At 69.0% G+C, this 56,463-nt stretch carries 51 protein-coding genes, 1 tRNA gene and 2 pseudogenes (2 of these 54 cut by a window edge); 44 read left to right on the top strand and 10 right to left on the bottom strand.

Annotation, left to right across the window (positions count from 1 at the left end; translation table 11 throughout):
• Positions 1–480: the 5' portion of a nitroreductase gene (locus JN22_RS01905; RefSeq protein ID WP_085552274.1), read on the bottom strand. The gene continues 231 nt to the left of window position 1, outside the view; the window shows 480 of its 711 coding nt (coding positions 1–480); its start codon is at positions 478–480; the stop codon falls past the left edge of the window.
• A gap of 121 nt (positions 481–601) precedes the next feature.
• The gene (locus tag JN22_RS01900; protein ID WP_085552273.1) at positions 602–1,354 is read right to left on the bottom strand and encodes an SDR family oxidoreductase; all 753 of its coding nucleotides are present in this window, start codon (positions 1,352–1,354) and stop codon (positions 602–604) included.
• 205 nt (positions 1,355–1,559) lie between these two features.
• Between JN22_RS01900 and JN22_RS01895 the strand changes: the two genes are divergently transcribed.
• Positions 1,560–2,498 (top strand): AraC family transcriptional regulator, encoded by a 939-nt coding sequence (locus JN22_RS01895; protein WP_179166014.1) that lies wholly within the window; start codon positions 1,560–1,562, stop codon positions 2,496–2,498.
• A gap of 6 nt (positions 2,499–2,504) precedes the next feature.
• On the opposite strand, the gene JN22_RS01890 is transcribed toward JN22_RS01895, so the two are convergent.
• Complete coding sequence (locus JN22_RS01890; RefSeq protein WP_223677515.1) at positions 2,505–3,614, bottom strand: LacI family DNA-binding transcriptional regulator; 1,110 nt, start codon at positions 3,612–3,614, stop codon at positions 2,505–2,507.
• Positions 3,615–3,724: 110 nt separating this feature from the next.
• On the opposite strand from JN22_RS01890, the gene JN22_RS01885 reads away from it, so the two are divergent.
• From JN22_RS01885 to JN22_RS01865, 5 genes are read left to right on the top strand one after another with little or no spacing between them, the layout of a single operon-like run.
• On the top strand, positions 3,725–4,753 hold the full coding sequence (locus tag JN22_RS01885) for a TRAP transporter substrate-binding protein (protein ID WP_085552271.1): 1,029 nt from the start codon (positions 3,725–3,727) through the stop codon (positions 4,751–4,753).
• A 52-nt stretch (positions 4,754–4,805) separates the two neighbouring features.
• The gene (locus JN22_RS01880) at positions 4,806–6,695 is read left to right on the top strand and encodes a TRAP transporter large permease (protein WP_143268106.1); all 1,890 of its coding nucleotides are present in this window, start codon (positions 4,806–4,808) and stop codon (positions 6,693–6,695) included.
• A 43-nt stretch (positions 6,696–6,738) separates the two neighbouring features.
• The gene (locus JN22_RS01875) at positions 6,739–7,278 is read left to right on the top strand and encodes a VOC family protein (protein ID WP_085552270.1); all 540 of its coding nucleotides are present in this window, start codon (positions 6,739–6,741) and stop codon (positions 7,276–7,278) included.
• A 14-nt stretch (positions 7,279–7,292) separates the two neighbouring features.
• Positions 7,293–8,564: a ribulose-bisphosphate carboxylase large subunit family protein gene (locus tag JN22_RS01870; protein WP_085552269.1), complete on the top strand. Its 1,272-nt coding sequence runs from the start codon at positions 7,293–7,295 to the stop codon at positions 8,562–8,564.
• 3 nt (positions 8,565–8,567) lie between these two features.
• Entirely contained in the window at positions 8,568–9,887 is a 1,320-nt protein-coding gene (locus tag JN22_RS01865; protein WP_085552268.1) for a four-carbon acid sugar kinase family protein, read from the top strand.
• Between the two features lie 29 nt (positions 9,888–9,916).
• On the opposite strand, the gene JN22_RS01860 is transcribed toward JN22_RS01865, so the two are convergent.
• The 3 genes from JN22_RS01860 to JN22_RS01850 form a co-directional block, all read right to left on the bottom strand.
• Entirely contained in the window at positions 9,917–10,399 is a 483-nt protein-coding gene (locus JN22_RS01860; protein WP_085552267.1) for an OsmC family protein, read from the bottom strand.
• 23 nt (positions 10,400–10,422) lie between these two features.
• Complete coding sequence (locus JN22_RS01855; protein WP_085552474.1) at positions 10,423–11,313, bottom strand: AEC family transporter; 891 nt, start codon at positions 11,311–11,313, stop codon at positions 10,423–10,425.
• 160 nt (positions 11,314–11,473) lie between these two features.
• Positions 11,474–12,271, bottom strand: coding sequence for a LuxR C-terminal-related transcriptional regulator (locus JN22_RS01850; RefSeq protein ID WP_085552266.1), 798 nt, complete (start codon positions 12,269–12,271; stop codon positions 11,474–11,476).
• Positions 12,272–13,062: 791 nt separating this feature from the next.
• Between JN22_RS01850 and bcsA the strand changes: the two genes are divergently transcribed.
• The 6 genes from bcsA to JN22_RS01820 all read left to right on the top strand — a co-directional run bounded on the left by bcsA (position 13,063) and on the right by JN22_RS01820 (position 21,629).
• Entirely contained in the window at positions 13,063–15,345 is a 2,283-nt protein-coding gene (gene bcsA / locus JN22_RS01845) for a UDP-forming cellulose synthase catalytic subunit (protein ID WP_085552265.1), read from the top strand.
• Positions 15,342–17,879 (top strand): cellulose biosynthesis cyclic di-GMP-binding regulatory protein BcsB, encoded by a 2,538-nt coding sequence (locus tag JN22_RS01840; RefSeq protein WP_085552264.1) that lies wholly within the window; start codon positions 15,342–15,344, stop codon positions 17,877–17,879. Before bcsA ends, JN22_RS01840 begins: the two co-directional genes overlap by 4 nt.
• A complete protein-coding gene (locus JN22_RS01835; protein ID WP_085552263.1) occupies positions 17,876–18,949 on the top strand; it encodes a glycosyl hydrolase family 8 in 1,074 nt (357 codons plus the stop codon). The genes JN22_RS01840 and JN22_RS01835 overlap by 4 nt, the downstream gene beginning before the upstream one ends.
• Complete coding sequence (locus JN22_RS01830; protein ID WP_085552262.1) at positions 18,946–20,736, top strand: hypothetical protein; 1,791 nt, start codon at positions 18,946–18,948, stop codon at positions 20,734–20,736. The genes JN22_RS01835 and JN22_RS01830 overlap by 4 nt, the downstream gene beginning before the upstream one ends.
• Positions 20,737–20,746: 10 nt before the next feature.
• Positions 20,747–21,409, top strand: a complete 663-nt coding sequence (gene bcsN, locus JN22_RS01825; protein WP_085552261.1) for a cellulose biosynthesis protein BcsN — start codon at positions 20,747–20,749, stop codon at positions 21,407–21,409.
• Positions 21,410–21,553: 144 nt separating this feature from the next.
• Positions 21,554–21,629, top strand: a tRNA-Phe gene (locus JN22_RS01820).
• Positions 21,630–21,920: 291 nt separating this feature from the next.
• Here JN22_RS01820 and JN22_RS01815 read toward each other — a convergent pair.
• Complete coding sequence (locus JN22_RS01815; RefSeq protein WP_085552260.1) at positions 21,921–23,132, bottom strand: glycosyltransferase family 4 protein; 1,212 nt, start codon at positions 23,130–23,132, stop codon at positions 21,921–21,923.
• 65 nt (positions 23,133–23,197) lie between these two features.
• Positions 23,198–23,887: a calcium-binding protein gene (locus tag JN22_RS01810; protein ID WP_085552259.1), complete on the bottom strand. Its 690-nt coding sequence runs from the start codon at positions 23,885–23,887 to the stop codon at positions 23,198–23,200.
• Between the two features lie 257 nt (positions 23,888–24,144).
• Between JN22_RS01810 and JN22_RS01805 the strand changes: the two genes are divergently transcribed.
• Genes JN22_RS01805 through JN22_RS01795 form a run of 3 tightly spaced genes read left to right on the top strand, consistent with a single transcriptional unit; the run spans position 24,145 to position 27,530 of the window.
• Positions 24,145–24,351 carry a hypothetical protein gene (locus JN22_RS01805; protein WP_143268105.1) on the top strand — a complete coding sequence of 69 codons (207 nt, stop codon included), beginning with the start codon at positions 24,145–24,147 and terminating at the stop codon, positions 24,349–24,351.
• Positions 24,351–26,189, top strand: coding sequence for a type I secretion system permease/ATPase (locus JN22_RS01800; protein ID WP_085552258.1), 1,839 nt, complete (start codon positions 24,351–24,353; stop codon positions 26,187–26,189). Before JN22_RS01805 ends, JN22_RS01800 begins: the two co-directional genes overlap by 1 nt.
• Before the next feature lie 9 nt (positions 26,190–26,198).
• On the top strand, positions 26,199–27,530 hold the full coding sequence (locus JN22_RS01795; protein ID WP_085552257.1) for an HlyD family type I secretion periplasmic adaptor subunit: 1,332 nt from the start codon (positions 26,199–26,201) through the stop codon (positions 27,528–27,530).
• Positions 27,531–27,689: 159 nt separating this feature from the next.
• Here JN22_RS01795 and JN22_RS01790 read toward each other — a convergent pair whose 3' ends face one another.
• The gene (locus JN22_RS01790; RefSeq protein ID WP_211099540.1) at positions 27,690–28,250 is read right to left on the bottom strand and encodes a LuxR family transcriptional regulator; all 561 of its coding nucleotides are present in this window, start codon (positions 28,248–28,250) and stop codon (positions 27,690–27,692) included.
• A 137-nt stretch (positions 28,251–28,387) separates the two neighbouring features.
• Between JN22_RS01790 and JN22_RS01785 the strand changes: the two genes are divergently transcribed.
• The 6 genes and pseudogenes from JN22_RS01785 to JN22_RS01760 all read left to right on the top strand — a co-directional run bounded on the left by JN22_RS01785 (position 28,388) and on the right by JN22_RS01760 (position 33,041).
• The gene (locus tag JN22_RS01785; protein ID WP_449658087.1) at positions 28,388–29,566 is read left to right on the top strand and encodes an acetyl-CoA acetyltransferase; all 1,179 of its coding nucleotides are present in this window, start codon (positions 28,388–28,390) and stop codon (positions 29,564–29,566) included.
• 14 nt (positions 29,567–29,580) lie between these two features.
• On the top strand, positions 29,581–31,155 hold the full coding sequence (locus tag JN22_RS01780) for a class I adenylate-forming enzyme family protein (protein WP_085552255.1): 1,575 nt from the start codon (positions 29,581–29,583) through the stop codon (positions 31,153–31,155).
• A 48-nt stretch (positions 31,156–31,203) separates the two neighbouring features.
• Positions 31,204–31,611, top strand: a pseudogene (locus JN22_RS01775) (transposase); the annotation flags it as partial.
• A gap of 42 nt (positions 31,612–31,653) precedes the next feature.
• Positions 31,654–32,226, top strand: a pseudogene (gene istB, locus JN22_RS01770) (IS21-like element helper ATPase IstB); the annotation flags it as partial.
• Between the two features lie 109 nt (positions 32,227–32,335).
• On the top strand, positions 32,336–32,632 hold the full coding sequence (locus JN22_RS01765) for a hypothetical protein (protein ID WP_143268104.1): 297 nt from the start codon (positions 32,336–32,338) through the stop codon (positions 32,630–32,632).
• Positions 32,633–32,681: 49 nt separating this feature from the next.
• Positions 32,682–33,041, top strand: a complete 360-nt coding sequence (locus JN22_RS01760; protein WP_085552254.1) for a hypothetical protein — start codon at positions 32,682–32,684, stop codon at positions 33,039–33,041.
• Between the two features lie 58 nt (positions 33,042–33,099).
• On the opposite strand, the gene JN22_RS01755 is transcribed toward JN22_RS01760, so the two are convergent.
• Positions 33,100–33,996: a hypothetical protein gene (locus JN22_RS01755; protein WP_143268103.1), complete on the bottom strand. Its 897-nt coding sequence runs from the start codon at positions 33,994–33,996 to the stop codon at positions 33,100–33,102.
• A 342-nt stretch (positions 33,997–34,338) separates the two neighbouring features.
• Between JN22_RS01755 and JN22_RS01750 the strand changes: the two genes are divergently transcribed.
• The 23 genes from JN22_RS01750 to JN22_RS01640 all read left to right on the top strand — a co-directional run.
• Positions 34,339–35,013: a hypothetical protein gene (locus tag JN22_RS01750; RefSeq protein WP_143268102.1), complete on the top strand. Its 675-nt coding sequence runs from the start codon at positions 34,339–34,341 to the stop codon at positions 35,011–35,013.
• A 278-nt stretch (positions 35,014–35,291) separates the two neighbouring features.
• Positions 35,292–35,651, top strand: a complete 360-nt coding sequence (locus JN22_RS01745) for a hypothetical protein (protein WP_143268101.1) — start codon at positions 35,292–35,294, stop codon at positions 35,649–35,651.
• 2 nt (positions 35,652–35,653) lie between these two features.
• On the top strand, positions 35,654–35,836 hold the full coding sequence (locus tag JN22_RS01740) for a hypothetical protein (RefSeq protein WP_085552251.1): 183 nt from the start codon (positions 35,654–35,656) through the stop codon (positions 35,834–35,836).
• A gap of 3 nt (positions 35,837–35,839) precedes the next feature.
• Positions 35,840–36,232 carry an HNH endonuclease gene (locus JN22_RS01735; protein ID WP_085552250.1) on the top strand — a complete coding sequence of 131 codons (393 nt, stop codon included), beginning with the start codon at positions 35,840–35,842 and terminating at the stop codon, positions 36,230–36,232.
• 141 nt (positions 36,233–36,373) lie between these two features.
• A complete protein-coding gene (locus JN22_RS01730; protein ID WP_085552249.1) occupies positions 36,374–36,952 on the top strand; it encodes a terminase small subunit in 579 nt (192 codons plus the stop codon).
• Positions 36,952–38,631: a terminase large subunit gene (locus JN22_RS01725; RefSeq protein ID WP_085552248.1), complete on the top strand. Its 1,680-nt coding sequence runs from the start codon at positions 36,952–36,954 to the stop codon at positions 38,629–38,631. The genes JN22_RS01730 and JN22_RS01725 overlap by 1 nt, the downstream gene beginning before the upstream one ends.
• Positions 38,632–38,638: 7 nt before the next feature.
• Positions 38,639–39,868, top strand: a complete 1,230-nt coding sequence (locus JN22_RS01720; RefSeq protein ID WP_085552142.1) for a phage portal protein — start codon at positions 38,639–38,641, stop codon at positions 39,866–39,868.
• Positions 39,855–40,694, top strand: a complete 840-nt coding sequence (locus JN22_RS01715) for a head maturation protease, ClpP-related (protein WP_085552143.1) — start codon at positions 39,855–39,857, stop codon at positions 40,692–40,694. Before JN22_RS01720 ends, JN22_RS01715 begins: the two co-directional genes overlap by 14 nt.
• Positions 40,695–40,703: 9 nt before the next feature.
• Positions 40,704–41,969: a phage major capsid protein gene (locus JN22_RS01710; RefSeq protein WP_085552144.1), complete on the top strand. Its 1,266-nt coding sequence runs from the start codon at positions 40,704–40,706 to the stop codon at positions 41,967–41,969.
• A 58-nt stretch (positions 41,970–42,027) separates the two neighbouring features.
• Positions 42,028–42,453, top strand: a complete 426-nt coding sequence (locus tag JN22_RS01705) for a hypothetical protein (protein WP_085552145.1) — start codon at positions 42,028–42,030, stop codon at positions 42,451–42,453.
• Between the two features lie 49 nt (positions 42,454–42,502).
• Positions 42,503–42,811 (top strand): head-tail connector protein, encoded by a 309-nt coding sequence (locus tag JN22_RS01700; RefSeq protein ID WP_085552146.1) that lies wholly within the window; start codon positions 42,503–42,505, stop codon positions 42,809–42,811.
• Positions 42,808–43,320 (top strand): hypothetical protein, encoded by a 513-nt coding sequence (locus JN22_RS01695; RefSeq protein ID WP_085552247.1) that lies wholly within the window; start codon positions 42,808–42,810, stop codon positions 43,318–43,320. The genes JN22_RS01700 and JN22_RS01695 overlap by 4 nt, the downstream gene beginning before the upstream one ends.
• Positions 43,317–43,643, top strand: a complete 327-nt coding sequence (locus JN22_RS01690; RefSeq protein ID WP_179166013.1) for a phage head closure protein — start codon at positions 43,317–43,319, stop codon at positions 43,641–43,643. Before JN22_RS01695 ends, JN22_RS01690 begins: the two co-directional genes overlap by 4 nt.
• A 12-nt stretch (positions 43,644–43,655) precedes the next feature.
• A complete protein-coding gene (locus JN22_RS01685) occupies positions 43,656–44,117 on the top strand; it encodes an HK97-gp10 family putative phage morphogenesis protein (protein WP_085552245.1) in 462 nt (153 codons plus the stop codon).
• Positions 44,114–44,500, top strand: coding sequence for a DUF3168 domain-containing protein (locus JN22_RS01680; RefSeq protein WP_085552244.1), 387 nt, complete (start codon positions 44,114–44,116; stop codon positions 44,498–44,500). Before JN22_RS01685 ends, JN22_RS01680 begins: the two co-directional genes overlap by 4 nt.
• Before the next feature lie 45 nt (positions 44,501–44,545).
• The gene (locus tag JN22_RS01675) at positions 44,546–45,025 is read left to right on the top strand and encodes a hypothetical protein (RefSeq protein ID WP_085552243.1); all 480 of its coding nucleotides are present in this window, start codon (positions 44,546–44,548) and stop codon (positions 45,023–45,025) included.
• 103 nt (positions 45,026–45,128) lie between these two features.
• Entirely contained in the window at positions 45,129–45,509 is a 381-nt protein-coding gene (locus JN22_RS01670; protein WP_085552242.1) for a hypothetical protein, read from the top strand.
• A 68-nt stretch (positions 45,510–45,577) separates the two neighbouring features.
• Complete coding sequence (locus JN22_RS01665) at positions 45,578–45,769, top strand: hypothetical protein (protein WP_143268100.1); 192 nt, start codon at positions 45,578–45,580, stop codon at positions 45,767–45,769.
• A 368-nt stretch (positions 45,770–46,137) separates the two neighbouring features.
• Positions 46,138–51,990 carry a phage tail length tape measure family protein gene (locus JN22_RS01660; RefSeq protein ID WP_085552240.1) on the top strand — a complete coding sequence of 1,951 codons (5,853 nt, stop codon included), beginning with the start codon at positions 46,138–46,140 and terminating at the stop codon, positions 51,988–51,990.
• 12 nt (positions 51,991–52,002) lie between these two features.
• On the top strand, positions 52,003–53,559 hold the full coding sequence (locus JN22_RS01655; protein WP_085552239.1) for a hypothetical protein: 1,557 nt from the start codon (positions 52,003–52,005) through the stop codon (positions 53,557–53,559).
• Between the two features lie 2 nt (positions 53,560–53,561).
• A complete protein-coding gene (locus JN22_RS01650) occupies positions 53,562–54,467 on the top strand; it encodes a hypothetical protein (protein ID WP_085552238.1) in 906 nt (301 codons plus the stop codon).
• The gene (locus tag JN22_RS01645; protein WP_085552237.1) at positions 54,464–55,525 is read left to right on the top strand and encodes a hypothetical protein; all 1,062 of its coding nucleotides are present in this window, start codon (positions 54,464–54,466) and stop codon (positions 55,523–55,525) included. The genes JN22_RS01650 and JN22_RS01645 overlap by 4 nt, the downstream gene beginning before the upstream one ends.
• A 14-nt stretch (positions 55,526–55,539) precedes the next feature.
• Positions 55,540–56,463: the 5' portion of a hypothetical protein gene (locus JN22_RS01640; protein ID WP_143268099.1), read on the top strand. It continues 222 nt past the right edge of the window; 924 of the gene's 1,146 nt are visible here — the first part of the coding sequence; it begins with the start codon at positions 55,540–55,542; the stop codon falls past the right edge of the window.

Here is a 56,463-nt window from a genome sequence, read left to right as displayed (position 1 = left end):
GCCGAGGTCGAGCCAGCCGCCCTTGCCCATGACGCGGTCGATGGTGAAGAACAGCCCGACCGGCGCGCCGAAGAGGTCCCAGTTGCGGCCGTGCTGGCGGGCCATGCGCTCGCGGTCGCCCTTGGCGATGCCGAGCGCGCCATAGAGATCCCACCCCACCTTCCGGCGGCGGGCAAGGTAGGGCTCCTTCCAGCTCTCGGGATAATAGGCGTATTCGGGTTCCTCCGGGACGCCGGCCTCGTGGTCGGCGAGCAATTCGGCCGACAGCGCCGCGCGCGCGGCCCCGGCGACGGCGTACACCTTCCAGGGCTGGATGTTGGAGCCGCTGGGCGCGCGGGCGGCCAGATCGAGGATGCGCTCCACCGTCTCCCGCGGGACCGGGGCGGCGGTGAAGGCGCGGACGCTGCGCCGCCCGGCGACCGCGTCGAAGACGGACAGGGGATTGGCGGTCGGGCGGGTGGGGTCGGTGACGCTGTCCATGCCGGCGGTGCTCTCCCTCGCTGCGCGGACCGGCCGGGGTTGAGCCGGGCCGGGGGCGCAGGATCGGGTGGGGAGGGGGGCTTTGGCAACCCCTCTTCCCGCGGCCGTTCCCGTACCGGGCTCAGTAGGGGCTGGCGGTCGGGCGGACGATCAGCTCGCTGACGTCCACCTCGGCCGGCTGCGACACGGCGTACAGCACGGCCCGCGCGATGGCGTCGGCCGGGATGCAGATCCGCCGGAAATCCTTCATGCCCTCGCGGCTGCCGGGGTCGGTGATCGTGTCCGCCAGCTCGGATTCGGTGGTGCCCGGCGACACCACGGTGACGCGGATGCGGTCGGTCTCCTGCCGCAGCCCGTCGGAGATCGCCCGCACCGCGTATTTCGTCGCGCAGTAGACGGCGGCTGTCGGGTAGACCGCGTGCCCGCCGATGGAGGACAGGTTGACGAACTGGCCGAAGCCCTGCGCCTCCATGATCGGCAGGGCCGAGGCGATGCCGTGGAGGACGCCGCGGATGTTCACGTCGATCATCCGGTCCCATTCGTCGAGCTTCAAAGCGGACAGCGGCGACAGCGGCATGACCCCGGCGTTGTTGACCATCACGTCGAGCCGGCCGAAGCCGTCGCGGGCGGCGTTGACGAAGGCGTCCATGTCGGCCCGGTCGGTGACGTCGAGCGTCCGGACGCGGACGCTGCCGCCGGCCCCGGTGATGGAATCGGCGACGGCCTGGAGGCGGTCGAGCCGGCGGGCGCCCAGCACCACATGGGCGCCGTTGGCGGCGAGCAGCCGCGCGGTGGCCTCGCCGATGCCGCTGCTGGCGCCGGTGATGGCGACGACCTTGCCGGCGAGCAGGGGGGAGGAGAGGGGGGAGGTCATGGGGGTGATCCTTTCCGCTTGGAGATGGGCGCCGCACCGGCGTCCGGAACGAGGCCAACCATGACCGGACCGGCGGCGGCGGCGGTAGACCAGACCTCCTTCTCTTTTGCACGATCCTCCAAAGCGGAGGGGTGGATGGATCGCGGCTGTTGCGGCGCGGCCGGCGGGCGCTATCCTCCAAACCCGACGATGACGGGGGAAGGCCATGATGGTTCCGGACAGGCTGGCGGCACCGCTGGCGGCGCTGATTGAACGATACGCCGGGGAGGACGGCGTCCACGCCACCGCCCTGCCGCGCGTCGTGCTGATCCGCTCCTCGCGGCCGACCGAGCCGCTGCACACGCTGCACGAGCCGGCGCTGTGCATCGTCGCGCAGGGACGCAAGCAGGTGATGCTGGGCGAGCGCGTCCTTTTCTACGACGCGGCGCAGTATCTCGTGGTGTCGGTGGATCTGCCGGTCGTCGGGCAGGTGGTGGAGGCGTCGCCCGAGCGGCCCTACCTGTGCCTGCGCCTCGACCTCGACCCGGCGACGCTGGGCGCCCTGATGATGGAGGCCGGGCTGGACGGTCGCGCCGCCGGCGACCGCCATGCGGACGGCCGCGAGGCGGCGGCGCCCGGTCTGTCGCTGAGTCCGGTCACGCCGGAACTGCTCGATGCGGCGGCGCGGCTGCTGCGGCTGCTCGACAACCCGCGCGACGCCGCGGTCCTGGCGCCGCTGGCGGAGCGGGAGATCCTCTACCGGCTGCTGATCGGCGCGCAGGCGGGCAGGCTGCGCCAGATCGCCCAGGCGGACAGCCGGCTCCAGCAGGTCAACCGCGCCATCGCCTGGATCAAGCGCAACTACGCCGCGCCCTTCAGCATCGACGCCGTGACCGCCGAGGCGCGGATGAGCCGGTCGGCGCTGCATCAGCATTTCAAGGCGGTGACGGCGATGAGCCCGCTCCAGTACCAGAAGCAGCTCCGGCTCCAGGAGGCCCGCCGGCAGATCCTCGGCCGGACGGCCGACGCGGCGACCGCCGGCTTCAACGTCGGCTACGACAGCCCGTCGCAGTTCAGCCGGGAGTACCGCCGGCTGTTCGGCGAGCCGCCGATGCGCGACGCCGCCCGTCTGCACGCCTCCCCTGGCCTGCTGGTGGGTGCCTGAAGCGGATCAGGAATCGGGCAGCAGCCCCTGCGGCAGGTTCTCGCGGAAGATCACCTCGCCGCGCGGCGTCTCGACGCCCTGCATCGGCGGGCGCCCGGCCCGCAGATTGCCGAAGATCGTCACGCAGGCCGCCAGCGTGTGGCGCGGATCCTGGGTGATCACCGCGTCCAGCGTGCCGTCGATCAGCAGGCTGCGGGTCTCCGGCGTCAGGCCGTGGCCGAGGAAGACGATCTCGCGCTCGCGCCGCGTCTCCTTCAGCGCGCGCGCCACCCCCTCCGGCCCGCCGCCGATGTTGTAGACCCCGGCCAGATCGGGGTGCAGGCCCAGCAGCATCCGGGTCTGGCGGTAGGTCTTGCCGTCCTCGTCGTGCCCCTCGCGCAGGCCGACGACCTCGACGTTGGGGGCGTTCTCCTTCAGGAAATGCAGGAAGCCCATCTCGCGGTCCTCGTGGGCGCGGTAGCTCAGACTGCCGGCGATCATCGCCACCTTGGCCGGGCCATGGCCGAGGAAACGGGAAATCAGGTAGCCGGCGGTCCGCCCGGCCGCCCGGTTGTCGAGCCCGACATAGCCGGCGCGCCGGCAGTTCAGGATGTCGGAGATCAGCGTCACCGCCGGCACGCCGCGCTCGGCCAGCGCATCCACCGCCTCGCGCACCGCCGGATGCTCCAGCGCCATGAAGGCGACGCCGTCGGCCTTGCGGCCGTGCTGGAACAGGCTGCGGGCCAGAAGGTCGGGGTTGAAGCTCTTGATGAACTCGACCTGGGCGCGCACGCCCTGCGGCGCCAGCCGGGCGTCGGAGGCGCGGATCGTCTCGCCCAGACGGTTGAGGAAGCGGTTGTCGCCGGCCGGCAGCAGGAAGGCCAGCCGCATCGGCTTGGGCGCCAGCGCCGCGTGCAGTTCCTCCTCCGGCAGATAGTCCAGTTCGGCGGCGGCCTTCAGCACGCGCTGCACGGTGGCGGCGCGCACCCCCGGCCGCTGGTTCAGCACGCGGTCCACCGTGGCGGTGGACACCCCCGACAGGCGGGCGATGTCGGCGATGCGCGGCAGGCCGCGCTGCTCTTCGGCGCCGTCCGGCGGCGCGTCCCGACCATTGTCGTCCACCATCGTCCTGACCATCAAAAACCATCATCTTTGTCGTTTGACACTGGTGTCGGCTGGACCTACCGTCCGACCAACAATCATCAATTGACATCAGATCACATCAAAAACGCAAGGGAGGATCGACGATGACCAGTTTGACCCGCCGCACCATGCTGAAGGCGCTGGCCGCCACCCCCGCCATCGGCTCCGCCGGTGCGGTGATCGGCATGCCGCTCGTCGCCCGCGCGGCCGAGTATGAGCTGAAGTACGGCAACAACCTGCCGCTGACCCATCCGCTGAACGTCCGCGCCCAGGAGGCCGCCGCCCGCGTCGAGGCGGAATCCAAGGGCCGCGTCGTCATCAAGATCTTCCCCAACAACCAGCTCGGCGGCGACACCGACATGCTGAGCCAGGTGCGCAGCGGCGGCCTGACCTTCTTCACGCCCTCGGCCCTGGTCATCGCCACGCTGGTGCCGGTCGCCGCGATCAACGCGGTCGGCTTCGCCTTCGCCGATTACGATCAGGTGTGGAAGGCGATGGACGGCAAGCTGGGCGCCCATGTCCGCGCCGCCATTTCCAAGGTCGGCCTGCACGCTTTTGAAAAGATGTGGGACAACGGCTTCCGCCAGATGACCACCAGCGGCAAGCCGATCGAGAGCGCCGCCGACATGGACGGTCTGAAGATCCGCGTGCCGGTCAGCCCGCTCAGCATCGCCATGTTCAAGGCGCTGTCGGCGGCCCCGGCCAGCCTCCAGTTCAGCGAGGTCTATTCCTCGTTGCAGACCCGCATCGTCGACGCGCAGGAAAACCCGCTCCCCATCATCCAGGTCGCCAAGCTGTACGAGGTGCAGAAGAACTGCGCGCTCAGCAACCACATCTGGGACGGCTTCTGGTTCATCGCCAACGGCCGCAGCTGGAAGGGCCTGCCGCCGGACCTGCAGACCATCGTCTCCAACGCCATCAACGACGCGGGCGTCGCCCAGCGCGGCGACATCAAGGCGCTGAACCAGTCGGTGCAGGCCGACCTGACCGCGAAGGGCCTCGCCTTCAACCAGCCGTCGCCCGACAGCTTCCGCGCCAAGCTGCGCGACGCCGGCTTCTATTCGGAATGGAAGGGCCGCTTCGGCGACGAGGCCTGGGGCCTGCTGGAGGAAGCGGTCGGCAAGCTCGCCTGACCGCCGCTTTTTTCCTCCCGCACCGCTGCCCGCACCGATGAAGGAGCCTCCCATGTCGCATCCCGCCTCCGACCCCGTTTCCCTCTACGCCGACCGGGGCGGCGGCACCGTCGCTGATCTGGCCGGCCGCTTCGACCGCGGCCTGTCGGTCGGGGTGGAGCTGGTGGCGGGGCTTCTGGTGCTGGTCGAGATCGTCGTCCTGCTGGCCGGCGTCACCGCCCGCTACGTCTTCCACACGCCCCTGGTGTGGTCGGACGAGCTGGCCTCGATCCTGTTCCTCTGGCTGTCGATGCTGGGCGCGGTGGTGGCGCTGCGCCGGGGCGAGCACATGCGGATGACCGGTCTGGTCAGCCGGGTCGGTCCGCAGCCGCGCGCGCTGCTGGAAACGCTGGCGATCACCGCCCCGGTCGCCTTCCTCGGCATGATCCTCTACCACGCCGTCGATTACGCGGTGGAGGAGCAGTTCATCGTCACCCCGGCGCTGGAGATCAGCAACGCGTGGCGCGCCTCGGCGCTCCCCGCGGGGCTGGCGCTGATGATGATCGCCGCGCTGTTCCGTCTGGTCCGCATCGGCCGGCCGGCGACGGTGCTGGCGGCGACGGCGCTGACCGCCGCCGTGGTCGCCAGCTTCTGGTTCGCCGGGCCGTTCCTGAAGCCGTTGGGGCAGGCCAACCTGCTGATCTTCTTCGTCGGTCTGGTCGCGGTGAACGTCTTCGCCGGGGTGCCGATCGCCTTCTCCTTCGCGCTCGCCACCTTCGGCTATCTGGCGCTGACCACCACCACGCCGCTGCTGGTCATGGTCGGCCGGCTCGACGAGGGCATGTCGCACCTGATCCTGCTGGCGGTGCCGCTCTTCGTCTTCCTCGGCCTGCTGATCGAGATGACCGGCATGGCCCGCGCCATGATCGCCTTCCTCGCTAGCCTCTTGGGTCATGTGCGCGGCGGCCTGTCCTACGTGCTGATCGGCGCGATGTACCTCGTCTCCGGTATCTCCGGCTCGAAGATCGCCGACATGGCGGCCATCGCCCCGGTGCTGTTCCCGGAGATGAAGAAGCGCGGCGCCCCCCCGGGCGATCTGGTGGCGCTGCTGTCGGCCACCGGCGCGCAGACCGAGACCATCCCGCCCAGCATCGTGCTGATCACCATCGGGTCGGTGACCGGCGTCTCCATCGCGGCGCTGTTCACCGGCGGCATGCTGCCGGGCGTCGTCCTGGGGGCGGCGCTGTGCGCCGTCGTCTGGTGGCGCTACCGGCATGAGGATCTGACCCACGTTCCCCGCACGCCGAAGGCCGAGATCGCCAAGCTCGCCGCCATCGCGCTGCCCGCCATCGCCTTGCCCTTCGTCATCCGCGCGGCGGTGGTCGAGGGTGTCGCGACGGCGACCGAGGTGTCGACCATCGGCATCGCCTATTCCACCGTCATGGGCCTGCTGGTCTACCGGCAGTTCGACTGGCGCCGGCTGAAGCCGATGCTGATCGAGACCGCCTCGCTGACCGGCGCCATCATCTTCATCGTCGGCTGCGCCACCGCGATGGCCTGGGGCCTCACCCAGTCGGGCTTCTCGCAGGATCTCGCGGCGTGGATGGCCGGCATTCCGGGCGGCGCCTACGGCTTCCTCGCCATCTCCATCGTCGCCTTCATCATCCTCGGCAGCGTGCTGGAGGGCATCCCGGCCATCGTGCTGTTCGGCCCGCTGCTGTTCCCCATCGCTCGCGCCGCCGGCGTGCACGAGGTGCATTACGCGATGGTCGTCATCTTCGCCATGGGCATCGGCCTGTTCGCCCCGCCCTTCGGCGTCGGCTACTACGGCGCCTGCGCCATCAGCAAGGTGCACCCCGACGAGGGCCTGAAGCACATCTGGGGCTACGTCGCGGCATTGCTGGTCGGGCTGGTCGTGGTCGCCGCCATCCCCTGGATCTCCACCGGCTTCCTGGCTCGCTGAGCCGCCGGCCCCAAACACGCAACTCAGTATTCGGGAGTTCACGATGAGCCGATTCTTCGGCCAGATCCGTCAGGCTGGCTACGTGGTGCACGACATCGAGGCCGCCATGGACTATTGGAGCCGCACGCTCGGCATCGGTCCCTGGTTCTACAACGAGCGGGTTCCGATCCGGAACTACACCTACCGGGGCGAATCCCACGAGGTTCACAATTCGGTGGCGCTGGCCAACTCCGGCCCGTTGCAGATGGAGCTGATCCAGACCCGCAACGACGCGCCGTCGATGTACCGCGACTTCCTGAAGGCCGGGAACACGGGCCTCCAGCACGTCGCCTACTGGACGCAGGACTACGACGCCGATCTGGCCCGCCTGACCGGGCAGGGCTTCAAGCCGGTGATGAGCGGCGAGGTCGGCGAGAAGGGCCGCTTCGTCTATTTCGACACCGAATACCACCCCGGCACGGTGATCGAGCTGTCCGAGGTCGCCGGTCCGAAGGGCAAGATGTTCGACCTGATCCGCAACGCCTCGATCGACTGGGACGGCCGCGACCCGGTGCGCCCCTTCCCCGACCTCAGCACCCTGTGAAGGCGGTGGGTTCCATGCGCGCCGACATGATCGAAGCCAGCTACCTGATCGAAACGCCGCTCGACCCCGTTCGCGTCGCGGAGGTGATGGCGGGCGAGCAGTCCTGCGGCACCTTCACCCGCGTCCATGGCGAGACCGACGACCTGCGCGCCCGCGCCCGCGCCGTCGTGGAGTCGGTGGAGGAGCTTCCACCCGCCGAATCCCCCAGCCTGCCCAACACATGGCTGGAACGGCAGCGGACGCCGGGCCCCTGGCGGCGCGCCCGCGTCCGCATCTCCTTCCCCACCGCCAACATCGGTCCGAATCTGCCGACGCTGGCGGCGACGGTGGCCGGAAACCTCTACGACCTGGGCGAGGTCACCGGGCTGCGGCTGGTCGACGTCAAGCTGCCCGCCGCCTACCGCCGTCGGTTCGACATGCCGCGCCACGGCGTCGCCGGCACGCGGCGGCTGACCGGGGTGGCCGACGGGCCGCTGGTCGGCTCGATCATCAAGCCCAACGTCGGGCTGTCGGCCGAGGAGACCGGCGAGTTGGTCGGCACGCTGTGCGCGGCCGGGCTCGACTTCATCAAGGACGACGAGATCTGCGCCGACCCGGGCCACGCGCCGCTGGCCGAACGGGTTCCGGCGGTGATGGCGCGGGTGCGCCGCCACCAGGACCGCACCGGCAAGCATGTGATGGTCGCCTTCAACATCACCGACGAGACCGACGCCATGCGCCGCCACGCCGATCTGGTGGAGCGCGAGGGCGGCAACTGCGTGATGGTCAGCCTGAACTGGTGCGGCCATTCCGCCGTGCAGACGCTGCGCCGCCACAGCGGGCTGGTTCTGCACGGGCACCGCAACGGCTTCGGGGCGTTTTCGCGCCATCCCCTGCTCGGCATCGGCTTCGACGCCTACCAGGCGCTATGGCGGCTGGCGGGCGTGGATCACATGCACGTCCATGGCCTGAACGGCAAGTTCGCCCAGCCGGACGAGGAGGTGATCGACGGGGCGCGGGCGTCGCTGGCGCCGCTCGCCGAGGGCACCGACGACGCGGTGATGCCGGCCTTCTCCTCCGGGCAATGGGCGGGGACGGTGCCGGTGACCTGGGAGGCGGTCGGCACCGCCGACCTGCTGTTCATGTCCGGCGGCGGCATCATGGCGCACCCCGACGGCCCGGCCGCCGGCGTGCTCAGCATCCGGCAGGCGTGGGACGCGGTGCGCGCGGGCGTCACCCTCGACACCGCGGCGCGCGACCACGCGGAGCTGCGCCGGGCGCTCGACTTCTTCGGAAAGAAGGGCTGAGTCATGGAGCGGGGGACTGAAAAGCCCCGTCCCGTCCCGCGGCTGGGCTGGTACGGCGACGACTTCACCGGGGCGACCGACACGCTGGCCGCCCTGGCGAAGGCCGGGCAGCGGGCGCTGCTGTTCCTCGACCGGCCGGACGCCGCGCGGCTGGAATCGGTCGGGCCGCTCGACGCGGTGGGGATCGCCGGGGCCTCGCGCACCCTGGCGCCCGCCGCGATGGCGGTGGAGCTGGAGCCGGCCGGGCGCTTTTTCGCCGAACTCGGCGTGCGGGTCATGCATTACAAATGCTGCTCGACCTTCGACAGCGCCCCGCGCATCGGCAGCATCGGCGCCGCCGTCCGCGCCCTGCGGCCCTTCTTCGCCAACCCCTTCGTCCCGGTGGTCGGCGGGCAGCCCAACATCGGGCGCTACTGCCTGTTCGGCACCCTCTTCGCCGCCGCCGGGGCGGGGGGGATCGTCCACCGGATCGACCGCCACCCGACCATGCGGGTCCACCCGGTCACCCCGATGACCGAGGCCGACCTGCGCCTGCACCTCGCCGCCCAGGGGCTGGAGGGGATGGCGGCGTTGCCCTACACCGACTATGACGGCGACCCGGCGGCGACGCTGGATCGTCTGCTGGAGTCCGCTCCCCCGGCGGTGCTGCTCGACATCGGGCGCCCGGCCGATCTGGCGGTCGCCGGCCGGCTGATCTGGAGCCACGCGCAGCGGGCTCCCCTGCTGGCGGTCGGGCCGAGCAGCGTCGCCCAGGCGTTGACCGCTCATTGGGATGGCGAAACACGGGACGGCGGTGCCTCCCCCGACGACACGCCGCTGGCCCGCACCGACGGCCCGGTCTTCGTCATGGCCGGCAGCCTGTCGCCGGTGACGCGGCGGCAGATCGAGGTGGCGGGCAGCTTCGTCCGCCTCCAGGCCGACGCCGCGCGCCTGTGCGGTGACCCGGCCTACGCCGAATCCTTGTTGACGGAGGTCACTGTCCACCTGCGCGACGGCCGCCACACGCTGGTGTGGACCGCGCCGGCCGACGCGGCCACCGCCGACACCGGGCGGGCGGGCGACGTCGCCGCCGCCACCGCCGCCTTCGTCGCGGCGGTTTTGCGGGCGGCGCCGCTGCGCCGGGTCGGCATCGCCGGGGGCGACACCTCCAGCCTTGCCGTGCGGGCGCTCGGCTGCTGGGGGCTGTCCTATCGCACCGCGCTGTCGCCCGGCGTCACCGTCAGCCGCACCCACGGCGACGACCCGGCCACCGACGGGCTGGAGCTGATGCTGAAGGGCGGCCAGATGGGGCCGGACGACCTGTTCGAGCGGCTGCTGGGGTAGGGGGCCAGGGAGACGTATGGCCGGAGGGCTCAGCCCTCCGCCACCACGACCACCGGTTCGTGCGTCACCGGGAAATTCACCGAGCGGGCGATGAAGCATTTCGCCGACGCCTCGTGGTGCAGGGCCAGCGCCTTCTCCCGGTCGGAACCGGGCGCCAGCGTGACGCGCGGGCGCAGCACGACGCTGACGAACTGGCCGGCGCCGCCGGGCTCCTCCTCCATCACCCCCTCGGACTCGTCCTCGTAGGCGGTGACGACGATCCCGTTGGTCGAGCACAGCGCCAGATACCAGAGATGGTGGCAGGCGGCGAGCGCCCCGACCAGCGACTCCTCCGGGTTCCAGCGGGCGGGGTCGCCGCGGAAGGCCGGGTCGGAGCTGCCGGGGATCGCCACGCTCTTGCCCGGCGCGCTCAGGCTGTGGTCGCGGCTGTAGTCCCGGTACGACGACGTGCCGGTTCCCAGATTGCCCGTCCAGTCGAGCCGGACCCCGTAGCGGTGCTGCTTGTGCGCCATCGCGTGCTTCTCCTCCGGTTGCTTCACATCACCATCATCAGCAGCGCCGGCAGCCCGACGAAGCCCATCGCCGTCGAGCCCAGCACCATGCCGGCCACGTCCTCCGGCCGGTTGTCGTAGCGCAGCGCCCACAGATAGTTGAAGACGGCGACCGGCATCGCGCTTTGCAGCAGCACGACGCCGCGCATCGTCCCGGTCAGCCCCATCGCCGACACCACCAGCAGCCCGACGCCGAAGCCCAGCCCCAGCCGCAGCGCCGACATCGACAGCGCCCGCGCCGCCCCCGACAGCTTCAGCTTGGACAGGGCGACGCCCAGCGCCAGCAGCATCAGCGGCACCGCGCAGTTGCCGAGCAGGGTGGTGGTGTTGGAAATCCACTGGGGCAGGGCGAGGCCGCTCAGCTGGACCGCCACCGCCAGCGCCACCGCGTAGATCGACGGGGTGCGGATCATCTGGCCCAGATCGAAGCGTCCGGCGGCCAGCGCCGGCCCCAGCGTGAACTGCGACACCGACATCACCGCGAAGAACAGCACGCCGAGGCTCAACCCCTCCTCGCCGAAGGCGAACAGGCAGACCGGCAGGCCGAGGTTGCCGGCGTTGGGGAAGGCCATGGCGGGCAGATAGACGCGCAGCGGCAGCCGCGCCGCCAGCATCACCGGAACGGAGAGCAGCCCGGCCAGCCCCATGCAGGCGGTCGCCGCCAGCGCCATCTCGGCCATCACCTCGCCGCCCAGATGCAGGCGGGTCAGCGCCGAGAAGACCAGGCAGGGCGACGACACGTTGATGGCGAAGGTGGTGATGAAGGCGCTGTCGTAGGGCAGCTTCGCCCGGTTCCAGCCATAGCCGATCGCGGCCACCAGGAACACCGGCGCGATCACGGCGAAGGCGTCGGACAGAAGGGCCAGGGACGGCATGGGGGACGACATCGGGAACGGGCGGGACCGGAAACGGTTGCGGGGGCGGGCGACGATCCGCCCACCCCGCACCATGGCGGCAAACGCGCCTCCCGTCACGCTCCCCGGCCCCGGATCCCGCGCAGGGCAGGGTCGCGGAGCCCGGGTCGCCGGAAAGGCTTTACGAGCCGAACCGCTCGACGAAATACTCCATGTCCTGGATGATCCCGCTCTGCGCCGCCCACAGGGCCGCCTGGGTGCGGTTGCGCACGTTGATGGTCTGCATGATGTGGCGGACGTGCAGCTTGACCAGATCCTCGGTCAGATCCAGCTCGCGGGCGATCTCCTTGTTGCTGTGCCCGTCCATGATGAGCTTCAGGATGCGGGCGTGGCGCGGGTAGAGGCCGGGATAGCCGAACAGCTCGGTCTCCTGGACCGGCAGGCCGGCTTCGTCGGCCGGCTTGCGGACCGGCGTGGGGGAGAAATGATCCAGGCTTTCCTCGGGAAAGACCGGCTCTCCCTCGTGGATCAGGCGCAGCGCCAGCATGAAGGCGGTCGAGGACATGCGGTTCAGCAGATAGCCGCGCACCCCGAAGCGCAGCGCCACCCGCATGCAGTGGGGCGAGAATTCGTCGGCGATCATGGCGAGCCGCGCCCGGTCGCCGTACCAGGACCGGAAGTTCCAGGCGTCCACCTTCAGCGAAGGCAGGTCGAACAGCACGATGTCGGGCGGCCGCCCGCCGTCTCCGCGCCCGCCGTCTCCGCGCCCGCCGTCTCCGCGACCGTCATCCCCGTGCCGGTCCCCGCCGCCGCCGGTCCCGCCGATCCCGTGCTCGTCCAGGCGCGTGCCGCCGTTCGCCGCCCCGCCCAGCCGGTCGAGCGGGTCGATGACCTCGAAGGCGTCGTCCAGGATGTTCAGCATCGATTCCCGCAACAGCCGGCTTTGGTTGTGGATGATCACGCGAATGCGGTCTGTCATGGTCCTGTCCCCCCGATGTGAAGCCCCGATGTGAAGCCGGGCGCAAGCCGCCGCGCGGCCTCCCTCAGGCCGTGCGGCGACTCGGCGGCGCCGGAGCGTGATGGTGTCTGGCCCGCCCCTGAGCGGCGGGTGGTGTGAGCGGGCGGGCCACCGGCCGGGCGGGGAAAGCGCCGGGCATGCAGGGGACCGTCCATGGGTCCGGGATGCTGGACGGCTTGCCCTGCTGGGGAGCGCGCCGTGGCCGGACGGGCATAGCGCCGAACTATGATCCGGCACGCTCGGATTTGTCCGCTGCGCTTTGGAAGGGCCACGCAGGCGTGTCGGGATGCCACCATCGGGAGTGGGGTTTTCCCGAATGGTTCGATTTCGAAACATAAATCGCCGATCGATCCGGATCACCCGTCCGCACGGATCGCAACAACGTCGCATCGCCTGAAAGAGCGGAGAGGGTTGCGGGGCCGGGCCTGTCGAAGGGTGGGAAATTCCGGCCGATTGCTCTGTTGCCGGGGTAAAATTACAAACATTAGAGTTTGAGAATCGTTCCAAAAATCAAGGACAGGAGAAGGCCATCATAACATCGCCGTCCAATCCTGCGCCGGTCAACGTGCTGGGAGTGCCCGGCGCCGGATTGCCCACGCCGTCTCTTCGGTCCGCCGCCGCCCATGCGCCGACAGCGTGGCCCTTTTCTCAACATTGGGGGGAAATGTCGCGGCACCGTAACGAATTGTAACCATGCTTGAGCCATAAGGAGGGGGTGTCTATCATGGCAACCGAAAAATCCGCGGACTTGTATGGCATCCAACCCCGGCGCGCAGAGTGTTGTTCGATCCCTGAACAATAAGGCGCAACAAGCAAAACGTCAGCCAAACCCGCGCCCACGCCGGTTCACCCTTCGGGGGTTGCTGTTGTGGGTTCTCTTGTTGCTTTCGGCAGGATTGTTTCTTGCTTTGGCCGCCTTGCCGGTCGGGCGCGTGGCCAGCGCCGCGATTTCGGCCGGCGTCGTCGCCGCCGCCTTCGTGCTCGGCCGGTTCGCGCCGAAATTCTGGCACGCGCGCACGCTGACCGTGCTGCTGCTCGCCTTCGTCACCTTCCGCTATTTCTTCTGGCGGCTGACCGGCACGATGCCGCCGGTCGAGGATCTGGTGAACTTCATCCCCGGCGTGACCCTGTTCGCGGCCGAGGCGCTGTCCTTCGTCCTGTTCCTGACCTCGCTGTTCGTCATCATCGACCCGCTGAAGCGCGAGCCGGCGGAGCCGACCGGCGATCCGGCCTTCTGGCCCAGCGTCGACGTCTACATCCCCTCCTACAACGAGGATGCGGAGCTGCTGGAGACGACGCTGGCCGCCGCCGTCTCCATCGACTATCCGAAGGACAAGCTGCGGGTCTATCTGCTGGACGACGGCGGCACCGATCAGAAGATCAACCAGGCCAACCCGGAGGCCGCCGCCGCCGCGAGCGAGCGGCGCGCCACGCTGACCGCGCTGTGCGAACGCTTGCAGGTCACCTACATGACCCGCGCCCGCAACGAGCACGCCAAGGCCGGCAACATCAACCACGCCTTCGCGCAGACCGGCGGCGACCTCGTGCTGATCCTCGACGCCGACCATGTGCCGACGGTCGGCATCCTCCAGGCGACGGTCGGCTTCTTCCAGCAGGATTCCGGCCTGTTCCTGGTCCAGACCCCGCATTTCTTCGTCAACCCGGACCCGGTGGAATACAACCTCGGCACCTTCGAGCGGATGCCGAGCGAGAACGAGATGTTCTACTACTCGATCCAGCCGGGGCTCGACCGCTGGAACGGCGCCTTCTTCTGCGGCTCGGCCGCCGTGCTGCGCCGCGCGGCGCTGGAGGAGGTCGGCGGCTTCGCCGGCGACACCATCACCGAGGATTGCGAGACCGCGCTGGAACTGCATTCGCGCGGCTGGCGCAGCGTCTACCTGCCGCGACCGCTGATCGCCGGGCTGCAACCGGAAACCTTCGACAGCTTCATCGTCCAGCGCTCGCGCTGGACCCAGGGCATGATCCAGCTCTTCCTGCTGAAGAACCCGCTGTTCAAGCGCGGCCTGTCCGTGCCGCAGCGCCTGTGCTACCTCAGCACCATGCTCTACTGGTTCTTCTGGTTCTGGCGGCCCATCTTCCTGCTGTCGCCGCTGTGCTACGCGCTGTTCGGCCTGGAGATCTACCGGATCAACCTGCCCGACTTCGCCTGCTTCGTCATCCCGCACGTCTTCGCCGCCGCCTTCCTGTCGCAGTTCCTGCACGGGCGGATGCGCTGGCCGCTGTTCTCCGAACTCTACGAGTATCTCCAGAGCTTCCACGTCTCGCGCGCGGCGCTGGCGACGATCATCCGGCCGCGCAACCCGGTGTTCAAGGTGACGGCCAAGGGCCAGTCGGTGGACGAGGACGGCTTCTCGCCGCTCGCCACCCCCTTCATCGTCGTCACCTTCCTGCTCGGGCTCGGGCTGGCGGCCTGCGCGTGGCGCTACGCCATCTTCCCCGAGCACCGCGCCGCCATCGTGCCGGTCGCGGTGTGGAACCTGCTGAGCTTCGTGCTGGCGCTGGGCGGGCTGGCCGTGGTGTACGAGCGCAAGCGCGTGCGCCGGCAGGAGCGCTTCACCGTCGACCGCGCGGCGGTTCTGGCCTTCGCCGACGGCAGCAGCCTCGACGTGACGGTGGCCGACGTGTCGGCCGGCGGCGTCGGGCTGGAGGTGGCGCCGCAGTGGCGCGAGCATCTGTCGCGGCCGGAAAACCCGGTCCTGACCATCACCGCGACCGAGACGGAGGCGGCGACCACCACCGGCGTGCGCATCCACCGGCTGGAGTCGCGCGGCGGCGGGCTGTCCGTCGGCGCCGGCTTCGCGCCGCGCGACCGCCAGGATATCGTCGAGATGGCGCGCTTCGTCTTCGGCAACAGCGTCGGCTGGGACGATTTCCTCGACCGCAAGCGGGAACGGGCGCCGACCTTCTTCGGCGGGCTGTTCTTCTTCCTGACACGGGTGGTTCCGCGCATGGGACAGGTTCTGCTGGCCCTGCCGGGCGCGGTGGCGCGAATCGTGACGTTCCGCGCGCCATGACCGCCATGGCCTTCTTCACGGTCGGCAAGGGGCTGGCCAGGGGGCTGGCGGCGCTCGGCGTCGCCGCCGCGCTGTGGGCGGGGACCGCGGCGGCGCCGGCCCAGGCGCTCGACCGCCGGGTCATCCCGCTGTCCAGCCTGCGCGACGGTCCGCCCGACGTCACCCTGAACGGCGAGACCGACACGGCGACGCTCCGCGCCTTCATCCCGCCGACCGGGCCGCTGTCCTCGGTGCTGCTGACGCTGAGCTACGAGAACGGCATCGACATCCTGCCGGAAAAGGGGGCGCTCGCCGTCTTCATCAATGGGGCGGCGGTGGCGGAGCTGCCGCTGGCCGCCTTCCGCGGACCGGTCAACGCCAACATCACCCTGCCGGCCAGCCTGATGCGGCCCGGCGAGAACCTGATCGTCTTCCAGAGCAACGCCCAGCACCGCGCCATCTGCACGGTGCGCGGCACCTACGATCTGTGGGCGCGGGTCAATCTGGCGGCCTCCTCGCTGACCCTGGTGTCGGACGGCGGCGCTCCCGCCCCCGATCTGGCGATGATGCGGCAGCTGCTGGCCGCCTCCGACCGGGCGCGCGATCCGCTGGCCATCCTGAAGGCCGGATCCGACATCGACGCCGATCATCTCGGCTGGGGCGCCATGGTGGCGCAGTCCTACGGGCTGCTGCTGGGCGACCAGTCGCCGCGGGTCATCGCCGCCCCGCTGCCGCCGGTGAAGGCCGGAAGCAATCCGGGAGCCGGCCCGGCATCCGGTTCGCCGCTCGACACGATGCCGCTGCCGAGCGCCAAGAACATCCTGATCGGCACCCGCGACCAGCTCGCCCCGCTGCTCGGCGAGGCCCGCGCGGCGGCGATCACCGGCCCGTTCCTGGCGGTCTATCCGGCTGCCGGCGCGAACGGGCCGGGGGGAGCCGCCGGTGGCGCCGGTGGCGCCTTCGTCGGCGTCGCCTCGGGCCGCACCCCGGCGGAGGTCGATCAGGCGGTGATGCGGCTGGCCGACGTCAACCGCCCGCTGCCGACCCAGAGCAGCGTCATCGTTTCCGACAGCGCGCCCGCGCCGCCGCCGCCGCGCGAGGTGCAGGAGGAGGGACGCTACCGCCTTTCCGACCTCGGCTTTCCCAGCGTGCAGCACAGCGGCTACCGCTACACCGGGCGCTTCACCCTGACGCTGCCCACCGGCTACGCGCCGGTCAGCGACCGCGCCGTGCTGTTCCACGTCAACGGCGCCTTCGAGGGCGACCTCGGCCCCGGCGCCATCCTGAACGTCCGCGTCAACGGCCGCGCCGCCACCGCGATGGAGATCGACAAGCGCTCCAGCGGCATCATCGACAACGGCGAGATGCAGTTGCCGATGGCGCTGTTCCGTCCCGGCCCCAACGTCATCGAGGTCGAGGCCGAACTGCCGCCGGCCGGCGGCACCGACTGCGTCTTCGCGGTGCGGCGGCCGAGCTTCACGCTGCACGACAGCTCCAGCATCGAGATTCCCGGCTTCGCCCGGCTGGTCACGCTGCCCAACCTCGCCACCATGGCGCAGACCGCCTATCCCTATGGCGGGATGGCCGGGCGCGACCCCACCGCTCCCTTCGATCTGGTCGTCGTCGGCAAGGATCCGTCCTGGTTCGGCGCCGCCTGGACGATGGCGGCCCGGCTGGCCCAGAAGGCCGGCGACGTGCTGCGCATCGTGCCCTACATCGGCTGGGAAGGCGGGCCGGAGGACAACGCCCTGATCGTCGGCCCGATGGCGGCGCTGCCGCAGGCCGTCTTCGCCAGCGCGCCGCTGCCGGCTGACCGGCTGGCCGGGCTGCTGGAGGCCGGGGCGCTGATCGCCCAGGCCAGCGCCCGCGGCGAGCCCATGGCGGCGGCCGACCGCCGCGCCCTGGTCGACCGGCTGCGCACCGGCTGGACCGGAAACGGCGGGCGCATCGGCGGCGGCTCCCGCGCGCTCGCTCCCATCGCCCCGGTGCCGGAGGGAGGCGCGCAGAGCCGCTGGCAGCGCATGGCCGGCGACGGCAGGGAGGCCGCCTCGGCGGCCTCCGGCTGGGTGCCGGACTGGGCGCGGCGCGCGATGGCCGCCGCCGCCCGCTACGTCAACCGCTGGACCGTGGTCGAAACCCCGGTCGACGTCGTGGCGCTGACCGAGAACACCGAGACGCTGCCCGAGGCCGCCCTGCTGCAATACAAGGCGCCGGGCACCGAAACGCTGACCTGGACCCTGCTGACCGCGTCGGATTCGCGTTCGCTGGACCGCGCGATGCGCAGCCTGGGCGACGGCGCCCTGTGGGACAAGCTGCGCGGCGGCGGCGGCCTGTGGAGCAGCGCCGCCCCGACGATGACCGCGCTGGAGGCGTCGCGCCCCTATCAGGTCATCCTCAATCCCTTTGACATCGGCAATCTGATCCTGATTCTTGCACGCAACCTGTCGCAGCGGATCGAGCTGCTGTTCGGGCTGCTGCTGGGTACGGCGGTGGTTCTGACAGTCGCCATGCGTCTGCTGCTGAAGCCCGGCCACGCGAAGCGGAGCGGATCATGACCACGCCGTCACGGCGGCCATCGCGGCGGGACGTGCTGATCGGAGCGGCGACGACCGGGGCGGCGGTCGCCGGCCTGCTGGCGCTGCCCGGCCCGGCGCTGGCGGCCCCCTACGACGCGGCAGCGTGGCGTGGCTACGCCCGGCGCTTCCTGCTGCCGGAGGGGCGGGTCGTCGACACCGGCAACAAGGGCGTCAGCCATTCGGAAGGGCAGGGCTACGGCATGCTGCTGGCCGAGGCGGCGGACGACCGCGAGGCCTTCGACCGCCTGTGGGGCTGGACCCAGCGCAACCTGATGGTGCGCGGCGACGGGCTGGCGGCGTGGCGCTGGCAGCCGGACGGCGGCGTCACCGACCGCAACAACGCGTCCGACGGCGACATCCTGATCGCCTGGGCGCTGCTGCGCGGCGCCGAGCGCTGGAAGGCCGAGGCCCACCGGACCGCCGCCGCCGCCATCGTCAAGGCGCTGGCCGCCGCCGTGGTGGTGGAGCAGGCCGGCATGACCGTGCTGCTGCCCGGCCGCGACGGCTTCCGCAAGGGCGACACGCTGGTTCTCAACCCGAGCTACTGGGTGTTCCCGGCGCTGCGCGCCTTCGCCGCGCTGCCGGGGGCCGGGATCTGGCGCAAGGTCGCCGACAGCGGGCTGGTTCTGCTGTCCAAGGCGCGCTTCGGCAGCTTCCAGCTTCCCGCCGACTGGGTGGCGCTGGACAGCGGGGGCACCCTGACGGTGGCCGAGGGCTTCCGCAAGCAGTACGGCTACGACGCGGTGCGGGTGCCGCTCTATCTGGCCTGGGACGGCTACCGCGACCCCTATTATTTCCGGCCCTTCGCCATGCTGGCGGCGAAGTACGGCGGAACGGCCATTCCGGCGACGGTGTCGCTGCCCGGCGGCACGACGACGCAGGTCGCCGCCTCGGTCGGCATGCTGGCGGTCTACCGGCTGGCCAGCCGCATCGCCGGCACCGGGAACGAGGTGACGGTCCCGGCCTTCGGGCCGGACGAGGATTACTACTCGACCACGCTGGCTCATATGGCCGCTCTCGCCGCGCAAAGCCTGGGGTTCGAACCATGACGCGTCTCGCCGTCCCGCTGCTCGGCGTCCTGCTGTCCACGGTTTCCCTTGCCCCCGTGGCTTTCGCGCAGTCCGGTCCCGGCGGCCGGGCGCTGGCCCCCGGCGTCAAGGTGGAGGTCGCCCCCGCGCCCGGCAGCGGCACCGCCCCCCAGCCCGGCAAGGTCGACGAGACGGCGCTGCGCTATTACGCCCGCATCGGCGACGTCGAGCGGTTGGAGGCGGAGATCGCCCGGCTGCGCGCCCTCGACCCGACCTGGGAACCGCCGAAGGACCTGTTCGCGCCGCAGCCGGCGACCGCCGGGGTCGACGAGAGTCCCTTCTGGGCGCTGGTGTCGGCCGGCAAGATCGCCGAGGCGCGCGCCGCCGTCGCCGAGCAGCGGCGCCAGACGCCGTCCTGGCAGCCCTCGGCCAACCTGCTCAAGGAGCTCGACCTCGCCGAGGCGGCGGGCCGCCTGCGCGGCGCCAGCGACGCCAAGCGCTGGCAGGACGTGGTGGACGCCGCCGCCGCCCAGCCGGAGGCGGTGACCTGCAACCGGCTCGACAACGCGTGGCGGCTGGCCGAAGCCTATGCCGAGCTGAAGCAGACCGACCGCGCCTTCGACACCTACAAGACCATCGTCAGCCAGTGCCCCAGCGCCAAGGAGCGGCGCGACACCATCTTCAAGGCGTCGCGCCATCTCAGCCAGGCGCAGATCCGCGAGCTGACGGCGCTGGGCGCCACCGCCAACCCGGCGGCCGGCGAGGATTACGCCGCCGTCCGCGCGGCGGAGGCCGAGATCGAGACCGGCCGGCTGCTGGAGCACGCCGGCACCGCCCGGCCCGGCAGCCTGTCGGCCTCCGACCTGGCGCAGCTGGAACGCACCATCCGCGAGAAGCAGGACGCCGGCGGCGCGCTGGCGCTCGGCTGGTACTTCCAGCGGCAGAAGAAATACGCCGAGGCGCAGGGCTGGTTCGCCGAGGCCAACGGCTGGTCGCCTTCCGACCAGGCGGCGGAAGGCCTGATCCTCGCCTACGCCGGCCTGGGCAGGAAGGCCGAGGCGCGCGCGGCGGCCGAGCCCTGGCGCGGCAAGTCCTCCCGCGTCGATCAGGCCTTGAGGTCGGTCGACCCGCCGCGCGGCGGCGGCGGCCGTCCGGCGGGGCCGCAGGGGCCGAGCGAGCTGGATCAGGCGCTGGCCCGCCGCGACTTCGCCGGCTGCCTGACCGCCATCCAGCGCGCGATATCCCGGAGCGGCCCGACCTTCGCCCTGGTCCAGCAACGCGGCTGGTGCCTGCTGGAGCTGAAGCGACCGTCGGAGGCCGAGGCCGCCTTCGTCGAGGCGCAGGCGCTCGCCGCCCGCGAGCCGGCCCGCGGGCAGGGCGCCGCGCGGAACAGCGTGCGCGGCGCGGCCGAGGCCGAGGGAGGAATGACGCGTGCGCAGGAGAACGCCTACGGGCAGGCCATCGCCCGGCTGTCGACCGGCGACACGGTGGGGTTGACCCAGGATCTGGCGCGCCTCAACCTGACCCCGGCCCAGAAGGCCGAGGTCAGGGCCAGTCTTCTGTCGACCGAGGCCGGCCGCGCGCTGGAGGACAAGCGCTACCACGACGTGCTGCGCCTGCTCGACGCCCGCAAGGAGCTGGTGCCGGAACCGCGCAACCTCGGCATCATGCGCGGCTGGGCGTTGTACAACCTGCAACGCGTGGAGGAAGCTTACAAGCTGTTCAAGTCGATCGACGACCGGCTGAGCACCCGGGAATCCCGCGAGGCCGTCGAGACCTCGTGGAAAACCATCTACCACGACTGGTAAAGGCGCGCGCATGTCCGGCGTTTCAAGGTTCCTTCGGCTGTCCGTTCTCGCCACCGCCCTGCTGACCGCCGGCTGCGGCGGCTGGGTGCGCGACAACCTGACCCAGTCGACGACGCCGTGGCGGCGGGTGCAGCCGTCGGCGCTGCCGGTTTCGCTGCCCGACAATCCGCAATTTCCCATCGTCGCCGCCCGCATGCGCACCACCGGCGCGGTGTACAAGAGCTACAGCGTCGTGCTGGGCAACCCGACGGCCCTTCCCGGCGAGAATCGCCTGACCGTGGACGTGCAGACCCTGCCCGACAGCCTGTTCGGCGCGCTGGTCCAGCCGGCCCGCGTCTTCCCGGTGCCGCTCTACACGCTGGAGAGCCTGACGAGGACGCTGGCCGCCGAGTTCCCCGACATGACGGCGACGGTCGCCGACGCGGCGCGGCGCAACCGCTACGGCGACTACGACTACGCCATGGCGCAGGACGAGGAGAACACCTGCGTCCTGGCGTGGCAGCTCATCACCGACCGCGCGCGCATGCTGCCGGAGCGCATCGAGGCGGTGCGGCTGGAGTACCGGGCCTGCGGCACGTCGCGCAACCCGCGAGTCCTGCTCCAGCCCTTCGACGGGCTGGTGCTGATCCTGCCGGAAACGGTGCTGGAGGCGGACGAGCTGAGCGGGCTGTAGCCGCCCCGAATCCCCGCTTTCATCGCGAGGGCGCGGCGTGGAGATTTTTCGATTTTTTGTCTGGACAGGTCCCCGGATTTTTCCTACAAAGCGGCGCCTCGACGCGCTGCGCCGGCCGATACGGCCAACCGCGCAGCGCCGGATGCCCAGGTAGCTCAGTTGGTAGAGCAGGGGACTGAAAATCCCCGTGTCGGCGGTTCAATTCCGTCCCTGGGCACCATCCAATTCGCAGCGTCATCGACGCTGCCGTTAAGAGCGGCGAACGACGGGCAACCGGTTCGCCGCTTTTTTCTTGTCCGCGCCTGCCCGCCGATGTCCTGCGCCCAACTATCTCCATTGCCCGCAGGACTCGAATGGGGCGGCTGGTTCAACCGCCGGCGCCCGCTGAACCCATCGGAGACATCCCCCGCCGAGGCCGAAGCGCGCCGCCATGCCCGAATCGGGGGCGTCGCCAGCGCGGCGTGACTCAGCCGAACCAGCCTCCGGAAAATGCGGCACGCTTCAGTGCCCTTCAGCGCCCGGCCATGTCGTGGATCAGGCGGGTCTGGCGGGCCAGGCAATCGGGACGGGCATAGCGGTCGATCACCGTCCGGCGGGCGGCCCGGCCCAGCGGGGCGAAGGCGCCGGGATCGGCCAGCACATCGATCACGCGGTCGGCAATCGCCTCGGGCGAGAAGAAATCGGCGAGCAGGCCGTTTTCGCCATGTCGGATGACCTCGCGCACCGGCGCGGTGTCTGAGCCCACCACCACGCGGCCGAGCGCCATCACCTCCAGCATCGACCAGGACAGCACGAAGGGGTAGGTCAGATAGACATGGACCCGCGACACCCCGATCGCCGCCAGGAAGCGGTCATAGGGCAGATGCCCCAGGAAGACCACGCGCGCGGGATCCGCCGGCACCTCCCTCAGCATCGCCTCGCGCCAGGTGCCGCCTTCCGGAGGGCCGGCGCCATAGCTGGTCTCGTCGCCGCCGACGATCAGGATGGTGGCGTCGGGCCGCGCGTCCAGGATGCGCGGAACCGCCCGCAGGAAGTTGGGAAAACCGCGGTATGGCTCCAGATTGCGGGCGGCGTAGGTGACCACCGGATCGCCGGGCGTCAGCACGCGGCCGTCCGGCAGGGTGACGCGCGCCGCCGGATCGGGGCGCAGGCCGGCGGTGTCGACGCCGTCGTGAATGGTCGCGATCTTGGACCGGAACGGCTCGGGATGGGTGGCCCGCTGCCATTCGGTCGGCGCGATTCCCCGGTCGCAGCTCTCCAGCGCCAGCAGCAGCGGCGTGTTGCGCATGCGCAGGCTCAGCCGGGCGTCGAGGTCGGGCGGATAGACAGGGTCGAAGCCGAAATCCCGGTCCTGCGCGCCATAGTAGAACTCGCAGTAGCTCAGGTACGGCACCTGCGGCAAAACGTCCTTGACGAACAGCGTCTCGCCCCAGCCGGGATGACCGACGACGATGTCGGGGACGGAACCCTCCTTGCGCAGCGACAAAAGGACGCGCGCGACCTCCTGCCCATGCAGGACGGCGTTTTCGGTGCTCAGCAGATACGGGTGGGTCGGTGGACCGGCGGTGCGCCGCGTGCCGTAGGTCAGTCTTCGCACGCCGGGGATGTCCCGGTCGGCGCGGCGGGAGATGAAGGCAACCTGGTTGGACGGGTCGGCCGCCAGCGCCGCGGCCAGATGCTTGTACTGGCCGGGAAAATTCTGATGGATGAAGGCGATTTTCATGGTCGGACGGGATTGCTGCGGTGTCCGGTCGGGGAACGGCGTCCCCGACCGGACCATGGCCGGGCTCAGACCCGGTCGATGTAATCGCTGAGCCAGAAGGTCGATCCGTTCACGTCGAGATACTCGATGCGTCCGGCGCCGAATCCGCTCCCGCTGTAGAAGTCGTAGATCTGTATGTATTCGGAGAGCGAGCCATCCTTGTGGATGACGAGGTTGTTGGCGCTGCCGCCATAGGCGGCGGCGGAGGTGATGGTGAGCTGGCTGATGTTGGTCACGCCATTGACGCGGACCGTGTCGTAATCGCCTTGGGAATCGTAATAGAGATCCTGGCCGTCCGAGCCGAAGTTGAAGATGTAGAAATCGTTGTCGGAGCCGCCTTCGATGGTGTCGTTTCCGGAGCCGCCCGCAAGAACGTCCTGTCCGCTCTCGGTGCCGTAATCGCCATAGATATAGTCGTCGCCGGATCCGCCATTAATGGTGTCGTTGTTGTTTCCGCCATAGATGGTGTCATTTCCGGCTTCGCCGTAAATAATATCGTTGTTATCCCACCCATCGAGGAAGTCATTGCCATTTCCCCCGAAGATGGTGTCGTTTCCGAACCAGCCCGTGATTTGGTCGTCGCCATCCTCCCCATCCAGGCGATCGTTGTCGGTGTATCCATAGATGGTGTCGTTGCCCGCGCCGCCATAAATCGTGTTGGGTCCGCTGTATGGACCAAGGTTATTTGCGCCCGCATCGCCGTAATAGGTCGCCATTTTTTTTCTCCGAATTCGGCCAGCCTGTCTGGCGTTACAGGGTTATTTTAGGAAAACCGCAAGAGTCAAGTAAAAATATAGACGCATAAGAATAGAAATCTAATGATTCGCTCTCAAAATAAATACTTATGAAGGAAATTATTTGAGTATTCCTAAAGGTATTTTGAGAAATTAACGAATCGTTTACTGATGTTGGGCTTATGTCGGCCGGGTTCGGCAACCAATGCCAGGGCCATCCATTCGATTGGGAATGCGCCATGATGATCGGCCAGACCGCGCCTCTGAATGCTTTACCGTCGTCAGGAGCCGCCCGGTGGAAGACCCTGGGTGCGGCAGGAAATTCCGGTGTCTTCCCGTTTTCGGCTGGAGCCGGCGAGACCGGCGATGCGGCAGGCGACGGCTTGCCGGAGGCCCTGCAGTCCGGCGCCGGCAAAGCCGGCCCCGACGACCGCAAGCCCGTCTGATGCCCCCCCCTGCGCCGTCGACGGAGAAGACCGCCCGTCAAGCGGCGGCCGTGCCCGGCCCCGCGGCGATCGTCGCGCGCTGCCGGGCGCCGCTGCTGTGGGTGGCCGGGTTCAGCCTGCTCGTCAACCTGCTGATGTTGACCTCCTCGCTGTACATGATGCAGGTCTACGACCGGGTTCTGCCGTCGGGCAGTCTGTCGACGCTGCTGTTCCTGTCGCTGATCGCCGCGGGGGCACTGGCCCTGCTCGGCGCGCTCGACTATCTGCGGGTGCGGACGCTCGGCGTGCTGGGCGACTGGATGGAACGCCGCCTCGGCCCGCCGATGCTGGAGCGGATGGTGGACGGCGCCCTGCTCGGGCAGGGGCAGCGTGCCGAAATCCTGCGCGACCTCGGAACCGTGCGCGGCGTGCTCGGCAACGGCCTGACCTTCCTGTTCGACGCGCCCTGGGTTCCGGTCTATCTGGCGTTGCTCTACGCGCTGCACCCGGTGCTGGGGCATGTCGCGATGGCCTCCGCGCTGCTGCTGTTCGCGCTGGCGCTGATCAACGACCGGGTCACCCGCGCCAGTCTGGGCGAAGCCGCCGCGGCCAGCACCCGCGCCCTGGCCACCGCCGAGACCGCCATGCGCAACGCCGAGGCGGTGGACGCCATGCACCTGCTGCCCGGCCTGACCCGCCGGTGGGAGCGCGACCACGCCCGCGCGCTCGACTTGCAGGAGCGGGCGCATCGGCGTGGGACGGCGCTGCTGAACCTGACCAAGTTCCTGCGGCAGATGGTGCAGGTGGCCATGCTGGGGGCCGGCGCCTGGCTGGTGGTGCGGCACGAGATGGGCGCCGGCTCGATGATGGCCGCATCGCTGGTGGTCGGCCGGGCGCTCGCCCCGGTGGAGCAGGCCATCGGCGGCTGGCGGCAGGTCAGCGCGGGGCGCGATGCCTGGCGCCGGCTGACCGCGTTCTTCGCGCGGCCGATGCGCCGCTCCGCCGGTTTGCCGCTGCCGTCGCCGGCCGGGCGGCTGACCGTGCAGACCGTGGCGTTCCGCATCGGCGATCGGGGACGGCCGCTGCTGAACAACGTGTCGTTCGAGGCGCGGGCCGGCGAGGCGCTGGCGATCGTCGGCCCGTCGGCGGCCGGCAAATCGACGCTGGCCCGGCTTCTGGTCGGGCTGCACCCGCCGTTGGGTGGCGCGGTGCGGCTGGACGGCGCCGACCTGTTCCAGTGGCGGCGCGACGACGTCGGCCGGCACATCGGCTATCTGCCGCAGGATGTCGAGCTGTTCGCCGGCACGGTGGCGGAGAACATCGCCCGGCTGGGCGAGCCCGCCCCGGAGGCGGTGGTGGAGGCGGCGCGGCTCGCCGACTGCCACGCCATGATCCTGCGGCTGCCGAACGGCTACGACACCGAGGTCGGCGACGGCGGCGCCTTCCTGTCCGGCGGGCAGCGCCAGCGGATCGCCCTGGCCCGTGCGCTGTACGGCGCCCCGAAGCTGGTGGTTCTGGACGAGCCCAACGCCAGCCTCGACGCCGAGGGCGAGCAGGCGCTGAACCGGGCCATCGCGGCGTTGAAGGAACGGGGAGCCTGCGTGATCGTCATCGGTCATCGGCCCGGCACGCTGGCCCAGGTGGACCGCATGGTCGCCTTGCGCGACGGTCGGGTGGAGGCGTTCGGCCCGCGTGCCGAGGTGCTGGAGGCGCTGAAGCGCCGCACCCTGCAGTCGGTGCCTGGTGGGGCGGTGCCCGGCGGGGCGGCGCCCGCGCGCGGAGCCCAGGCCGGCGCGGCGCATTCGCCGGGGGGCCAGCCCTTCATGGTCCAGGCGCCGACGCTTCAGATGGGGGAGTGAGGTTCGGTCATGGCCAAAGACAACCCTGTCGATCCTTCGCCGTCGCGCCCGCCGGTCGGCCGGTTCGTCGCCGCCGGTCTTGCGCTGGGGCTCGCCGGTTTCGGGGGCTTCGGCGCCTGGGCCGCGCTCGCCCCGCTCGCCAGCGCGGCGGTGGCGCCCGGCACCGTCACCGCCGACAGTCATCGAAAGACCGTGCAGCATCTGGACGGCGGCATCGTTGCGGAGCTTCTGGTGCGCGACGGCGACCGCGTGGTGGCGGGGCAACCGTTGATCCGGCTCGACGATCTGGAATCCCGTTCGACGGTGACGCTGCTGGAAGGGCAGCTCTGGGCGTTGCTGGCGCAGGAGACGCGGCTGATCGCCGAACGCGACGAGGCGCCGGCGATGGCCCTGCCCAAGGCTCTGGCCGCGAGGGCCGCCGACCCGGTCTCCGCCGCGAGCGTGGCGGAAATGCTCGGCGGACAGGAGCGCATCTTCGCCAGCCGTCGCGCCAGCCTGGAGGGGCGCGCCGTGGTCACCCGGCAGCGCATCGCCCAGCTGGAAGCGCAGATCGCCGGCCTGGAGGCGCAACGCAAGGCCGGAGGGCGCCAGCTTGTCCTGATCCAGGAGGAAACGGCAGCCGTGGCGGAGATGGTCGCCAAGGGGTTGGAGCGCAAGCCGAGGCTGCTCGCCCTGATGCGGCAGGCGGTGGAACTGGAAGGGGGGCAGGGCGACCTTGCCAACCGCATCGCCCAGGCCCGCGAGGGCATCGCGCAGGCGGAGCTGGAGATCCTGGGCCTGCGCGCCGACCAGCAGAGCGAGGTCGCCACCGAACTGCGCGACGTGCAGATCCGTCGCGCCGAGGCCGAGGAAAAGCTGGCCGCCGCCTCCATCCGTCACGGCCGGCGCGACGTGCTGGCGCCGGAGTCCGGCACGGTGATGAATTTGCGCGCCTTCGCACCGGGGGCGGTGGTGGCGCCCGGCGAGGCGATCCTGGATCTCGTGCCGCTCGATGACCGTCTGGTGATCGACGCGCGGGTCAGCCCGACCGACATCGACGTGGTGCACGCCGGCCTGCCGGCCAAGGTGGTGCTGAGCGCGTTCAAGAGCCGCACCACGCCGCAGCTCGACGGCGCGGTGCTGCGCGTGTCGGCCGATGCGGTGACCGACGAGCGCACCGGGCAGCCCTACTATCAGGCCCGCGTGGCGGTGGACGCGGCCCAGCTCGCGGCATTGAGGGACGTGCATCTCCTGCCGGGCATGCCTGCGGAAACGCTGATCGTCACCGGCGAGCGGACCTTGTTGCGTTATCTGACGCAGCCGATCGAGGACAGTTTCCGCAAGGCTTTCCGCGAGGAGTGATGCCAGGGCCGGTAAGTCTTGACGCCCGGTCCTGGTATCGGCCGCGACGGCGGCCGCGCGGAACGTTCCGGGATTGGTATGAGAAGGGATCCCCACCATCCTCCCCTAGCCCCGTCGGCGGGAGGGATGGTGGCCGACCGCCGCACCGGCCAAGAGTTCCTATTCGACCAGGATGATCTGCGACACCAGATCCGCCGCGTTCCTTGCGCCGACCTTCCTCATCACCTGCGCGCGATGGGCCTCGACCGTCCGGTGCGAGATGTTGAGGATGTTGGCGATCTCCTTGGACGTGTGGCCGTTCACGATGTACCGGGCGATCTCCCGCTCGCGCACCGTCAGGGACACCGACTTGACGACAGCCTCCGCGATGATGACGAAGCTCCAGACCATCAGGTCGAACGGTGTCTCGGGTGACAGGGTGACACCGCACGCCCTTACCCAGAAGATGTCGGCGTTCCGCTTCTGCATGAAGCGCTCGTCTTCATAGTCTTTCTGCGTTTGCAGGGCCTTTTCACACCGTTCCCCGATCGCGTCGTAATCGGCCGTGCTCGGGTAGAGCTTGCGGACCGACTGGCCGATCAGCTCCGCGCGGGAATAGCCGAACATCCTTTCCACGGCCTTGTTGCATTCCATGATGCGCCGCCGGGCCAGCACGAGCTGGGCGGTGGGGGACTCCAGGAAGCCCATCCGCATCATCGAGTCCGACGCGAGAACGCTCACGCGATCCTCCCTTGAAACCCGGCCAGTGAAACCCGGCCAGCCTCGTGGAACTACGTAGGCTTATAGGTATTTGCACGAATGGAGCCAATGTGTTTTTGGCCGTAAAAATTTGCTACACGAACAATGGGAGGCGGCCAGTGATCAGCCCCGAGGTTTGCATCGTCGGAAGCGGCCACACGGCTTTCGGGAAATTGACCGGACAGACCCTGGAGGACCTCATCGTCGCGTCGGCGCGGGAAGCGGTCGACGAAGCCGGGATCGACCCGTCGGCCATCGACGCCGTGTTTCTCGGGCATTTCAATTCCGGGCTCGTCCCCGACGGCTTCGCCTCCTCCCTGATCCACCAGCTGTCGCCGTCTCTCCGCTTCAAGCCGGCCGTCCGCTGCGAGAACGCCTGCGCGTCGGGGGCGGCGGCGATCCATGCCGGCCTTCACGCGATCCTCGCCGGGCGGGCGGAAACGGTGCTGGTGGTCGGCGCGGAGAAGATGACGCATCGCTCCACGGCGGAGGTCACCCAGGCCCTGGCGGGAGCGGGGTACCAGAACGACGCGGCCGAAGCCGGCCTCAGCTTCCCCCAGCTGTTCGCGCTCGCCGCCCGGCAGTACCGGGAACGCTACGCCGACCCGCTGGAGGCGATGGCGCTGATCGCGTCGAAGAACCACACGAACGCGCTGGCGAATCCCCTGGCGCAGATGCGCCGGGCGATGGATTTCGAGACCTGCAACACGGTCAGCGAGAAGAATCCCCTGATCGCTCCGCCGCTCCGCCTGACCGACTGCTCGCTGGTCACCGACGGGGCCGCCGCCCTGGTCCTCACGCGGGCCGGCAACGCCGCGGGCTTCAAGCGCAGCGTCCGCTTCCGCTCCGCGGCGCATGTCAGCGATTGCCTGCCGATGGCGACGCGCGACTTCCTGGCCTTCGAGGGCCCCGAACGGGCGATCCGGACCGCCTACCGGGACGCCGGCATCGGCGTGGAGGATCTCCATTTCGCCGAGGTCCATGACTGCTTCACGATTGCCGAGCTGCTGATCTACGAAGCGATGGGGCTTGCGGACAAGGGCAAGGGCATCCGCGCGCTGAAGGACGGCGTGGTCCATCGCGGCGGACGGACGCCGGTCAACCTCTCGGGCGGCCTGAAGGCGAAGGGGCATCCGGTCGGCGCGACGGGGGTGTCAATGCACGCCATCGCCTACCGCCAGCTGACGGGGCAGGCCGGCGACCTGCAACAGCCCGGCGCCGCGCTTGGGCTGGTGTTCAACATGGGCGGCGCCGGCGTCGCCAACTATGCCTCCGTCCTGGAAGCCGGGCGCGCTTAGAGGGGGACCGCACCATGAACATCGCGAATTGGCTGCACGCCTCCGCCACGGCAACCCCCGACGCGCCGGCCATCTTCCACGGCGAGGCGCTGCACGCGACCTACGGCGCGTTCGCCGAGCGCAGCCGGCGGCTTGCCGCCGCGCTGACGGACAGCCACGGCGTGAAGCCCGGCGACCGGGTCGCCCTCTTCCTGAAGAATTGCCCGGACTATCTGGAGATCCTCTACGCCGTCTGGTGGGCTGGCGGCGTGACCGTTCCGGTGAACAACAAGCTGCACCCCAAGGAAGCCGCCTGGATCGTCGAAGCCTCCGGAGCGTCGGTGGTCTTCACCGACGAGGGCGCGCTTCACACGGCCTGCGCCCTGCCGGCCTCCTGCGCCGAGGTCGGTGTCCGGTCGCCCGAGTACCGTGGGATGCTGGAATCCGCGGCGGCGGCGGGCAGGCCGTACCCCACCCGCAAGGACGATGTGGCGTGGCTCTTCTACACCTCGGGCACCACGGGACGGCCCAAGGGGGTGATGCTGACGCATTGGAACCTGGCGGTCATGACCTTCTGCTACGGGCTCGACGTCGACCGCGTCGAACCGGGGGACCAGGCGCTCTACGCGGCCCCCATGTCCCACGGGGCCGGTCTCTACAACTTCGCCTATGTCCGTGCCGGCGCGCGCCATGTCGTCCCGGTCTCCCAGGGCTTCGATCCGGAGGAGATCATCGGGCTTGCGCGTCATCACCGGCGCCTGTCCTTCTTCGCGGCGCCGACCATGGTCAAGCGGTTGACGGAGACGGCCAGAACGGCCGGCTACGACGGCGACGGCATCAAGCTGGTCGTCTACGGCGGCGGCCCGATGTACGCGGCCGACATCGACGACGCGCTGTCGGTGCTGGGGCCACGGTTCGCTCAAATCTATGGTCAGGGCGAGAGCCCGATGACGATCAGCGTCCTGCCGCGCCATGTGGTGGCCGACGAGACCCACCCCCGCTGGCGGGAGCGGCGCGCCTCGGTCGGCTACGCCCAGGCCTGCATCGCCATCAAGGTGGTGGATGACGATCTGCGCGAGGTCCCGGCCGGAACGCCCGGCGAGATCCTGGTGTCGGGCGACACCGTCATGAAGGGCTACTGGAACAACGCGGACGCGACCGGCCAGACCGTCGTCGACGGCTGGCTGCGCACCGGCGACATCGGCCGGCTGGACGAGGACGGGTTCCTGACCCTGACCGACCGCTCGAAGGACGTCATCATCTCCGGCGGCACCAACATCTACCCCCGCGAGGTGGAGGAGGTGCTGGCGCGGCACCCGGCGATCCTCGAAGTGTCGGTGATCGGCGTGCCCGAACCGGAATGGGGCGAGCAGGTCGTCGCCTTCGTCGTCCGCCGCGACGGGATGGCGTGCGACACCGGTGACCTGGAAAACTGGTGCCGGGCGGAGATCGCTTCCTTCAAGAAGCCCAGGCAATACGTGTTCTGCGACGAGTTGCCCAAGAACAGCTATGGGAAGATTCTGAAGACCGCCCTGCGCGACGAGTTTTCAGCGCGGCGGCTGGGAGGGTCGGGAGTATCCGGGAATTCGTGCTCGGTCGGCTTATCCTGAAGCGAAAGGAGCGCCTGACACCCGCCCCGCCGAGCACGGAATTCCGGACATTCCCTCGCCGCCGCGCTGAAGACGGTCTACGACGCCGTCGACGACAAGGCTGCCGAGGCAGCCCTGACCGCCTTCGAGGACGGACCCTGGGGTGAAAAGTACGCGGCCATCGGCAAGGCGTGGCGGCGGGCGTGGCAGGAGGTCATTCCCTTCTTCGCCTTCCCCCGCGAGGTCCGGCGCATCCTCTACACCACCAACGCCATCGAGGCCCTGAATTCGAAGCTGCGCCGGGCGGTGCGGGCCAGGGGGCATTTCCCCAATGACGAGGCGGCCCTGAAGCTCCTGTTTCTCGTCTTGAACCGCGCCGAGAAAGACTGGAAGATGCCGCCGCGCGAATGGACGGCCGCCAAGGCGCAGATGGCCGTCATCTTCGGCGAGCGGTTCGCAAAGGCGATGAACGCCTGATACTCAACCCGCCCCGCCGAGCACGAAATTCCGGATACTCCCCGCTCGATCCGTTACCAGCTCGGCGCCGCCAAGCTGCCCCTGGCCAAGACGCTGGCCGAGTTCGACTTCACCGCCAGTCCCCTCAACGAGGGGCTGGTGCGCGACCTGCACGATGGCGGCTTTCTGGAAACCCAGCGCAACGCCGTGTTCATCGGGGGAACCGGGACCGGCAAGACGCACATGTGCATCGCCATCACGGCCAACTGCGTGCGCCGCGGCGCCCGTGCCCGGTTCTTCAACGTCATCGACCTGGTGAACCGGTTGGAGGCCGAAGCCCGAACCGGGCAGGCGGGCAAACTCGCTGACCAGTTGACCCGCGTTGATCTCGTGGTGCTGGACGAACTCGGCTACCTGCCGTTCTCACAGAGGGGCGGCCAACTGCTGTTCCACGCGCTCAGCCAGTTGTACTCGCGGACCTCGGTGTTGATCACCACCAACTTGAGCTTCGCTCAATGGCCGACGGTGTTCGCTGGCGACGCCAAGATGACCACCGCTTTGCTCGACCGGCTGACGCATCACTGCGACATCCTGGAAACCGGCAACGAGAGCTGGCGGTTCAAGAACCGCTCCTGATCCAAAGCCTTCCCTCCGTCCGTTGCCCAGGGGGGCCCACAGGCCCCTCCCGTGGACTCCCTGGACAACAGGTTCTGCAACCGCAAGCGTGGCTGGAAATTGCAAGCCGATGCCGGCTGGAAATTGGAAGCCGATTGACACGGATCTGGACATCTTCCCCACGGTCGAGCGGCTGATGTTCGAGCGAAGACGGCGAGGGCAAGGCCCGCCGCGCAGCCTCGAATATTTCCAAGACGCCATCGCCGAAGCATTTGCGACCCGAAATCGAGAAATCCCCGAAGGAAACAGGAATGGGCACCGAACCATCAAGACTTCCGGTTCCGTCAAACAATCCCCCCAGGAAGCCCTCTTTGCCGCAGCCCTTGCTGTCGATGCTGAACTCCGGGAAAAGAAACTTAACCAATGACGGTGAATTCGTCGGACAGGTCGAGGTAGCCACTTGGAATCCACCGGCGTTGACCGATGAGCAGCGGGAGAGGGTTGTCCGGACCTTCATCCCGGCCCTGGAAGCCCACCTGGAGCCCGCAGACGGTCAGTGGATCAATGGTCGGGTCGCGGCGCTGCTGGCCCACTACTACGTCCCGGACATGCCGATGGCGCTTCAGGTCGCGACCCTGGGGGACTGGATCACACTACTGTCCCGGTTCCCGCAGTGGGCCATAGAGGCTGCGGTGGACGAATGGCTGGACCGGCCCGGTCGACAGAGGCCGATGCCCGGCGACATCGCGGACGCCTGCCGCTGGCGCATCGCCGAGCCGGCGCTGAACCTGCGGCTGCTGCGGAAGCTGGTAAACGCCCGGAGAGGGCAGGCCTGAGCGACCCCAATTCCGCGGAGCGCTGTCGGTCAAGCTGCGAGAGAAGCGATCCATTTCTCTAAGTATTTGACTCTGCGCTCCGTTCCTCGGCATTAAATTTTTCATTGCCAAACTCAGGAATTGCTTGATCGATTTCGCCGATCTCAGCCAAGCTTTTGAGAAGGGGAGGGGCAAAAAATATCATTGCTTCAAGGAATGATAGCAAGCCACCGTGGGCGGCAAGTGCTTGATCATCAGCTTCAATGGGCGTCACTCCGGATTTTAAACTAGATAGAGCTAATCTGTAATCCCTATAAGCACTGTAAAATACAACAATCTGCTTTGGTATTTGGTCTGGGAGTTTTCCAACGCTGTTTCTTAAGCTATCAAACATCGGTGGCTCAACATTATCAACAAAGACTCTTTTCGTCATAAAACGCATTTCAGCTCTAGTCGGTTTGCATTTCATCAAATAGCTATATATACCTGATCTATAAATTCTATCGTATAGATGAAATACTTCTGCATGAAAAGCTCTGCAAACACCCTTTATTTCATCCCGTGATGCTGCGGCGTCTTTCGACTTCTGATAATCTAGCTGATCAGTAACAGAATTAATATTTTTCTCTGCAATGTCGCGATTAGCGTTTGTTTGAGATCGCAATTCCAATGCGCCAACATATGCAGCAGCAAGAGCGCTAAGCCCGCCAAAAAATGCCAGAACTCCTGCAATCAGCGTCTGCCAATGATAGAGGGCATACTTCATCGGCTGCACGAGATGGGTCGGTGGCGTAGAAAGCGCAGCCGCAATTTCCTTTGCATCCGCGCTCGCATCTGTCGCGTATGTTGGAAACCAACCCGCTCCCGCCCCTTCGGCAGGGAAGTAATAAACAATCCAAACCATCAATCCGGTGATGGCACTGGCAATCGCTGCAACGATGAGAATCGCGGCAAGGATAAGAGTGATCTTTTTCATGGCGGGAAATTGCATTCCACAAGCGCACGACCGCAAGCATGAAGTGTGTAACCCAGTTCAAATTTGGCGGCTGGCTGATTGGGTGATGATGTTCAGCCCTATGGGAACCTTGGAAATTCTGAACCACTAAAAATCCATTGATGGCGTAAATTACGTTTTGGTCACCACTGAATGTTGATGCGCGCCCTCTCTTCTCGGTAAATTCTGCGGCATCCCTCATTTGTTCCAGCGGTCTCTTGCGATGCACACATGGAAGCGCGTCCCGCAGTGGGAACTGCTGGTTTGGGTCCACCGCAAACAGCAAGGCAGCGAGAACTGCGGGCTCGCGGATACAGGTGCCGCATGAGCATGAAGGCCAAACGAAAAGCCGTCCGTCGTGGGCGCAAGCGGTCCACCGAAATCCGGGAGCCGAACGGCCGGGTGAGCCGGGCCGGACGGGAGCCGGACGGGCCGGCGATTCTCGACGAGGCCGTGACGCAAAGAGCAAGGGCAATGGGCGTGGAGTGCGTGACCGTGGATGCCGAACTCCGGAAGGCGATGCAGGACGAGTGGGCCGGCTACCCGCTGGGACGGCTGCGCTTGAAGGGGCTCGTCACCGACCGCCAGTTCCGGGCCGGGATCAGCTATGCCGTCCTGCGCCGCCGGTGGGACAGCTTGGTCGAAGCCCCGAACCGACACGCCAAGGTCGCCCGCCTGCCGATCGCGTCGGAGAACCCGGCGGACATGGCGCCCCAGGTCATCGACATGCTGGCGATGGAGCGCGAGTCGGACGTCGATGGTGCGTGGCTGCGGGCCAAGCTGCATGTCCGCAAGCTGCGGCGCCGGATCGGGTCGGCGGAGGCTCTGTCGGTGCTGGAGGCGGTGTGCGTGGAGGAGGTCGCTCCCCAGGCGCTGGGCTGGCTGCCGCTGCTGCGCACCGCTCTGGACCTGGTGGCAGATCACTTCCGCCTGGAGCCAGACGACGCGGAGGCGGTAGCGCTGAAAGGGGTATGGCGTTCACTATTCGTTAACAAATAGGGGGTAATGCTGCGAATGTCATTAATTCAGGCTTCGCGAAATCTGCCAGCCTGACACCCGAACCCGCCCGGTCCTGCCGAGGCGGGTTTTATCGTTCCGGTGGTTCCGGTCGGGCTACCGTTTTTATGATTATATTCCTTTTCTGCCCGCCTCAGTTTGCATAGGCTGGAACCCAACCCCCAATCCCTAACCAACCCCATTCATCGCCCGCCAAGCCGGTCTGGGTGATGGGCTGGCGTGTCTTGCCCGAACCGAGGATGAGCATGGAAAACCTGCCGTTGCCTGACGTCGGAACCACCATCACCCACATCGCCGGGCTGTCTCCGGTTGCCCAGGTCGCCGCCGTGATCGCCCTGGCTGCCGTGACGGGGCTGTGGGTGTGGACGCGCCGCCCGCTGCCGCCGCCGCAAGGTCCGGACGCTGCGACGGTGGTCGAGACGATGCGGGTCACGGCGCAGGCTCTGACCGAGACGTCGGCCAGCATTGCCTCGGTGGCGACCAGCATGGCGACCATTGCCCAGCAGGTGGATGGCGTGGCCGACGACGTCCGGGCCGTGGCGGCGGATGTCCGGAACCTCGCGGAAGACCTGCGGAACCTGACCCGTGCCGTGCTGGCGCAGGCCAAGCAGGCGGCCTGACCATGCTGGACACCTCTGCCGATCGCATCGCCCTGGCCGCTGCCCAGCTCGACGCCGTGACCGCCGCCTACGCCCGCGCCTCCGACATCGTCAGGCCGCTGATGAGCGACATCCCGGACGGTCACATCGCCGTCGGCGCCATGGACGGCTTCGTCGCGGTCATCCCGCAGCCCGTGGAGGCCTGACCCATGGCGCCGCGCCTCCGCTCCCTCCGCTCGCCCCTGGCCATCCTCGACACCCGCACCGGCACCGCCCTGGCGCCCGTGACGTCGGAGACCGAACGCAAGCGTCGGCTCGACCAGACCCGCAGCACCGCCCGCCAGCGGGGCTACGACCGCGATTGGGAGCGCCTGCGCGACGCCATCGTGATTGAGCGCGGTTGCCGCTGCGCCCTCTGCGGCACCGTCGTCGTGCTGCGCAAGCGCGAGGCCACGGCCCTGACGCCCGTCGCCGAGGTGGACCACATCACCTCGATCCAGGAAGCCCCCGAACTGCGCCTGGAGCGCTCCAACCTCCGCGTCCTCTGCCGCCCCTGCCACTCGGCCCGTACCGCCCGCGATCAGGGGTTCGCGCGGGGCTGACCCTGCCCACCCGACTGGCACGCGCATTGCAACCGGGGGTAGGGGGTGGTCGAAAGTCTGGGAGGCGGTCTGCCGGAGGACCGCAGCCCCTCTCACGTAGAGTTTTTTTCTCCCCCGCGCGTTGTTGGAGCGAGGTTGTTAATGCCCCTCACCGATCAAAAGCGGCGGTTCGTTGACGCCTATCTCCTTGAACCGAATGGGACAAGGGCGGCAATCACGGCCGGCTACAGCCCTAAAACGGCGGCGGCGCAGGCCTCCAGACTGTTGAAGGATGTTAACGTCGCGAAGGCCATCGACGAGGGGCAGCGCCGGCTGTCCATCCGCTCTGGAATCACGCCCGACATGATCATGGCGGAGTTGGCAAAGCTCGGCTTCAGCGACATCCGACAGGTTGTGCAGTGGCGGGCGGCGGTTCAGCAGGTCGCGGAGGATCCCGACACCGGTGAACCCGTTCTCCAGGTCGCCAACGAGGTCGTCATCACCGACAGCGCGAAGCTCTCTGATGCCGCGGCGGCCGGCATCCTGGAAGTCAGCCAGAGCAAGGACGGCACGCTGAAGGTTCGCATGCACGACAAGCTGGGGGCGCTGGTGAAGATGGGGCAGCACCTCGGCATGTTCCGACCGGCGCCGTCGCCCGACGCGCCCGGCAAGAAGGAAATCGCTCAACAGGGCGCGCACGGTGCCGAGCAGGGCACTTCCTGGGACGGGTTGCTGAACTGATGGCTTGGAACCTGTCTTGCCCTGACTGGCCGGAGCGTCTTCGGTCGGGTCGCTCGCTGCTGCCCGACCTGCCGCTCGATATGGCGCAGGCGGACAGGGCGGTTGCAGTCTTCAACCGGCTGAAGCTGGCCGATGTCCCTGGCACGCCGACGCTGGATATGGCCGCCGGTGACTGGTTCCGCGACATCGTACGCGCGCTGTTCGGCTCGATTGATCCGGTCTCCGGCGAACGTCACATCCGCGAAATCCTGACGCTGGTCCCGAAGAAAAACTCGAAGACCAGTTATGGCGCCTTGCTCATGCTGACCGCGCTGCTGCTGAACAAGCGGCCGAAGGCGAAGTTCATCATGACCGCGCCGACGCAGGACATCACGGAACTCGCGTTCAACCAGGCCGAAGGCGCGATCGGGCTGGATCCGGTTCTGGATGCCAAGTGCCACGTCCGGTCCCACCTGAAGACGATCGTTCACCGCCAGACCGGCGCGACGCTGGAGGTCATGACCTTCAACCCGTCGGTTCTGACCGGCCAGAAGCCAGCCGGCATCCTGCTCGACGAGTTGCACGTCTGCGCGAAGATGAGCAAGGCGGCGAGCGCGATCCGTCAGCTTCGCGGCGGCATGCTGCCGTTCCCGGAAGCGTTCTTCGTTTTCATCACGACACAGTCGGAGGAGCCGCCCACCGGCACCTTCAAGGCTGAACTGACGAAGGCGCGCGCGATCCGCGACGGCAAGCAGTCCGGCATCATGTTGCCTGTGCTCTACGAGCTTCCGGAAGAGATCCAGCGCAGCGAAGAGGCGTGGCGCAACCCGATCCACTGGCCGATGGTCACGCCGAACCGCGGGAGGTCGATCAGCATCGAGCGGTTGCTTGAGGGCTTCCACACTGCGGAGACGACCGGGCCAGACGAACTGCGGGCTTGGGCATCGCAGCACCTGAACCTGGAAATCGGGCTATCGCTCGGAACGGATCGTTGGGCCGGCGCCGACTTCTGGGAATCCTGCGGCGACGCGGCGATCACCCTGGAGGCGATCCTGGAGCGGTGCGAGGTGGCGGTGGTCGGGATCGACGGCGGCGGGCTCGACGACCTGCTCGGCCTGACCGTGCTGGGGCGTTGCCGGGAGACGCGGCGTTGGCTGATCTGGTGCCACGCCTGGGCGCACAAGATCGTGCTGGACCGCCGGAAGGAGATCGCGCCCCGCCTCCTCGACTTCGAGAAGGACGGCAACCTGACCATCGTCACCGACCCGGCCCAGGCCGTCACCGAGCTGGCCGACGTCGTCATGCGGGTCGAGCAGGCCGAACTGCTGGCCGAGCAGGGAATCGGCGTCGACGCCGCCGGCATCGGCGAGATTGTCGACGAGCTGACCGGGCGCGGCATCGCGCTGGACCGGATCATCGGGATTTCGCAGGGCTGGAAGCTGAATGGCGCCATCAAGACGGCCGAGCGCCGGCTGGCGTCGGGCACCGCGGCGCACGGCGGGCGGGCGATGATGGCGTGGTGCGTCGGCAACGCCCGCATCGTCCAGGCCGGCAACGCCGTCTCGATCACCAAGCAGGCCAGCGGAACGGCCAAGATCGACCCGCTGATGAGCACGTTCAACGCTGTGGCGCTCATGGCGACCAACCCGGCGGCGCGCGGCCCCTCGGTCTACGCGACCCGCGGCCTGCTGATCCTGTGAGGCGCTGATGGGCTTGTTCGACTTCTTCCGCGCCGGCCGGGCGCAGGGCGGCCAGCGGCCCCAGGCGAGCGGCGGGCAAGCTTTCACCGGCCTGGACGATCCGAGCTTGCTGGAGTTCCTGCGCACGGGCGGCGTCGCCGGCACCACGGTGTCGGTGGAGGAGGCGTTGCGGAACTCGGCCGTCTTCCGCTGCGTCGATCTGGTGTCGAGCAGCATCGGCATGCTGCCGATCGTCCTCATGCGCCGGGAAGCCGGCTCCGTCGTGAAGGACGAGGACCACCCGCTGTTCGATTTGCTCGCCTACCAGCCGAACGGCTGGCAGACGGCCTTCGAGTTCAAGCAGCTCATGCAGGCCTGGGTGCTGGTCCACGGGAACGCCTATGCCATCATCGTGCGGACCGGCGCCAGGATCACGCAGTTCATTCCGGTCGACCCCTGTCGGGTCCGGGTGCGGCAGATGCCCGACCTGTCGGTGCGCTACGAGATCACCCGCGCCGACGGGACGCAGGGCACCTACGAGGCGCGTGATGTCCTGCATCTGCGCGGCTTGTCGCTGAACGGCCTGACGGGAATGTCCCGCGTCCAGAAGGCCGCCGAGACCATCTCGCTCGCGCTCCAGTCCGGCCGCGCCGCGGAGCGCATCTTCCGCAACGGCATGATGGTCGGCGGCAACCTGAAGCACCCCGGCAAGCTGGGGCCGGAGGGGAAGCAGTTCCTCCGCGACTCGTTGACCGAGATCCACGCCGGCCCGGAGAACGCCGGCAAGTGGATCATCACCGAGGAGGGCATGGAGGCCAAGCCCTTCGCCAACACCGCCAAGGATTCCCAGTTGGTCGAGGCCCGCGCCTCGCTGGTCGAGGAGATCGCCCGCGTCTTCGGCGTGCCGCGCCCGCTGATGGGAGTCGACGACACGTCCTGGGGCTCGGGCATCGAGCAGTTGAGCATCCTTTTCGTCCGCTACGGCCTGGCGCCATGGTTCCAGGCCTGGGAGCAGGCGATCACCCGATCCTGCATCCCCCTCCCGGATCGCGGGACCGTCTTCCCCGACTTCGACGAGACCGAGCTGCTGCGCGGCACACTGAAGGATCAGGCCGAGTTCTTCGCCAAGGCGCTGGGTGCCGGCGGCCAACGGCCATGGATGGAAGTCAACGAGGTCCGTGAATCGGTCGGCCTGGGCCGGCACGCCGACGGCGGCGGCCTCGTCAGTGCAGGAGAAAACCGCAATGTCGCTCCGTAATCTCCCGGTCGCCCAGGCGTTCGAGCGCCCCGAGGGGCTGCACTGGGATCCGCCATCCGACGCGCTGGAGCGCTGGTCCGCCACGGCCTCGGCGGCGGCCGACGAGCCCGGCACGATCAGCATCATGGACGTCATCGGCGTCGATTGGTGGACCGGCGAGGGTGTCACCGCCAAGCGCATTTCCGGCGCGCTGCGCGCGATCGGCGCCAAGCCGGTGACGGTCAGCGTCAACAGCCCCGGCGGCGACATGTTCGAAGGGCTGGCCATCTACAATCTGCTGCGCGAGCACCCGGCCGAGGTGACCGTCAAGGTGATGGGGCTGGCCGCATCGGCGGCCTCCATCATCGCCATGGCCGGCGACCGCATCGAGGTGGGGCTCGGCTCCTTCCTGATGATCCACAACGCATGGGGCTCCGTCGTCGGCAACCGCCATGACTGGCGGGCCGCCGCCGACACCTTCGAGCAGTACGACGCGGCGATGGCCGACATCTACGCCGCGCGCACCGGCCAGACGGTCAAGGCCGTCGCCCAGCTGATGGACGCCGAGACCTTCATGCGGGCGTCGGAGGCCGTCGACAAGGGCTTCGCCGACGCCACCTTCAACGACCCCGCCCCCTCTTCCGACGGCGCCACCGCGCGGGCCGAGCTGTCCGCCCGGCGCCGTCTCGACGCCCTTCTCGCCAAGGACGGCCTGCCGCGCTCCGAGCGGCGCCGCCTGATGCGCGAAGCCCTCGGCACGTCCAGCGCTGCCGAGCCCCCCGCCACGCTCCGCGCTGGCTTCGATCCCGCCGCAGCCCTGCGGCTTCTCGAAACCATTCGATCCTGAAAGGACGACATGAAGATGCTGACCACCCGCAAGCGCGGGATCGCATCGGTGCGCGCGGACGCGACCACCGATGCCAACACCATCCTGGCCAACCTACAGAAGGCATTCTCCGAGTTCAGGACGGAGCACGGCGAACAGATCAAGGAGATGAAGAAGGGCTTCGACGACGTCGTGAAGGTGGAGAAGGTCGACCGCATCAACGCCGCCGTCACCGACATGCAGAAGGCTCTCGACCAGACGAACGCCCAGCTGGCCGCCCTGAAGCTGAACGGCACCGGCGGCGGCGACAACGACCCGGCGCGCGCCGAGCACGCCAAGGCGTTCGGCCAGTTCTTCCGCAAGGGCGTCGACGCCAACCTGCGCGACCTGGAGGTGAAGGCGAAGCTCAACACCCAGAGCGATCCGGACGGCGGCTATGTCGTGCCGGTGGAGATGGAGTCCGGAATCGACCGCGTGCTCGGCACCATGTCGTCGATGCGCTCCGTCGCCACCGTGCGCTCGATCGGCGCCGCCGCCTACAAGAAGCTGGTGAACGTCGGCGGCGCCACCAGCGGCTGGGTGGGCGAGAACAGCGGCCGGCCCGAAACCGCCACGCCCCGGCTGATCGGCCTGGAGTTCGGCATGAAGGAGCTGTACGCCCAGCCGGCCGCGACCCAGACCATGCTCGACGACGCCTCCATGAACATCGAGCAGTGGCTCGCCGACGAGGTGTCGATCGAGTTCGCCGAGCAGGAGGGCGCCGCCCACATCAGCGGCAACGGCGTGGACGAGCCGCGCGGCCTGCTGTCCTACGACAAGGTGGCGAACGCCGATCACGCCTGGGGCAAGCTGGGCTTCGTCGTCTCCGGCGGCGCGGCGGGCTTCGCCGCCTCCAGCCCGTCGGATGCCTTCCTCGATCTGATCTACGCCCTGAAGCGGGGCTACCGTCAGAACGCCTCCTGGCTGATGAACGACGCCACGGTGGGCAAGATCCGCAAGTTCAAGGACGGTCAGGGCAACTACCTGTGGCAACCGTCGGTGCTGGCCGGCGAGCCCGCCTCCTTCATGGGCTACCCGCTGGTGGACGACGACAACATGCCCGACGTCGCGGCTGGCGCCTTCCCGATCGCCTTCGGCGACTTCAAGCGCGGCTACCTGATCCTGGACCGGGTCGGCGTGCGGGTGCTGCGCGACCCGTTCACCAGCAAGCCGAACATCCTCTTCTACACCACCAAGCGCACCGGCGGCGGGGTGCAGAACTTCGAGGCGTTCAAGCTGCTGAAGATCGCCGCCTGATCCTCGGCGGCCTTCGGGCCGCCGCATCCCCTTTTCCAGGCCTGAAGGAGGGCCTTCCATGCGCGACCTGATGAACAGCATCGCCCCGAAGCGGGCGATCTCCCCGGCGGCTGCCGTCACCGACAACACGCCCATCGTCTCCCAGATCATCGACATGCTGGGCTATGGCAGCCTGACGTTCCTGATCCTCACCGGCGCCCTGGCCGATGCCGACGCCACCTTCACCGTGCTGGTCGAGCACGGCAACGCCGCCAACCTGTCCGACGCCGCCGCGGTGCCGGATGTGGATTTGCTCGGCACCGAGGCCCTGGCGAGCTTCACCTTCGCGGACGACGACAAGGTGTTCAAGATCGGCTACGTCGGCATCAAGCGGTATGTCCGGCTGACCGTGACGCCGGCCAACAACACCGGGAACAGCTTCGTCTCGGCGGTGGCGTTGCTCGGCCACCCGGCGATGTTCCCGACCAGCAACCCGCCGGCCTGACCCTGACGGGGCGCCCGCTGTGGCGCCCCCTCGCTCCGGAGCGTCCCGCATGACCGTCGTGACCCTGGACGAGGCCAAGGCGCACCTCCGCGTCGATGGCGACGCCGATGACGCCGACATCACGCTGAAGCTGTCGGCGGCGGAGGGCGCCGTCGCGCAGCACCTCGACCGGCCGCTGCCCTGGCAGGACGGCGAGGGCGCCGAGGTGCCGGTGCCCGACCCGGTGAAGCTGGCGATCCTGCTGGTGCTCGGCGACCTCTACGCCAACCGCGAGGCCGCCATCATCGGCGCCACCCACGTCAAGAACTCCACCGTCGCGTGGTTGCTCGACCCGTACCGCCGGATCACCTTCGCATGAAGCCGCTGCTGATCCTGGGCTTTGCCGCCGGCCTGTTCGACGATCTGGCGGCGCTGGGCCCGATCGACGCCGACGTCATGGCGGTGAACCGGGCCGGGCTGGTCGTCGGGGCGCTCGACCATTGGGTGTCGCTGCATCCCGACCAGCTCGCCGGCTTCGCCCGGCGCCGTGCGGCCGACGGCCTGGTTGGCGGCTTCACCACCTGGGCGCCCGATCCGAGCCCCGGCATCGACCGGGTGACGGCGGACATCGAGCGGTTCGGCACCTCCAGCCTCTACGCCGTCCGCATCGCCCTCCACCAACTCGGCTACCGCCGGGTGATCCTGGCCGGCGCGCCGCTGGACGATGCCCAGCCCTATGCCGACGGGTCGCCCATCCCGCGCCGTCTCGGCGGCCACCGGCCGGCATGGCATCATGCCGCGCCGGAGATGGCCGGCCGGGTGCGCTCGCTGTCCGGCTGGACCCGCTCGCTTCTGGGAGCCCCGACGCAGGCGTGGTGGGCGCCATGATCGGGGCCGGCGAGCTGGACCAGCGCATCAGGATCGAGCGGCCCGACAACACACCCAACGGTCGCGGCGGCGTGGTCAAGGGATGGGCCGAGGTGGCGACCGTCTGGGCCAGGGTGCGGCCGGTCTCCGGGCGTGAGCTCGCCGCCTCCGGTCAAATCGAGGCGGCGGCGGTCTATCGCATCGCCATCCGCCGGCGCACCGACGTCACCGCCGGATGCCGGATCGTCTGGCAGGGCAAGGCGATGAATGTCCGGTTCACTCCCGACACGGGGTCGCGCACCGCCTTCATATTCATCGACTGCGAAGCCGGCGTGCCCATCTGAGGAAAATCCGCCATGGCGCGAAGCAAGGTCAAGGGTGCGGCGAAGTTGCAGCGCACCCTGCGCAAGCTGCCCGACGAGGTGACGGGTGAGGTGAAAGAGGCGGTGGCGGAATCCGCCCTGATCCTCTTCGCCGACGCCCGCAAGCTGATGCCGAAGCCCGGCGCCGGCCACCCCTACGCCGATGGCACCCTGGAGCAGCGCTTCAAGGTGCGGATCGACCGGAGCGGCCTGAAGGCCCGCGTCGGTTCATGGGGCGGGAACCGGGCCGCGCATATCCATCTTGTCGAATTCGGAACCGTGGCCAGCGAGGGAATCGACAAGAACGGCAACCCTTTCAAGCACGCCGCCACCCCGGCGATGCCTTTCCTGTTCCCGGCCTATGAGGCCAACCGCAACGCCCCGATCCAGCGCGTGCGGGTCGCGGTTGGCCGGGCTCTGGCGCGCGTCGTCGCGGGCGGAAAGGGGATGGAATGAGCCTCGCCGCCGATCCGCTCCAGGCCGCGCTCTACGCCCGCCTGACTCCCGCCGTCGCGCCGGTGCCGGTGGTGGAGAGCATGCCGCAGGGCCAGCCCTATCCCTTCGTCAGCATAGGCGAGACCAGCGCGACCCCTTCGACGCTGGTCGATGTCGAGGCCGAGGAGCATCTGGTCACGCTCCATGTCTGGTCCGATCAGGACTATCCGGAGGCCAACGGTCTGCTGGCCCGGATCCGAACGGCCCTGCACGACCGGCCATTGACGGTTGCCGGCTTCCGGCCGGCGCGCCTGCTGTTCCGCCACTCCACCGTCTTCACCCAGCCGGACGGCGTCATCCGTCACGGCGTGATCCAGTTCCGGGCGCTGGTCCTGCGCTCGTGACCCGGCGGCGCCCGCCGCATCCACGCACACGAGAGGGTTTCCCCCATGGACGTCCAATCCACGATTGGCTCGAAGCTGTTCGTTGGCTCGAAGGCGAACAGCCTGACGGCCGACACCTACATCCGCATCGGCAAGATCGAGAACTTCGGCGAGTTCGGCGACGAGGCCGAGGTGATCAAGTTCAACGCCACCGACGAGGGCAAGGTCTACAAGGGCAAGGGCATCGTCGATCCCGGCGCCATGCAGATGACGATCGCCGACATCGAGGACGATCCCGGCCGCGAGCGGCTGGACGCGGCGATGATCGACCCGGCGGCCTACAACTTCTACGTCGAGAAGAACAACGTCGACCGCGACCCGGACACCGGTTTGCCGCTGCCCGGCCATCACGGCACCCGCTTCTATTTCCGCGCCCTGGTCACCTCCACCCGTCGCGTCCCTGGCGGCGCCAGCGACGTCTGGAAGCGCTCCCTGAAGCTGGAGCTGACCGAGAGCTACACGCCGGTGCCGAAGGGCAGCTCGTAACGCCCGTCGCGTCCAGCGTGCGGGCCGGCGGCGGGTCAGGGCGCCGCCGGTCCTTCCTTCATCCGCCCTGACGCCTTTCCTCTGACGAAGAAGGTTCGAACCCATGTCCACCCCGAAGTATGCCCGCGGCGTCGTCACCCTGACCATCGACGGCGAGACCGTGGAGCTGCGCTGCACCCCGCGCGCCGCCGCCGCCATCAGCAAGGCCACCGACGGCCTGCAAAACGCCCTGTCGGCGCTGATCGCCATCGACTATCCCAAGGTGGTCACCATCTTCGCCGCCGCTTCCGGCCGCTCCGGCGAGGCTGCCGACGACGCCGTGTTCGGCTACGGCATCACCCCCACGGCCCGCGTGCTCTACCAGTACATCCTGATGCTGCTGAACGGCGGCCGGACGGAGGAGGAGCGCCGCGCCGACGCCGAGGAGGCTGAACGGGGAAACGGCGCGGTGGCGGCGGTGGAAGGCGAGGCCGCCGCTTCCTGACCGTCGAGGCGTACCTCGACGATCTCGTTGAGCGGGTGCTCGGGGCCAAGGACTGGTCCCCGGACACCGTGCTCGACACGCCCATTCCGCTTCTGGAGATGGCCCTGCGGGGCACCATGAAATTCGTCGTCGACACCTCGCCGTTCGCCAGCCGGCGCGATGAGGATGCCGACGACGAGTTCCCCGCCGATTCGGAGACGGCCACCGCCGATCTGGTCGATTTCCTCTCTCGTCGCTCGAAAGGAAGGCCGCCCCCATGAGGAGCGGCCTTCGCTGTTTGCAGGGGGCCGCCCATGGCTGAAGATCTCGCCGGCTTGTCCATACCGATCGAAGCGTCGACGGCTCTCCTGCGGCAGCAGATGGAGCAGGCGGCGCAGGTCGTCGGCGGCTCCACGGACAAGATCGATCGCTCTCTGGCCAAGGTCGACAAGGCGTTCGATCGGCTCGACGCCGCGTCGCGGGCGGTCAAGCGGGCCGTCGGCGCCGTGCAGAAGGACGTCGACGCGGCGGCGGCCGGGCTGATCAACAGCGCTGACAAGATCGACCGCCGCCTGGGCATCCTCGGCCAGTCGGCCAGGGCGCCAACACGGAATCCCGCCGCGCCTACATCGAGGCGTGGGGCCGCGAGTTGGACCTGCTGGAAGGAAAGTTCGACCCGGTCACCACCGCCGCCAAGCGCTACGAGGCCGAACTGGCGGACCTACAGGACGCCCAGCGCGCCGGCATCGTCACCGGAGATGCCTACGAGCGCGAGTTGCAGCGCATCGCCGACGCCCACGACCCGGCCACCATCGCCGCCCGCAAGCTGCGGGAGGAGGCCGAGAAGGACGCCGCCGCCTTCCGCGTGCTGGAGGATCGGCTGGACACTCTCGGCGCCGCGACGCGCCGGGCGGCGGAGACACAGGCCAAGCTCGACAAGGCCTTGTCCGAAGGCCGGATCTCGTACGAGCGCTACACCGTCCTGTCGCGAGCCCTCAACGACACCGGCCGCGCCGGCGAGACCGCGGCCAAGGGGACCAAGCTCGCCGCGCACGAGCTGACCAACCTGACCTACCAGCTCCAGGACACCGTCGTCAGCCTGGCCGGCGGCATGAACCCGCTTCTGGTGCTGATGCAGCAGGGGCCGCAGGCGACCAGCGCCGTCGGCGGCGTCGGCCGCGCTTTGTCGCTGCTGGCCAGCCCGGCTGGACTGGCGACTCTGGCCATCGGCGGTGTAGCGGTCGGCTTCGGCCTGGTCGCGGTCGCTTCCGAGAAGCACCAGAAATCCATCCTGGCGGTCAACACCTCGACGCGCTTGATGGGCGACGCCATCGGCCTGTCGTCGACGGCGCTGGAGGATCTGGCCGTCCGGTCGGCCGAGACCGGCAACATCACCGTCACCGCCGCCCGCGAGCAGGAATCCGCCTACATCCGCACCGGCAAGATCGGCGCGGAGTCGATGGAGGCGCTGATCGGGCTGTCGCGTGACTACGCCGCCGCGACCAACAAGAGCGCGGACGAGGCGACGGCCGACCTTGCCGGACTGTTCTCGGATCCGGTCGCCGGCATGGAGCGCCTACAGGCGGCCTACGGCATTCTGACCGCCAAGGAGATGGAGCACGTCCGCCAGCTCAAGGCGACCGGCCGCGAGGAGGAGGCCCGTGTCCTGTTGGCCGACAGGCTGGGCAACCGCGTGCGGGGGCTGGCCGACAACACCACCACCTTCGCCCAGGCGTGGGAGCGTGTCGGCCGGGCCAGCAGCAACGCCTTCGACGCGGTGGGTCAAGCCGTAGCGCCGGAGACCAACGCCCAGGCCATCAAGCGGCTGGAGGAGGAGCGCCGCCGTCTGATCGAGGCGCGTAACCTTGACCAGGCGCGTGTCGACGCCGAGACCGGCGGTGCTGCGGGCCGCGAGGCCGTTCCGATCGACAGCCGGCTGGCGGCGCCCGGCATGGCGACCTACGACCGGGACCTTGCCGCGAAGGACGCCGAGCTGACGCGCCGCCGCGCGGTGGAGGCGCGCGCCCGCGAGCAGGCCGCCCTGCTGAAGGACGTCCGCGACCGGGACCGGTTCCAGGTCGAGGCCGACGAGATCACCCGCGCCGCCCGGCCGCTTGGCACCCAGGTCGACGCCGTCACCGAGAAGGTGACGAAGCTGAAGCGCGCCTTCGGCGAGGACATGGCCGGCGCGTCGGATCAGGCGAAGGTGGGTCTGGCCGGGCTGGAGAACCAGCTTGCCGACCTGAACACGGTCGCGGCCAACGGCGGCGACCTCGACGCCTACAAGCGCAAGCGGCAGGCCGAGGCGGACAAGCAGGCCGCCGGCATGGTCGGCCCGGCGCGCGAGAAGTTCCTGGCGCAGCAACGCCAGGAAATCGAACTGTTCGGCACCGCGACCAGCAAGGCCGAGCGCAAGGCCCAGGTCGACGCCGCGGGCGCCGCCGTCACCAACAGCCAGACGCAGGCCATCGCGGCGCAGAACGCCCAGACCGCCGCCGCCATCCGGGGCACGGTCGCGGCGGCCGACGCCTACCGGGAATCCCTGGCGGCCGGCATCGAAGCGGACGCGCGACGTCAGGCGCAGAGCGAGGCGGTCACGTCGGCGATCGACGTCGAGGCCCGCACGCGCCAGCTCGTCGCCGAGCGTGCCGGCGAAGAGGCCGTGTCGCTGGCCCAGGCGACGCAGCAGATCGAACTGGAGACAGAGGCGCAGCGCGGCGTGGTCGACGCCACCGGCGAGAGCGTGGCGGTCCGGATGGAGGCCGAGCGCGCCGCCCAGGTCGCCAAGACGACGTCGACGGCACTCGCCGCCGCCCAGGCGGCCGAGAAGGCGGGCAACATCGAGCTGGCCAAGCGGCTGCGCGAGTTGGCGGCCGGCTACGACGCCGCCTCGAAGAAGGCCGCCGCCCTGTCCCGCGTCGACGCGCTGAAGCAGTACAACCAGCAACAGCGCGACACCCTGGAGCAGCAGCGCCTGGAAGCCTCGCTCGTCGGCCGGACGGCGGACGAACGGACCCGCGCGCTCGCCATCCAGCAGGCCGAGTTGCTGATCCGTCAGCGCGGCATCGACGTCACCAAGGAGCTGTCGGAGGAGGAGCGGAAGGTCGTCGACCAGACGCGCCAGCTTGCCGTCGAGACCGCCGACCTGCAAATCGCCACCGAACACAGCCGGGACGCCTGGGAAGGCGTCGGCGACGCGATCGACGATGCGGTGGTGCGCCCGCTGGAATCGGCGGTCGACGCCATCGTGAAGGGCCAGGGCGAGACGGTGAAGTGGGGCAACCTCTGGCGTGCAGCTCTGACCTCGCTGGCGGTCGACGTCGGCAAGATGGCTCTCGTCAACCCGGCGAAGAACGCGCTCGGCATCGGAGGCGGCAACAGCCCCTCGCTGTGGGACCTGGGCGGTGGCAGCGGTTCCGGCGGCATCAGCCTCACCAACAACGATGGCTCAGGCATCCTCAGCCTCGGCGGGTTGGCGTCGAAGGCGTCCGGTGGCTGGCTGGACCGGCAGTTCGGCGGGGGCATCAGCAGCGCATCGTCCTGGCTGAACACGTCTGCCTATGGCGGGCCGTCCAGCTCCATGATGGCCGGCATCGACGATGTCGGTCAGCTCGGCTACGCGCCGGGGACCGGAGCGGGCGTCACCTATGGCGACATGATCGGCGGCGTCGGTTACGGCGTCGGCGCGATTTCCAGCTTTGCCAACAACAAGCCGGTGAGCGGCATCGCCAACACCGCCGCCACGGTGATGAGCTTCATCCCTGGCTTGCAGATGTACGCCCCAATCGTCGCCATCGCCGGGACGCTGTTGGAAGGGCTGTTCGGTCAGGATCGGGGTCCGCCGACCGCCGCCGCCACCGTCACCTATCGTGACGGCAAGCAGGTCGTCTCCTCCGCCGCGACCGACAACGAAGACGACCCGCAACAGGCGCAGCAGCTCCTTGAATCGATCACCGCGGCGACGAGCCAGTTTATCGGGGCAATCGGAGGCAAGACGACGGCGGATTTCGGCGTCGGCGTCGAGGGACGCGACGGACGGTACAAGGCCCGCACCTTGACCGGCGAGCTGACTGGCGACTTCGGCTCGCTCGACGAGGCGGTGATCGCCGCCTTCAAGAAGAACGTCGAGGGTGGGCTGGTCGATGCCTCCACCGATGTCCTGACGGCGGTGAAGAACGTCTCGACCAAGGACATCAACGAGTTCATGGCGAAGATGAGCTTCGCCGCGAACTTCCAGGACAGCATCGACGCCATGACGCAGTCGATCGGCCTGGAGGACACCGCCCGCAAGCAGGGCAAGGCGTCGGCCGAGGAGCTGGCCAAGCAGCTCACCGAGTTCCGCACCACCACGGCGGAGCTGGGGCTGGACGTCGGCAAGGCCGATGCGGCGACCAAGCAGTATGTCGACACGCTCGTGTCCGGCGCCGACCCGAAGACCTACACCGCGTTCGAAGCCCAGGTGGCAACGGCCACGGCGCAGTGGGAGGCCATGGGGCCGGTGCTGCAGGCCGTCGGCTACAGCGCCGAGGAGGCCAGGAAGAAGATCACCGAGGGTCTGACCAACACCCTCAACAAATTGCGCGCCGCCTACAACGCCGACCTGACCACCCGCTACAACACCGCGTCGGGCAAGGGCTACCTCAACGATCTGGCTGGGCTGGAAGGCCAGCGGATCACCGATGTCCGCAACGGCGCGGCCATCGGCCAAGGTCCCGAACGGGCCTGGGAGGTGTTCAACGCCGGGGTTGCCTCGATCCTCTCCGGCCTGACCGCGTCCCAGCTCGACGAGGTGGCGCGGACCTATGGCGGCGCCGTGGGCGACCTCGCGCGGCAGATGCAGGCCGCGACCGTGGTGACGAAGGCCGCCAGCAATCAGCAGGCCCGTGAGGATCTGACGGGGCGGGCCCTGCGCGGCCTGGGCCGAACCGACGAGGCCGACGATTACGAGCGTGGCGTCAAGCAAGCCCGCGAGATCGCGCAGGCGGTGACCGACGGTCTCGACGACGTCACGGTCGCGGCCATGAAGTACGTCCAGTGGTTGGACAACGAGGCGGTGGCGCGCGATCGGGCCGCCACCCGCGACGCCAAGAACGCCGGCATCTATATCCGGGGCGCCTCCGCCAAGGGGGGTGACGTCTGGGCCGCCACCATGCGGGCCGACCTGTCGGCGGCGGGGGAGCGCCGGGACGCCTGGAACGCCGGCCTGCGCGGCGGTGACCTGACCCGGCTGGATCAGGTGTTGGCCTACGACCGTGCCAACGCCATCGCCAAGGCCAAGCAGCAGGAACTCCTGACCGCCTACGACCAGCAAATCCGGGGCCTTCAGCAGAGCAGCCAAGCCGCCCGCGACTTCGTCTCGACCTTCGGGCAGGCGGTGCGCTCGATTCGGCAGGCGATGAAGGATTGGCTGATCGGCGAGGCCTCCCCCCTGACACCCGGCCAGCAAAAGGACACGCTGGAAGATCAGATCGCCGAGACCTTCGCCAAGGCGATGGGCGGCGACGCCGAAGCCCTCGCCGCCATCGTGCCGCTGCTCGAAAAGCGCAACACCCTGGAAGCCGAGCAGACGGCGAAGACCGAGCGGACGCTGTTCGACGACAGCTTGGCCAAGCTGGCGGCGCTGGACGAGACGTTCGGGCCGCAGCTCGACGCGGCCGAGCGCCAAGTCAAGATCGCCGACGAGGCGCTGAAGGTCGCGCAGCAGGAAAGGGATGCCGTCGCGCGCTACGGCGAGCGGCAAATCGCCGTCACCCAGGATCTCAAGGATGGCGTGCTCGCCGCCTTCGGCGACCTGACGGCGGCGGTCAACGCCATCGACCTGGGCGGCACCACCTCGACGCCGGCACCGGCGAACCCGGAGATCGCCAAGCAAAGCGCCTGGATGGCCGAGTGGTTCCAGCGGTTCGATCAGCTTGTCGCGGGGGAGAAAAGCGGTGCTCTGACCGAAGCCCAGGTGAAGCAGCAGGGCACGTCCCTCTGGCAGGAGAAGGTCGACGGCATCAACGCGCTGGGCAGCGACCCGGCGGTCTGGCGCGCGGTGATCGCCACCGCCCGGCAGGCCCCGGCGGGCGGCCCGACGGCCGACTGGATCACCCAGGTCGCCCACGACAAGGGAATCCCGACCTTCGCCACCGGCGGCGACCACGCCGGCGGCCTCCGCCTCGTCGGTGAGCGGGGATGGGAGATCGAGGCCACCGGCCCGAGCCGCATCTGGACCGCCGAGCAGATCGCCACCGCCCTCGCCGCAGCCCGCGGCGAGCTGGGGCCCAACGTCGTCGGCTTCCTGCCGGCGGGCCAGGACGGCGGGGCCGGCGGCGCGGCGCTGGTCAAGGCCATGGGCGAGGTTGGCCGGAAGGTCGGCGAGGTGCTGACCGAACTGACCGCCGGCAACCACGACGCCGCCATGCAGCGCCTTCGCGCGGCCGGGGACCTGGCCGCCCGCCTCGATCGTCTCAGCACCGACCTTGCCGACCTTCCCCGGCGCATCGCCGCCGCAGGCTGATCCGGAGTTCCCATGAAAAAGCACCTCTACGAGCTGCTGACCCATCACCGGGCCAGCGGGCATCAACACCGCTGGCACCTCTGCGCCGGGTCGCAGGGCTACCAGTCGCGCGCCGACGACACGCCGGCGTCGGTCACATGGCTGCCGCTGGTCGGGCAATGGGCCGAGGTGATCATCCAGGCGGCGGGCGACGGCAACAGCGGCCTGAAGCGGGACGATCTCACCCTGATCAACGTCCGGACGCCGGACGCGCTCCCCCGCTACGCCAGCGTCTACGACGTGACCGCCGAGGCTCTGACCCGGGTGGAGCTGGGCGCCCGGCCGCTCAACGTCCTGCTGACCGACTACGTGATCCAGCGCATCACCGAGAAGGAGGTGGACGAGGCCGCCGCCTACGGCACCGCCGTGACGGTGTGGAGCGCCCGCGCCGGCATTCCGGCGCTGGAGCGCACCGCGATCCGCGTCCCGCTCTACGACCGGCAGGCCGATTTCGACACCCCCGTCCAGACCCGGCGCTACCTGGGGACCGGCGGCTACGAGGGCCCAGCCGAGCTGAAGGACACCCTGAAGGAGGACGCGCTGGGCTGGTGCCCGATGGTCAGCCCGACCTATCTCGGCGTCATCGGCGGGCTGCACCGCTGGGGAGTCAGCGGCGGCCAGCCGATCGAGGACGTCCCGCGCGGCTGGTCGAGCGCCGCCGCCTGCATCAAGGTCACCGGCACCCCGACGTCGGGCCAGTATGTCGTCGATCTGGCGACCGGCTACATCGGTACGTCGACCAAATACGAGGACTTCCGCGTCGAGGTGAAGGGCCGGAAGTTCGGCGGCGTCTGGAAGCGCTACCCCGGCGAACTCACGTTGGCACTCGCCGTCGAGGCCGGGCTGGTCACCAGCGGCAGCGGCGCCGGTATAGACGCCACGCCGCGCACGGTCGGCGTCTACCTGCCGGCCGGCGACGGCCGGTCGCACCGGGACGTTTACGACAGGCTGGTCGGCTCGGTGGCGCGCGGTCGCTGGTACATCGGCATCGGTGACGACCTGGTTGTCACACGCCTGCCGCGCGCGGCCGGGGCCACCCCGGTGCGTTCCTACCGCCGGGCCGGCGGCGGCACGCCCGGCCTGAAGCCGCTGACCCGCACCAACACCCCGCCGCCCAAGCAGGTGATCCTGCGCTACGCCGAGAACCCCAACCCCGACAGCCGCACCGCCGACACCGCGAGCGCGGCCGACACGGCGCTGTGGACGCAGCCTTGGCGTGAGGCGGCGTCGGTCACCGACGCGGCGATCGTCGCGGCCTACGGCGTCGGCGCCAAGGTCGAGTATGTCGAGACCGCCCTGGCTCTCGAAGCGGACGCGGTGGCCGAGCTGGCGGCGTGGGTGGCGGAGCGGACCAACCCGCCGCAGCCCTACGAGCTGAAGGTGACCGATGGCGCCCCCGGCGTGTGGATCGGCGACGTCGTCCGGGTCGAGGACGATCTGGCCGGCTTCGAGGCGGGCGCCCCGGTGGTGCTCTACGGCCGGACCAACCGCGACCGCGGCGGCGGCGCCACCCTCTACGTGGAGAGCTGACCGTGGCCGGGTTCTTCACCGACACCAACGAGTGCGGCAACGACGTCGAGAACCCGTGCGCGGTGACCAGCCCCGGCACGAGCTGGGCGACGACCGCGCCGCTCGCCGCGCTGCTGACCACGCCGCTCGTCGACGCTGCGGTGTCCGACCGGCTCGGCACGGCCGACGATCCGGTGGTGATCGACATGGAATGGGTGTTCCCGGTCGATCTCGCCTATGGCGGGCTGTTCTCGGTCAACCTCTGGCAGGAAGCCCGCTGCCGGATGGAGGCGTGGCTGGACACCGGACGGACGGTGAAGGTGGCCGACACCCGCTATCCCAACGGCCGGGACCGCCGCGTCATCCCCGGCCTGTACGACCCGAAGACCCTACAGCCGGGCTATGCGTCCTGGCTGCGTGGCGGGCTGCGCAACAAGGAGTTCCGCCTCTACTCAACCAACATCCACGCGAACGTGCCGCTGTGCCGGGCGCGGGTGGTGCGCTGGTCGCTGTGGGGCGGCGCCTACCGGCCGGACGGCACCGACGATACCGTCTATCGCATCGGCCTGGGCTGGGCCGGCGACGGCCTGTCCATCACCCGGCACGCCCCCGGCTCGGGCGACGGCGTCAAGAGCAACACCGAGCTGATCGAGCAGCCGGGCGGCTACGTGTGGACCGAGGCGGGCCTGCGCAAGCGCACCGCCACCATCGATCTCGCAGCGGTGGAGAGCACCGTGCGCGACAAACTGTTCGATGCCGCCCATCGGGCCGGCAACGAGAAGCCCATCGTCTGGCTGCCGCGGGTGGACAGCCCGGAGCAGTGCTTCCGCTACGGCGGCCTGTTCCGCCGGGTCGGCGACCACGCGCACAAGCTGCTGCCGCCCCGCTACGCCAGCACCACCATGGACTTTCTGGAGTGGAAGGAATGAGCCTGTTCAGCGAGGCCCTGGCGCGGCTGCGTCAGTACAACCTGGATCCGTTCAACGCCGTGTCCAACGCCTTTGGGATGACCGGCACGGGCGGCCCCGACACCAATTTCGAGCCGATGCTGGCCGACGTCGTGACGGCGGCCGGGGAAGTGGCGTCGCTGTCGGCCGACGCCTACGCCGTTGGTGGCTCCGCCCGGCTGGCCTGGGACGCCGGAACCGCCGATGCCAACCCCGGCACCGGCAAGCTGCGCGGCAACAACGCGACGCTGGCCGGCATAACCGCGCTCTACGTCTCGACCACCGACGCCGACGGGGCGGACATCGCCGCGCTGCTGGCGACCTGGGGCGCGGGAACGTCGTCGATCAAGGGCGCGCTCCGGCTGGCCGTCGTCGGTGACAGGAGCCAGCGGGCCGATTTCCAGGTGACGGGCGCGGTGGTCGCCCATGCCGGCTATGTGACGGTCCCGGTCGCCTACGTGAGCGCGTCGGCGACCATGACCGCCGGGACGGGGCTGGTGCTGGGCTTCGTGGGGAGGGGTGATGTCGGGACACAGTGGTCCGGCGGCACCCTGACCTCCGCTGTGCAGACGACGGCCGGCACCCTGGCTGCGCCCGGCCTCCAGCTCGGCGAGGCGACCAGCGGCATCTACCGTGTCTCGGCCGGTGTCTGGGCGGCCGTCGCCAACGGCATCGAGGCGTTTCGAGTGCTGGCGACCGGCGTGGTGAGCTTTGCCAAGGCCGTGCGCTCGCCCGCCATCCCGCTGACCTGGGCCAGCACGATCACCATCGACGCCAACCTCGGGAACCGCTTCAGCATCACGCTGGCCGGCGCCACGACCTTTGCGAACCCGACCAACCTGTCGGACGGGCAGGAAATCATCCTGATCATCAAGCAGGACGCCACCGGCAACCGGACGGCCAGTTGGGGCAGCTACTGGAAATTTTTGAACAACGTTGCCCCGGTGCTGTCCACCACGGCCGGCGTCACCGATCGGGTGATCGGTGACGTGGTCGGCACGACGCGGATCGAGTGCAACGCATTTAAGGGGTGGGCGTGATGTTCGGGTACTCGATGGCGATGACCGACGGTGGGTCGCCCTGGGCCGGCTATACTGGAGCTCAGGATGGCGCGGCAACGGCGCTGCCTTGGGCGCTCTCCGCGTCCCCTGGCGGTTCCGCCCGCAGCTCCTACGGCGCGGTGTTGCTGACGCCGACCAAGGGCGTCGTGGCGTGGCCGAACACAAACCGGGGAGACAACTATTGGGGGACCATGTCGTTCTGCGTTTTCAGCCTCAACGGGAACACGATTGCTTGGGGGGCCAAACAGGATTTCGCAGTCTTTGCCGGCACGGGCTACGGCATCGCCGGTCCCAACGGCCAAGAAATTGCGATGAAGCGGGTCAGCGATACCCAGGCCGTCGCTTACTACAGCTCGGACCGCAACGCCAACAATGCCTTTGTCTTCAGCTTGGACGGTGCCGACACCATCACGCTGGGGACGGTGAATAAAGCCGATACCTTCGGCGTGAGTGGGTTTGCTGACCGACTGCAAAACCTGACCCCCGCCACCTGGGTAGACAACGGCACGACACACACCGTTAGCGGCACCAGCATCGCCGGCACCGTCAGCTTGGCGAGCCCCGTGCCTTATGGTTTTCGGGGCTGCGCTGTCCTGGACAGCACCCACGTCTGTGTTGGTGTGACGGACGCCAGCAGCAACCTGACATACAAAATCTACAGCATCAGCGGCACTACTTGGACTGAGATCAGAAACTTCTCTCCGCCCTATGCCGGCAGCAATAGCATCGTCTATGGGCGCGGTCAGATCAGAGAGTGCGGGATTTTCTCGTTCGCGAGCAACGGTTACATGACCGGCTGGGGCAAACTGACCTTCGCGGCTGGCACCTACGTCCCGACCTTCACCGCCTACACCAGCAATCCGCCGACCAATACTTGGTGGTACCAGAACCCCGATGCCCTCACGCCGGACGGCAAG

It is taken from the genome of Azospirillum agricola (assembly GCF_020005195.1).
GTDB lineage: Bacteria > Pseudomonadota > Alphaproteobacteria > Azospirillales > Azospirillaceae > Azospirillum > Azospirillum agricola.
The sequence above is the reverse complement of the archived record's forward strand: the minus strand, read 5'-3'. Positions and strand labels throughout refer to the sequence as shown.

Excerpts from the sequence above, each read along its gene's own strand:
- JN22_RS01900 (WP_085552273.1), bottom strand. The coding sequence starts at position 1,354 with ATGACCTCCCCCCTCTCCTCCCCCCTGCTCGCCGGCAAGGTCGTCGCC.
- JN22_RS01895 (WP_179166014.1), top strand. The coding sequence starts at position 1,560 with ATGATGGTTCCGGACAGGCTGGCGGCACCGCTGGCGGCGCTGATTGAA.
- JN22_RS01890 (WP_223677515.1), bottom strand. The coding sequence starts at position 3,614 with ATGGTCAGGACGATGGTGGACGACAATGGTCGGGACGCGCCGCCGGAC.
- JN22_RS01885 (WP_085552271.1), top strand. The coding sequence starts at position 3,725 with ATGACCAGTTTGACCCGCCGCACCATGCTGAAGGCGCTGGCCGCCACC.
- JN22_RS01880 (WP_143268106.1), top strand. The coding sequence starts at position 4,806 with ATGTCGCATCCCGCCTCCGACCCCGTTTCCCTCTACGCCGACCGGGGC.
- JN22_RS01875 (WP_085552270.1), top strand. The coding sequence starts at position 6,739 with ATGAGCCGATTCTTCGGCCAGATCCGTCAGGCTGGCTACGTGGTGCAC.
- JN22_RS01870 (WP_085552269.1), top strand. The coding sequence starts at position 7,293 with ATGCGCGCCGACATGATCGAAGCCAGCTACCTGATCGAAACGCCGCTC.
- JN22_RS01865 (WP_085552268.1), top strand. The coding sequence starts at position 8,568 with ATGGAGCGGGGGACTGAAAAGCCCCGTCCCGTCCCGCGGCTGGGCTGG.
- JN22_RS01860 (WP_085552267.1), bottom strand. The coding sequence starts at position 10,399 with ATGGCGCACAAGCAGCACCGCTACGGGGTCCGGCTCGACTGGACGGGC.
- JN22_RS01855 (WP_085552474.1), bottom strand. The coding sequence starts at position 11,313 with ATGCCGTCCCTGGCCCTTCTGTCCGACGCCTTCGCCGTGATCGCGCCG.
- JN22_RS01850 (WP_085552266.1), bottom strand. The coding sequence starts at position 12,271 with ATGACAGACCGCATTCGCGTGATCATCCACAACCAAAGCCGGCTGTTG.
- bcsA (WP_085552265.1), top strand. The coding sequence starts at position 13,063 with ATGGCATCCAACCCCGGCGCGCAGAGTGTTGTTCGATCCCTGAACAAT.
- JN22_RS01840 (WP_085552264.1), top strand. The coding sequence starts at position 15,342 with ATGACCGCCATGGCCTTCTTCACGGTCGGCAAGGGGCTGGCCAGGGGG.
- JN22_RS01835 (WP_085552263.1), top strand. The coding sequence starts at position 17,876 with ATGACCACGCCGTCACGGCGGCCATCGCGGCGGGACGTGCTGATCGGA.
- JN22_RS01830 (WP_085552262.1), top strand. The coding sequence starts at position 18,946 with ATGACGCGTCTCGCCGTCCCGCTGCTCGGCGTCCTGCTGTCCACGGTT.
- bcsN (WP_085552261.1), top strand. The coding sequence starts at position 20,747 with ATGTCCGGCGTTTCAAGGTTCCTTCGGCTGTCCGTTCTCGCCACCGCC.
- JN22_RS01815 (WP_085552260.1), bottom strand. The coding sequence starts at position 23,132 with ATGAAAATCGCCTTCATCCATCAGAATTTTCCCGGCCAGTACAAGCAT.
- JN22_RS01810 (WP_085552259.1), bottom strand. The coding sequence starts at position 23,887 with ATGGCGACCTATTACGGCGATGCGGGCGCAAATAACCTTGGTCCATAC.
- JN22_RS01805 (WP_143268105.1), top strand. The coding sequence starts at position 24,145 with ATGATGATCGGCCAGACCGCGCCTCTGAATGCTTTACCGTCGTCAGGA.
- JN22_RS01800 (WP_085552258.1), top strand. The coding sequence starts at position 24,351 with ATGCCCCCCCCTGCGCCGTCGACGGAGAAGACCGCCCGTCAAGCGGCG.
- JN22_RS01795 (WP_085552257.1), top strand. The coding sequence starts at position 26,199 with ATGGCCAAAGACAACCCTGTCGATCCTTCGCCGTCGCGCCCGCCGGTC.
- JN22_RS01780 (WP_085552255.1), top strand. The coding sequence starts at position 29,581 with ATGAACATCGCGAATTGGCTGCACGCCTCCGCCACGGCAACCCCCGAC.
- JN22_RS01765 (WP_143268104.1), top strand. The coding sequence starts at position 32,336 with ATGCCGGCTGGAAATTGGAAGCCGATTGACACGGATCTGGACATCTTC.
- JN22_RS01755 (WP_143268103.1), bottom strand. The coding sequence starts at position 33,996 with ATGAAAAAGATCACTCTTATCCTTGCCGCGATTCTCATCGTTGCAGCG.
- JN22_RS01750 (WP_143268102.1), top strand. The coding sequence starts at position 34,339 with ATGAGCATGAAGGCCAAACGAAAAGCCGTCCGTCGTGGGCGCAAGCGG.
- JN22_RS01740 (WP_085552251.1), top strand. The coding sequence starts at position 35,654 with ATGCTGGACACCTCTGCCGATCGCATCGCCCTGGCCGCTGCCCAGCTC.
- JN22_RS01735 (WP_085552250.1), top strand. The coding sequence starts at position 35,840 with ATGGCGCCGCGCCTCCGCTCCCTCCGCTCGCCCCTGGCCATCCTCGAC.
- JN22_RS01730 (WP_085552249.1), top strand. The coding sequence starts at position 36,374 with ATGCCCCTCACCGATCAAAAGCGGCGGTTCGTTGACGCCTATCTCCTT.
- JN22_RS01725 (WP_085552248.1), top strand. The coding sequence starts at position 36,952 with ATGGCTTGGAACCTGTCTTGCCCTGACTGGCCGGAGCGTCTTCGGTCG.
- JN22_RS01720 (WP_085552142.1), top strand. The coding sequence starts at position 38,639 with ATGGGCTTGTTCGACTTCTTCCGCGCCGGCCGGGCGCAGGGCGGCCAG.
- JN22_RS01715 (WP_085552143.1), top strand. The coding sequence starts at position 39,855 with ATGTCGCTCCGTAATCTCCCGGTCGCCCAGGCGTTCGAGCGCCCCGAG.
- JN22_RS01710 (WP_085552144.1), top strand. The coding sequence starts at position 40,704 with ATGAAGATGCTGACCACCCGCAAGCGCGGGATCGCATCGGTGCGCGCG.
- JN22_RS01705 (WP_085552145.1), top strand. The coding sequence starts at position 42,028 with ATGCGCGACCTGATGAACAGCATCGCCCCGAAGCGGGCGATCTCCCCG.
- JN22_RS01700 (WP_085552146.1), top strand. The coding sequence starts at position 42,503 with ATGACCGTCGTGACCCTGGACGAGGCCAAGGCGCACCTCCGCGTCGAT.
- JN22_RS01695 (WP_085552247.1), top strand. The coding sequence starts at position 42,808 with ATGAAGCCGCTGCTGATCCTGGGCTTTGCCGCCGGCCTGTTCGACGAT.
- JN22_RS01690 (WP_179166013.1), top strand. The coding sequence starts at position 43,317 with ATGATCGGGGCCGGCGAGCTGGACCAGCGCATCAGGATCGAGCGGCCC.
- JN22_RS01685 (WP_085552245.1), top strand. The coding sequence starts at position 43,656 with ATGGCGCGAAGCAAGGTCAAGGGTGCGGCGAAGTTGCAGCGCACCCTG.
- JN22_RS01680 (WP_085552244.1), top strand. The coding sequence starts at position 44,114 with ATGAGCCTCGCCGCCGATCCGCTCCAGGCCGCGCTCTACGCCCGCCTG.
- JN22_RS01675 (WP_085552243.1), top strand. The coding sequence starts at position 44,546 with ATGGACGTCCAATCCACGATTGGCTCGAAGCTGTTCGTTGGCTCGAAG.
- JN22_RS01670 (WP_085552242.1), top strand. The coding sequence starts at position 45,129 with ATGTCCACCCCGAAGTATGCCCGCGGCGTCGTCACCCTGACCATCGAC.
- JN22_RS01655 (WP_085552239.1), top strand. The coding sequence starts at position 52,003 with ATGAAAAAGCACCTCTACGAGCTGCTGACCCATCACCGGGCCAGCGGG.
- JN22_RS01645 (WP_085552237.1), top strand. The coding sequence starts at position 54,464 with ATGAGCCTGTTCAGCGAGGCCCTGGCGCGGCTGCGTCAGTACAACCTG.